The sequence below is a fragment of the Pseudorhizobium flavum genome, assembly GCF_044142885.1.
In the GTDB taxonomy this organism is placed as follows: Bacteria; Pseudomonadota; Alphaproteobacteria; order Rhizobiales; family Rhizobiaceae; genus Neorhizobium; species Neorhizobium flavum.
On record NZ_JBIOKZ010000009.1, the window covers coordinates 54,338 to 106,554 of the forward strand.

General features: G+C 64.7%; 64 protein-coding genes and 1 pseudogene (2 of these 65 running past the window's edge). 15 read left to right on the forward strand and 50 right to left on the reverse strand.

Going from position 1 to position 52,217, the window contains the following annotated elements; all coding sequences use genetic code 11:
• The 19 genes from ACEPP2_RS16645 to ACEPP2_RS16735 all read right to left on the reverse strand — a co-directional run.
• Positions 1-567, reverse strand: partial view of a bifunctional [glutamine synthetase] adenylyltransferase/[glutamine synthetase]-adenylyl-L-tyrosine phosphorylase gene (locus ACEPP2_RS16645; RefSeq protein ID WP_395517240.1) — the 5' end (the start) only. It extends 2,382 nt beyond the left edge of the window; only the first 567 of its 2,949 coding nucleotides appear in the window; it begins with the start codon at positions 565-567; its stop codon lies beyond the left edge, outside the window.
• A gap of 26 nt (positions 568-593) precedes the next feature.
• A complete protein-coding gene (locus ACEPP2_RS16650; RefSeq protein ID WP_281977932.1) occupies positions 594-2,021 on the reverse strand; it encodes a sensor histidine kinase in 1,428 nt (475 codons plus the stop codon).
• A complete protein-coding gene (locus ACEPP2_RS16655) occupies positions 2,011-2,700 on the reverse strand; it encodes a response regulator transcription factor (protein ID WP_280136233.1) in 690 nt (229 codons plus the stop codon). The genes ACEPP2_RS16650 and ACEPP2_RS16655 overlap by 11 nt, the downstream gene beginning before the upstream one ends.
• A 156-nt stretch (positions 2,701-2,856) precedes the next feature.
• The gene (locus ACEPP2_RS16660) at positions 2,857-4,401 is read right to left on the reverse strand and encodes a Do family serine endopeptidase (protein WP_395517241.1); all 1,545 of its coding nucleotides are present in this window, start codon (positions 4,399-4,401) and stop codon (positions 2,857-2,859) included.
• A gap of 134 nt (positions 4,402-4,535) precedes the next feature.
• On the reverse strand, positions 4,536-4,994 hold the full coding sequence (locus ACEPP2_RS16665; protein WP_395517242.1) for a cytochrome c-type biogenesis protein: 459 nt from the start codon (positions 4,992-4,994) through the stop codon (positions 4,536-4,538).
• Positions 4,991-6,979: a heme lyase CcmF/NrfE family subunit gene (locus ACEPP2_RS16670; RefSeq protein ID WP_395517243.1), complete on the reverse strand. Its 1,989-nt coding sequence runs from the start codon at positions 6,977-6,979 to the stop codon at positions 4,991-4,993. The genes ACEPP2_RS16665 and ACEPP2_RS16670 overlap by 4 nt, the downstream gene beginning before the upstream one ends.
• The gene (gene ccmE / locus ACEPP2_RS16675; RefSeq protein WP_152340607.1) at positions 6,976-7,431 is read right to left on the reverse strand and encodes a cytochrome c maturation protein CcmE; all 456 of its coding nucleotides are present in this window, start codon (positions 7,429-7,431) and stop codon (positions 6,976-6,978) included. Before ccmE ends, ACEPP2_RS16670 begins: the two co-directional genes overlap by 4 nt.
• Positions 7,428-8,567 carry a c-type cytochrome biogenesis protein CcmI gene (gene ccmI / locus ACEPP2_RS16680; RefSeq protein ID WP_395517244.1) on the reverse strand — a complete coding sequence of 380 codons (1,140 nt, stop codon included), beginning with the start codon at positions 8,565-8,567 and terminating at the stop codon, positions 7,428-7,430. The genes ccmE and ccmI overlap by 4 nt, the downstream gene beginning before the upstream one ends.
• Positions 8,568-8,706: 139 nt before the next feature.
• Positions 8,707-9,126, reverse strand: coding sequence for a hypothetical protein (locus ACEPP2_RS16685; protein WP_395517245.1), 420 nt, complete (start codon positions 9,124-9,126; stop codon positions 8,707-8,709).
• A 92-nt stretch (positions 9,127-9,218) separates the two neighbouring features.
• Positions 9,219-10,625, reverse strand: a complete 1,407-nt coding sequence (locus ACEPP2_RS16690; RefSeq protein WP_395517246.1) for an ATP-binding protein — start codon at positions 10,623-10,625, stop codon at positions 9,219-9,221.
• Between the two features lie 4 nt (positions 10,626-10,629).
• Positions 10,630-11,301: a response regulator transcription factor gene (locus ACEPP2_RS16695; protein WP_052637616.1), complete on the reverse strand. Its 672-nt coding sequence runs from the start codon at positions 11,299-11,301 to the stop codon at positions 10,630-10,632.
• 46 nt (positions 11,302-11,347) lie between these two features.
• Positions 11,348-11,608 carry a hypothetical protein gene (locus tag ACEPP2_RS16700; protein WP_052637615.1) on the reverse strand — a complete coding sequence of 87 codons (261 nt, stop codon included), beginning with the start codon at positions 11,606-11,608 and terminating at the stop codon, positions 11,348-11,350.
• A 128-nt stretch (positions 11,609-11,736) separates the two neighbouring features.
• Complete coding sequence (locus ACEPP2_RS16705) at positions 11,737-12,000, reverse strand: hypothetical protein (protein WP_395517247.1); 264 nt, start codon at positions 11,998-12,000, stop codon at positions 11,737-11,739.
• A 150-nt stretch (positions 12,001-12,150) separates the two neighbouring features.
• Positions 12,151-12,363 (reverse strand): hypothetical protein, encoded by a 213-nt coding sequence (locus ACEPP2_RS16710; protein WP_142588792.1) that lies wholly within the window; start codon positions 12,361-12,363, stop codon positions 12,151-12,153.
• A 13-nt stretch (positions 12,364-12,376) separates the two neighbouring features.
• Entirely contained in the window at positions 12,377-16,168 is a 3,792-nt protein-coding gene (locus ACEPP2_RS16715; RefSeq protein ID WP_395517248.1) for a baseplate multidomain protein megatron, read from the reverse strand.
• An 18-nt stretch (positions 16,169-16,186) separates the two neighbouring features.
• A complete protein-coding gene (locus ACEPP2_RS16720; protein ID WP_395517249.1) occupies positions 16,187-16,630 on the reverse strand; it encodes an NlpC/P60 family protein in 444 nt (147 codons plus the stop codon).
• A complete protein-coding gene (locus ACEPP2_RS16725; RefSeq protein WP_395517250.1) occupies positions 16,627-17,514 on the reverse strand; it encodes a DUF2163 domain-containing protein in 888 nt (295 codons plus the stop codon). Before ACEPP2_RS16725 ends, ACEPP2_RS16720 begins: the two co-directional genes overlap by 4 nt.
• Positions 17,511-18,149, reverse strand: a complete 639-nt coding sequence (locus ACEPP2_RS16730) for a phage distal tail protein, Rcc01695 family (RefSeq protein ID WP_395517251.1) — start codon at positions 18,147-18,149, stop codon at positions 17,511-17,513. The genes ACEPP2_RS16725 and ACEPP2_RS16730 overlap by 4 nt, the downstream gene beginning before the upstream one ends.
• 49 nt (positions 18,150-18,198) lie before the next feature.
• Positions 18,199-18,735 carry a phage tail tape measure protein gene (locus tag ACEPP2_RS16735; RefSeq protein ID WP_395517252.1) on the reverse strand — a complete coding sequence of 179 codons (537 nt, stop codon included), beginning with the start codon at positions 18,733-18,735 and terminating at the stop codon, positions 18,199-18,201.
• 1,094 nt (positions 18,736-19,829) lie between these two features.
• Between ACEPP2_RS16735 and ACEPP2_RS16740 the strand changes: the two genes are divergently transcribed.
• Positions 19,830-20,003 (forward strand): SEC-C metal-binding domain-containing protein, encoded by a 174-nt coding sequence (locus ACEPP2_RS16740; protein WP_395517322.1) that lies wholly within the window; start codon positions 19,830-19,832, stop codon positions 20,001-20,003.
• Between the two features lie 96 nt (positions 20,004-20,099).
• Here the strand turns inward: ACEPP2_RS16740 and ACEPP2_RS16745 are convergent, their stop codons facing one another.
• The 16 genes from ACEPP2_RS16745 to ACEPP2_RS16820 all read right to left on the reverse strand — a co-directional run bounded on the left by ACEPP2_RS16745 (position 20,100) and on the right by ACEPP2_RS16820 (position 29,018).
• A complete protein-coding gene (locus ACEPP2_RS16745; protein WP_395517253.1) occupies positions 20,100-20,336 on the reverse strand; it encodes a rcc01693 family protein in 237 nt (78 codons plus the stop codon).
• Positions 20,333-20,644 (reverse strand): gene transfer agent family protein, encoded by a 312-nt coding sequence (locus ACEPP2_RS16750; protein ID WP_395517254.1) that lies wholly within the window; start codon positions 20,642-20,644, stop codon positions 20,333-20,335. Before ACEPP2_RS16750 ends, ACEPP2_RS16745 begins: the two co-directional genes overlap by 4 nt.
• A 37-nt stretch (positions 20,645-20,681) precedes the next feature.
• On the reverse strand, positions 20,682-21,089 hold the full coding sequence (locus tag ACEPP2_RS16755) for a phage major tail protein, TP901-1 family (RefSeq protein ID WP_395517255.1): 408 nt from the start codon (positions 21,087-21,089) through the stop codon (positions 20,682-20,684).
• 37 nt (positions 21,090-21,126) lie between these two features.
• The gene (locus tag ACEPP2_RS16760; protein ID WP_395517256.1) at positions 21,127-21,546 is read right to left on the reverse strand and encodes a DUF3168 domain-containing protein; all 420 of its coding nucleotides are present in this window, start codon (positions 21,544-21,546) and stop codon (positions 21,127-21,129) included.
• A complete protein-coding gene (locus ACEPP2_RS16765) occupies positions 21,543-21,875 on the reverse strand; it encodes a phage head closure protein (protein WP_395517257.1) in 333 nt (110 codons plus the stop codon). Before ACEPP2_RS16765 ends, ACEPP2_RS16760 begins: the two co-directional genes overlap by 4 nt.
• Complete coding sequence (locus ACEPP2_RS16770) at positions 21,875-22,444, reverse strand: head-tail connector protein (protein ID WP_395517258.1); 570 nt, start codon at positions 22,442-22,444, stop codon at positions 21,875-21,877. Before ACEPP2_RS16770 ends, ACEPP2_RS16765 begins: the two co-directional genes overlap by 1 nt.
• Positions 22,445-22,676: 232 nt before the next feature.
• Positions 22,677-23,948: a phage major capsid protein gene (locus tag ACEPP2_RS16775; protein ID WP_395517259.1), complete on the reverse strand. Its 1,272-nt coding sequence runs from the start codon at positions 23,946-23,948 to the stop codon at positions 22,677-22,679.
• Positions 23,945-24,562: an HK97 family phage prohead protease gene (locus ACEPP2_RS16780; protein WP_172972407.1), complete on the reverse strand. Its 618-nt coding sequence runs from the start codon at positions 24,560-24,562 to the stop codon at positions 23,945-23,947. Before ACEPP2_RS16780 ends, ACEPP2_RS16775 begins: the two co-directional genes overlap by 4 nt.
• A 47-nt stretch (positions 24,563-24,609) precedes the next feature.
• Entirely contained in the window at positions 24,610-24,927 is a 318-nt protein-coding gene (locus ACEPP2_RS16785; protein ID WP_077547752.1) for a DUF6107 family protein, read from the reverse strand.
• A 189-nt stretch (positions 24,928-25,116) separates the two neighbouring features.
• Complete coding sequence (locus ACEPP2_RS16790) at positions 25,117-25,440, reverse strand: type II toxin-antitoxin system RelE/ParE family toxin (RefSeq protein WP_172973613.1); 324 nt, start codon at positions 25,438-25,440, stop codon at positions 25,117-25,119.
• Entirely contained in the window at positions 25,424-25,687 is a 264-nt protein-coding gene (locus tag ACEPP2_RS16795; protein WP_152340627.1) for a CopG family ribbon-helix-helix protein, read from the reverse strand. Before ACEPP2_RS16795 ends, ACEPP2_RS16790 begins: the two co-directional genes overlap by 17 nt.
• A gap of 69 nt (positions 25,688-25,756) precedes the next feature.
• Entirely contained in the window at positions 25,757-26,932 is a 1,176-nt protein-coding gene (locus ACEPP2_RS16800) for a phage portal protein (RefSeq protein WP_395517260.1), read from the reverse strand.
• 78 nt (positions 26,933-27,010) lie between these two features.
• The gene (locus tag ACEPP2_RS16805; protein WP_395517261.1) at positions 27,011-27,625 is read right to left on the reverse strand and encodes a hypothetical protein; all 615 of its coding nucleotides are present in this window, start codon (positions 27,623-27,625) and stop codon (positions 27,011-27,013) included.
• Positions 27,626-27,705: 80 nt separating this feature from the next.
• Entirely contained in the window at positions 27,706-28,068 is a 363-nt protein-coding gene (locus ACEPP2_RS16810) for an HVO_A0114 family putative DNA-binding protein (RefSeq protein WP_152336980.1), read from the reverse strand.
• Positions 28,065-28,352, reverse strand: a complete 288-nt coding sequence (locus ACEPP2_RS16815; RefSeq protein ID WP_152336979.1) for a toxin-antitoxin system TumE family protein — start codon at positions 28,350-28,352, stop codon at positions 28,065-28,067. The genes ACEPP2_RS16810 and ACEPP2_RS16815 overlap by 4 nt, the downstream gene beginning before the upstream one ends.
• Positions 28,353-28,385: 33 nt before the next feature.
• Entirely contained in the window at positions 28,386-29,018 is a 633-nt protein-coding gene (locus tag ACEPP2_RS16820) for a hypothetical protein (RefSeq protein ID WP_395517262.1), read from the reverse strand.
• 155 nt (positions 29,019-29,173) lie between these two features.
• Here ACEPP2_RS16820 and ACEPP2_RS16825 point away from each other — a divergent pair, with 155 nt between their 5' ends.
• Positions 29,174-29,314 (forward strand): hypothetical protein, encoded by a 141-nt coding sequence (locus ACEPP2_RS16825; RefSeq protein WP_172972334.1) that lies wholly within the window; start codon positions 29,174-29,176, stop codon positions 29,312-29,314.
• Position 29,315: 1 nt separating this feature from the next.
• On the opposite strand, the gene ACEPP2_RS16830 is transcribed toward ACEPP2_RS16825, so the two are convergent.
• From ACEPP2_RS16830 to ACEPP2_RS16840, 3 genes are all read right to left on the reverse strand, one after another.
• Positions 29,316-30,833, reverse strand: coding sequence for a DNA-packaging protein (locus tag ACEPP2_RS16830; RefSeq protein ID WP_395517263.1), 1,518 nt, complete (start codon positions 30,831-30,833; stop codon positions 29,316-29,318).
• Positions 30,802-31,506 (reverse strand): hypothetical protein, encoded by a 705-nt coding sequence (locus tag ACEPP2_RS16835; protein ID WP_395517264.1) that lies wholly within the window; start codon positions 31,504-31,506, stop codon positions 30,802-30,804. Before ACEPP2_RS16835 ends, ACEPP2_RS16830 begins: the two co-directional genes overlap by 32 nt.
• Positions 31,507-32,068: 562 nt before the next feature.
• Entirely contained in the window at positions 32,069-32,377 is a 309-nt protein-coding gene (locus tag ACEPP2_RS16840) for a hypothetical protein (RefSeq protein ID WP_395517265.1), read from the reverse strand.
• 190 nt (positions 32,378-32,567) lie between these two features.
• Between ACEPP2_RS16840 and glsA the strand changes: the two genes are divergently transcribed.
• Positions 32,568-33,548: a glutaminase A gene (glsA, locus tag ACEPP2_RS16845; RefSeq protein ID WP_395517266.1), complete on the forward strand. Its 981-nt coding sequence runs from the start codon at positions 32,568-32,570 to the stop codon at positions 33,546-33,548.
• Positions 33,549-33,573: 25 nt separating this feature from the next.
• Here glsA and ACEPP2_RS16850 read toward each other — a convergent pair whose 3' ends face one another.
• On the reverse strand, positions 33,574-33,810 hold the full coding sequence (locus ACEPP2_RS16850) for a hypothetical protein (protein ID WP_052637585.1): 237 nt from the start codon (positions 33,808-33,810) through the stop codon (positions 33,574-33,576).
• 172 nt (positions 33,811-33,982) lie between these two features.
• Between ACEPP2_RS16850 and ACEPP2_RS16855 the strand changes: the two genes are divergently transcribed.
• From ACEPP2_RS16855 to ACEPP2_RS16875, 5 genes are all read left to right on the forward strand, one after another.
• Positions 33,983-34,504 carry a (2Fe-2S)-binding protein gene (locus ACEPP2_RS16855; RefSeq protein WP_395517267.1) on the forward strand — a complete coding sequence of 174 codons (522 nt, stop codon included), beginning with the start codon at positions 33,983-33,985 and terminating at the stop codon, positions 34,502-34,504.
• Entirely contained in the window at positions 34,501-35,517 is a 1,017-nt protein-coding gene (locus ACEPP2_RS16860; protein ID WP_142588768.1) for an FAD binding domain-containing protein, read from the forward strand. The genes ACEPP2_RS16855 and ACEPP2_RS16860 overlap by 4 nt, the downstream gene beginning before the upstream one ends.
• An 11-nt stretch (positions 35,518-35,528) precedes the next feature.
• Entirely contained in the window at positions 35,529-37,781 is a 2,253-nt protein-coding gene (locus ACEPP2_RS16865) for a xanthine dehydrogenase family protein molybdopterin-binding subunit (protein ID WP_395517268.1), read from the forward strand.
• Complete coding sequence (locus ACEPP2_RS16870) at positions 37,778-37,912, forward strand: hypothetical protein (RefSeq protein ID WP_268877019.1); 135 nt, start codon at positions 37,778-37,780, stop codon at positions 37,910-37,912. The genes ACEPP2_RS16865 and ACEPP2_RS16870 overlap by 4 nt, the downstream gene beginning before the upstream one ends.
• Positions 37,913-37,979: 67 nt before the next feature.
• Complete coding sequence (locus ACEPP2_RS16875; protein ID WP_077547741.1) at positions 37,980-38,249, forward strand: hypothetical protein; 270 nt, start codon at positions 37,980-37,982, stop codon at positions 38,247-38,249.
• A gap of 279 nt (positions 38,250-38,528) precedes the next feature.
• Here ACEPP2_RS16875 and ACEPP2_RS16880 read toward each other — a convergent pair whose 3' ends face one another.
• From ACEPP2_RS16880 to ACEPP2_RS16890, 3 genes and pseudogenes are all read right to left on the reverse strand, one after another.
• Positions 38,529-38,795, reverse strand: a complete 267-nt coding sequence (locus ACEPP2_RS16880) for a hypothetical protein (RefSeq protein WP_077547979.1) — start codon at positions 38,793-38,795, stop codon at positions 38,529-38,531.
• Positions 38,796-39,103: 308 nt separating this feature from the next.
• Positions 39,104-39,307, reverse strand: a pseudogene (locus ACEPP2_RS16885) (DUF4287 domain-containing protein); the annotation flags it as partial.
• The gene (locus ACEPP2_RS16890) at positions 39,304-39,786 is read right to left on the reverse strand and encodes a VOC family protein (protein WP_395517269.1); all 483 of its coding nucleotides are present in this window, start codon (positions 39,784-39,786) and stop codon (positions 39,304-39,306) included. The gene ACEPP2_RS16890 and the pseudogene ACEPP2_RS16885, both read right to left, overlap by 4 nt.
• Before the next feature lie 180 nt (positions 39,787-39,966).
• Between ACEPP2_RS16890 and ACEPP2_RS16895 the strand changes: the two genes are divergently transcribed.
• From ACEPP2_RS16895 to ACEPP2_RS16905, 3 genes are all read left to right on the forward strand, one after another.
• On the forward strand, positions 39,967-40,872 hold the full coding sequence (locus ACEPP2_RS16895) for a dihydrodipicolinate synthase family protein (RefSeq protein WP_395517270.1): 906 nt from the start codon (positions 39,967-39,969) through the stop codon (positions 40,870-40,872).
• A gap of 225 nt (positions 40,873-41,097) precedes the next feature.
• Positions 41,098-42,417: a solute carrier family 23 protein gene (locus tag ACEPP2_RS16900; protein WP_395517271.1), complete on the forward strand. Its 1,320-nt coding sequence runs from the start codon at positions 41,098-41,100 to the stop codon at positions 42,415-42,417.
• 92 nt (positions 42,418-42,509) lie between these two features.
• The gene (locus tag ACEPP2_RS16905) at positions 42,510-43,124 is read left to right on the forward strand and encodes a carboxymuconolactone decarboxylase family protein (RefSeq protein ID WP_142588757.1); all 615 of its coding nucleotides are present in this window, start codon (positions 42,510-42,512) and stop codon (positions 43,122-43,124) included.
• Here ACEPP2_RS16905 and ACEPP2_RS16910 read toward each other — a convergent pair whose 3' ends face one another.
• Positions 43,125-44,609, reverse strand: a complete 1,485-nt coding sequence (locus ACEPP2_RS16910) for a protein adenylyltransferase SelO (RefSeq protein WP_395517272.1) — start codon at positions 44,607-44,609, stop codon at positions 43,125-43,127.
• A 322-nt stretch (positions 44,610-44,931) separates the two neighbouring features.
• Here ACEPP2_RS16910 and ACEPP2_RS16915 point away from each other — a divergent pair, with 322 nt between their 5' ends.
• Both ACEPP2_RS16915 and ACEPP2_RS16920 read left to right on the forward strand, forming a co-directional pair.
• Positions 44,932-45,570 carry an outer membrane protein gene (locus ACEPP2_RS16915; protein ID WP_077547734.1) on the forward strand — a complete coding sequence of 213 codons (639 nt, stop codon included), beginning with the start codon at positions 44,932-44,934 and terminating at the stop codon, positions 45,568-45,570.
• Positions 45,571-45,809: 239 nt separating this feature from the next.
• Positions 45,810-47,597, forward strand: coding sequence for a flagellin N-terminal helical domain-containing protein (locus ACEPP2_RS16920; RefSeq protein WP_395517273.1), 1,788 nt, complete (start codon positions 45,810-45,812; stop codon positions 47,595-47,597).
• Positions 47,598-47,603: 6 nt separating this feature from the next.
• On the opposite strand, the gene ACEPP2_RS16925 is transcribed toward ACEPP2_RS16920, so the two are convergent.
• The 3 genes from ACEPP2_RS16925 to ACEPP2_RS16935 form a co-directional block, all read right to left on the reverse strand.
• The gene (locus ACEPP2_RS16925) at positions 47,604-48,278 is read right to left on the reverse strand and encodes a helix-turn-helix transcriptional regulator (protein ID WP_395517274.1); all 675 of its coding nucleotides are present in this window, start codon (positions 48,276-48,278) and stop codon (positions 47,604-47,606) included.
• Positions 48,279-48,431: 153 nt separating this feature from the next.
• Complete coding sequence (locus tag ACEPP2_RS16930; RefSeq protein WP_077547731.1) at positions 48,432-48,716, reverse strand: acylphosphatase; 285 nt, start codon at positions 48,714-48,716, stop codon at positions 48,432-48,434.
• A gap of 69 nt (positions 48,717-48,785) precedes the next feature.
• Entirely contained in the window at positions 48,786-49,040 is a 255-nt protein-coding gene (locus ACEPP2_RS16935; protein WP_052637568.1) for a hypothetical protein, read from the reverse strand.
• A gap of 291 nt (positions 49,041-49,331) precedes the next feature.
• On the opposite strand from ACEPP2_RS16935, the gene ACEPP2_RS16940 reads away from it, so the two are divergent.
• Positions 49,332-50,045 (forward strand): Crp/Fnr family transcriptional regulator, encoded by a 714-nt coding sequence (locus ACEPP2_RS16940; RefSeq protein ID WP_052637567.1) that lies wholly within the window; start codon positions 49,332-49,334, stop codon positions 50,043-50,045.
• Between the two features lie 3 nt (positions 50,046-50,048).
• Here ACEPP2_RS16940 and ACEPP2_RS16945 read toward each other — a convergent pair whose 3' ends face one another.
• Both ACEPP2_RS16945 and ACEPP2_RS16950 read right to left on the reverse strand, forming a co-directional pair.
• On the reverse strand, positions 50,049-50,300 hold the full coding sequence (locus ACEPP2_RS16945; protein WP_052637566.1) for a DUF6894 family protein: 252 nt from the start codon (positions 50,298-50,300) through the stop codon (positions 50,049-50,051).
• Between the two features lie 62 nt (positions 50,301-50,362).
• Complete coding sequence (locus ACEPP2_RS16950) at positions 50,363-51,079, reverse strand: Crp/Fnr family transcriptional regulator (protein ID WP_395517275.1); 717 nt, start codon at positions 51,077-51,079, stop codon at positions 50,363-50,365.
• 361 nt (positions 51,080-51,440) lie between these two features.
• Between ACEPP2_RS16950 and ACEPP2_RS16955 the strand changes: the two genes are divergently transcribed.
• A complete protein-coding gene (locus ACEPP2_RS16955; protein ID WP_395517276.1) occupies positions 51,441-51,845 on the forward strand; it encodes a response regulator in 405 nt (134 codons plus the stop codon).
• Positions 51,846-51,921: 76 nt separating this feature from the next.
• Here the strand turns inward: ACEPP2_RS16955 and ACEPP2_RS16960 are convergent, their stop codons facing one another.
• Positions 51,922-52,119 (reverse strand): heavy-metal-associated domain-containing protein, encoded by a 198-nt coding sequence (locus ACEPP2_RS16960; RefSeq protein WP_395517277.1) that lies wholly within the window; start codon positions 52,117-52,119, stop codon positions 51,922-51,924.
• A gap of 54 nt (positions 52,120-52,173) precedes the next feature.
• On the reverse strand, positions 52,174-52,217 hold the final stretch of the coding sequence (gene cueR / locus ACEPP2_RS16965; protein WP_052637562.1) for a Cu(I)-responsive transcriptional regulator. The gene runs 379 nt beyond the window's last position; 44 of the gene's 423 nt are visible here — the last part of the coding sequence; the start codon falls outside the window, past its right edge; the stop codon is at positions 52,174-52,176.

The following is a 52,217-nucleotide window of genomic DNA, read 5'->3' on the forward strand; positions in this document are numbered from 1 at the left end:
CATGCCGAGCACGATCAACCCGGAACCCGCGCTCGGATGCTTTGGGTCCTTCAAGGCCAGCTTGCCGCTCTCGTGGCCGCCGAGCAGCAGGTGGTCGATCGCGGCCGCCACCGCTGCATCCGCCAGGAGCGTCAGCCAGCGGGTCGTGTCGCGGGCGGTGAAGAGCCTGGCGAGATCCGCCAGCGCCACCAGGAAGGAGACGCTCCGCTTCAGCGTCCGAAGTGCCGTCATCACCTCCGCTTCAGACGGGACCCTGCCCTCCCTCGGCTTCCAGCAGTCGCGAGCTTCCGCAACCAGCCGCTCCAGCGTCGGCTCCAGAGGCTCCGTCACCGCAGTCGTCAGCAGATGCGGGGAGACCGATGCGGCCTCACGAAGATAGGGCGAGAGTGAGAGTGCCGCGACGAGGAACGCTTTCAGCGCGCCATCACTGGCAATTATCTCCGCCAGCGCCGCCTCCTGCTTCGCAAGGTCCTTCAATTGCGACGTGACGGTCTTCGCCTCGGTCTGGCTCTGCGGCCGGATGACCTCTGCGGCGACGTCCTTCAGATAAGTTGCAGTCTCTCCCACGGCGTCCTCCCTCGACGACCCTCTTCTTAGGGCCTGAAGGGAGGGAATACCATGGTGGCCGTCAACCCCGGCGCATTCTCCCTCTCAGGATGGGTCGCAGAGAGCCTGAGCGATCCGCCATGCAGGTCCATCACCGCCTCCACCAGCGAAAGCCCGAGCCCTGTGCCGGGTTTCGATCGGCTGGCGTCGAGGCGTACGAAGCGCTTCGTCACCTCATGGCGCTTGTCCTCCGGCACGCCGGGGCCGCTGTCGCAGACCGAAAGCCGCGGCGAGCCATCCTCGAGCCTCAGCACCAGCCGGATCTCGCCTGCCGCCTTCCCCTCGCCACCATACTTGATGGCATTGTCGAGCAGGTTGAAGATCGCCTGGCCGATCAGTTCCCGATTTCCCTTGACCCTCACGCCCGGTTCGATAGCGGTTTCCAGCTTCAGGCCCGCTTCTTCGGCGACGGGCTCGTAGAGTTCGCAGCTGTCTGCGGAGATGGCGGACAGGTCCACCTCGCTCATCTCGGCGGCGATCGATCCCGCCTCGACGCGGGAGATCATCAGCAGTGCGTTGAAGGTTCGGATCAACTGGTCGGATTCCGCTATGATGCCTTCCAATGCCACGCGGCGGCTTTCCGGTTCCTCGTCTCCCAGGGCATCCGCCGCCTTGTTGCGCAGTCTCGTCAGCGGCGTCTTGAGGTCGTGGGCGATATTGTCGGAGACCTGCCGCAAGCCCTCGTTCAGCTTCTCGATGCGGCCCAGCATCGCGTTCAGCGATTCCGACAGCCGATCGAATTCATCGCCCGAGCGGCCGACCGGCAAACGCTGCGAAAGATCGCCGGCCATGATCTTCTGGCTTGCCGCCGACATGCGGTCGATCCGCTTCAGCGCATTGCGGCCGATCCCGAACCAGATGAAAAGCGCACCGATCCCCATGATCGTCAGCGCCAGCATCAGCGCGCGGCGGACAATGCCGCGGAACCGGCCCGGTTCGCCGAGATCCCGGCCGACCATCACCCGCAGGCCGTTCTCCATCACCACGACATTGGCGATTGCCATGTGCTCGCGCTCCGCGCCCGCTTCGGAGAAGGGCTTGTAGGCGAAGGGAAAGCGGGTCCAGCCCTGCTCGTCGAGCACCCCCGGCTGCAGCGAGGCGACGTTGCCGGCGAGGATTTCGCCGTTCGGCCCGGCGACGACGTAGAGATTGGCGCCCGGCTGACGCGCCCGCCGCTCCATGAGCCGCAGCATGCCGTTCAGTCCGCCGCGCTCGTAGGAACGTTGTATGTCGGCCACCTCCTGGACCAGGTTTTCCCTCGTCTGCTGCGCCAGAATCCGCTCCGACATCGCCGTCACGTAGACGACGAGGAATGCGGCGCAGATCGCGAAAAGCAGGATGTAAAGCGCCGACAGCCGCACGGCCGTCGAACGGAACATGAGACGAAGCCGGGTCAGCACGGGCTCACGCCTCATCCTTGATCATGTAGCCTGCGCCGCGGATCGTCTTCAGGAGCGGCCTGTCGAAGTCCTTCTCGATCTTCGAGCGGAGCCGCGACACATGCACGTCGATCACATTGGTCTGCGGATCGAAGTGATAGTCCCAGACATGTTCCAGCAGCATGGTGCGGGTCACCACCTGCCCGGCATTCTTCATCAGGTATTCGAGAAGCCGGAATTCGCGCGGTTGCAGCAGGATATCCCTGCCGGCGCGCTTCACCTCATGCGACAGCCGGTCGAGTTCCAGGTCGCCGACGCGATAGACCATGTCCTGCTCCGGCTTGCCCTTGCGGCGGCCGAGCACTTCCACGCGTGCCAGGAGTTCGGAGAAGGCATAGGGCTTGGGCAGGTAGTCGTCGCCACCGGCTCTCAGGCCGGTCACCCGGTCATCCACCTGGCCGAGGGCGGAGAGGATCAGCACCGGCGTCTCGACGCCACGCTTGCGCAATTCGCTGATCACCGACAGGCCGTCGCGGCGCGGCAGCATGCGGTCGATGACCATCACGTCATAGCTGTTCTCGCTGCCCATGAAGAGGCCGCTCTCGCCGTCACTTGCATGGTCGACGACGATGCCCGCCTCGCGGAAGGCCTTCGTCATGTAGGCGGCCGCTTCGAGGTCGTCTTCAATCACCAGAATCTTCATGTGCGGCACCATAGCGTCGGCAGCGCCGATTGCACCATCGGATTCACGGGTATCGGCGTGGCGGGCGGGGGCGTCCATCTTCGCTCCTTCAACTGCAGACCGGCGGAGGAATGAAAAAGGGGCGCCGACGTGACCGGCGGCGCCCCCTCCTGATGCCGATTGGGAAGATCAGCCTTCGTTGATCGGGAGCGCGATGAAGCGGCTGCCACGATCGGACTCAACCTGGAACAGCGCGCGGCTGCGCCCATCGTTGCGGGCCTGCTCGATGACCTTCTCGATGTCGCCCGCAGTCTTTACCGACTGGTTGTTGACCGAGACGATCTTCTCGCCGGCACGCAGGCCGCGACCTGCCGCTTCCGAATCCGGATCGACTTCGACCACCGAGAGACCCGCGCCGTCCTCGGCGGGCGCTACCGTGATGCCGAGGCTCGCAAGCGCCTGCTCCGTCGAAGGAGCGGGAGCTTCCGATGTCTCCGTATCGGCGCTTGCGGATTGCTCGCTCGCCAGGTTGCCCAGTGTCACTTCGAGGTTCTGGGACTTGCCGTCACGCCAGATGGCAATATCGACCTTCGCGTTCGGATTCATGGCGGCAACCTTGCGGGCAAGGTCACGAGCATCCTTGATCGGATCGCCATTGAGGGCGGTGATCACGTCGCCTTCCTTGATGCCGGCCTTCTGGCCAGGCGAACCTTCCTGCGGGGCAACGACGAGGGCACCCTGCGCCTCAGAGAGACCAAGCGATTCGGCGATGTCCTTGTTGACCGGCTGGATCTGCACCCCGAGCCAGCCACGCTCGACCTTGCCGTCCTTCATCAGCTCCGTCACCACGTCGCGGGCAACCGAAGCGGGAATGGCGAAGGCGATGCCGACATTGCCGCCCGAAGGCGAGAAGATCGCCGTATTGATGCCGATGACCTCACCCTCGAGATTGAAGGCAGGACCGCCGGAATTGCCGCGGTTCACGGCCGCATCGATCTGGATGTAGTCGTCATAGGGACCGGAGCCGATGTCACGTCCGCGGGCCGAGATGATGCCCGCCGTCACAGAACCGCCGAGGCCGAACGGGTTGCCGACCGCCACGACCCAGTCACCGACGCGCACCTTCGTGTCGTCCGCGAAGTTGACATAGGTGAATTCGCGACTGGCATCGACCTTCAGCACCGCAAGGTCGGTGCGGCTGTCGGAGCCGATCAGCTTGGCGTCGAGTTCCGTGCCGTCATCCAGTACCACCGTATAGGCGGCACCGTCGGCGATGACGTGGTTGTTGGTGACGAGGTAGCCGTCCTCGGAGATGAAGAAGCCGGAGCCCTGGGAGGTCGGGCGCAGGCGACGCGGACCGTTGCGCTCGCTGCGGTCGCTGTCGGGACCCCCGCGGAACTGCGGGCCACCGAAATCGCGGAAGAACCGCTTCAACGGGTGATCGTCCGGCAGGTCCTCAAAGCCCTGGCCGCCGAAGTTGAAGGAGAAATTGCTGTTGTCGCTGGCCGCCTGGGTTTCCGACTGGACGCGCACCGATACGACGGCCGGCGAGACGGCGGAGACGACGTCGGCGAAGCTGGGAGCCTGTGGCGCCTGAACCTTGACGGGATCGGCGAACGACTCGATGACCTGTCCGGGGATGCCGGTCGACAGCATCACCGCGGTCAGCCCGGCGACCGTCGAGGTCTTCAGCACGGTCTTCAGCGAGGGGCGTCCGAATTTGCTGTTGAGCATTGTGAGTACCTTCTTCTCTTCACTGTGTCTGGTTCCGGGAGGCGCCCGGAAGGCGGTGGATGCGAAGAGATATAGGAAGGCTCACCTTAACTGCAGGTGTCAGGCGGATGAAAACTTCGTAATGTTGGGGCCGCTCAGCGCCTGTCGAGAAGCTCGTCGATACGGGCCTCTTCCTCGGCCGAAAGAGGAGCCGGCGCGCGTGCCCGAAGGCGACCGCGGGCCATCAGCACGAGCACGATCGCGCCAATGCCGAGCAGCAAAGCCGGAGCGGCCCAAAGAAGCATGGTGCGGAGGGAAAAACGCGGCTTCAGCAGCACGAACTCGCCATAGCGGGAGACGACGTAGTCGATCACCTCCTCGTCCGTGTCACCCTGCTGCAGCCGTTCGCGCACCAGGACCCTGAGGTCCCGGGCCAGTTCCGCATTGGAATCGTCGATCGACTGGTTCTGGCAGACCATGCAACGCAGGTTCACCGAGAGGTTCCTCGCCCGCTCCTCGAGCACGGGATCGGCGAGGATCTCGTCGGGATTGACCGCGAGCGCCGGAAGCGGTGCGAGCAGGATGAGGAGGACGAGGAGAAGCTTGCGGATCATTCCGCCGCCTCCATCGCCGGGCGGACGGCACGGGCGCGGCGTGTCGGGGCGCCCACCCGCAGCCGCCGGTCGGAGAGCGAGACGAAGCCGCCGATCATCATGATCAGCGATCCACCCCAGATGCAGAGGATGAAGGGCTTCCACCAGATGCGCACCACCATGCCGCCACCGGCGATCGGGTCGCCCAGCGAGACGTAGAGCTGGCTGAATCCGAAGGTGACGATACCGGCTTCCGTCGTCGGCATGCGCCTTGCGGTGTAGAGCCGCTTCGACGACCACGTATCTGCCACCACCACGCCTCCTTGGCTGATGGTGAAGTGTCCCTGTTCCTCGGTATAGTTCGGACCGACCGCCTCGCGCATGCCGTCGAAGACAAGCGAGTAGCCGCCGGCTTCCGCCGTCATCCCCTGCTTCATCTCGACAACCGTTTCCGTTTCGTAGGTCGTCACCATGACGATGCCTAGGACGGTCACGCCGAGGCCGAAATGCGCCAGCGCCGTCCCGAAAGCTGACCGCGGCAGGCCGACCAGCCGACGCCATGCGACGTTGAACGGAAGCTTGCCGAAATTCGCCCTGTGCCACAGATCAGCGAGCGCCCCGAACATGCCCCAGAAGGCGATGGCGAGGCCGAAGACAGCCATCACCGGGCCGCCGTTCTCGATGTAGTAGAGGGTCAGGCCCGCCACCAGCGCCAGTCCGGCGACAACGTAGAGGCGCTGCAGCGCGGCGAGCAGGTCGCCCCGCTTCCAGGCGAGCATCGGCCCGAAGGGAACGGCGATCAGCAGCGGGATCATCAGCAGCCCGAAGGTCATGTTGAAGAAAGGCGCTCCGACCGAGATCTTCTCCCCGGTCAGCGTTTCCAGAACCAGCGGATAGAGCGTTCCGATCAGGACCGTCGCCGTGGCAACCGTCAGGATCAGGTTGTTGAGGACGAGCGAACCTTCGCGGGAGATAGGCGCAAACAGGCCTCCCGACTTCAGCATCGGCGCCCGCCAGGCAAAGAGCGCAAAGGCGCCGCCGATGAACAGCATGAGGATTGCCAGGATGAAGATGCCGCGCGAAGGGTCGGTGGCGAAGGCATGGACGGAGGTCAGCACGCCGGAACGGACGAGGAAGGTGCCGAGCAGCGACAGCGAGAAGGTCATGATGGCCAGCAGCACGGTCCAGATCTTCAGCGCCTCGCGCTTCTCCATCACGAGCGCTGAGTGGAGGAGTGCGGTCCCGGCGAGCCAGGGCATGAAGGAGGCGTTTTCGACCGGGTCCCAGAACCACCAGCCGCCCCAGCCGAGCTCGTAATAGGCCCAGTAGGAGCCCATCGCGATGCCGGCCGTCAGGAAGGTCCATGCAGCCAGCGTCCACGGACGCACCCAGCGCGCCCAGGCCGCATCGATACGGCCGTCGATCAGGGCCGCAACGGCGAAGGAGAAGCAGACGGAAAAGCCGACATAGCCGAGATAGAGGAGCGGCGGATGCACTGCCAGCCCCGGGTCCTGGAGGATCGGGTTGAGGTCCTGGCCTTCGGCAGGTGCGGGATTGAGGCGCGCGAATGGGTTCGAGGTCAGCAGGATGAAAAGCGTGAAGGCGGTGGTAATCCAGGCCTGCACCGCAAGCACATTCGCATGCAGCGTGTCGGGGAGGTTGCGGCCGAAGAAGGCGACGAGTGCGCTGAAGAAGACCAGGATTAGCAGCCAGAGCAGCATCGAGCCTTCGTGGTTGCCCCAGACGCCGGAGAACTTGTAGATCATCGGTTTCATCGAATGGGAGTTCTCGAAGACGTTCTTCACAGAGAAATCCGAGACGACATAAGCCCAGGTCAGCGCCGCGAAGGCAAACAGCACCAGCAGGAACATCAGGATCGAACCGACCGGCGCCAGCCCCATCATCGCCGCGTCGTTGCGGCGCGCGCCGATCAACGGCAGGATCGACACGATCAGCGCGGTGGCGAGCGCAAGGACGAGCGCATAATGTCCGACTTCGATGATCATTGCGTCGCCGCCTCCCCGCCGTGCTGCCAGACCCCCTGCTCCTTCAGGCGGTCGGCCACTTCCTTCGGCATGTAGTTCTCATCATGCTTGGCCAGCACCGAATCCGCAACGAAGGAGTGGGTCGCAGCGTCGAACGCGCCTTCGGTCACCACGCCCTGCCCCTCGCGGAACAGGTCGGGCAGGATGCCCGTATAGCTGACCGGCACCGTGTTCGAGCCGTCGGTTACCGAGAAGCTCACGGTCGAACCCTCACCACGCTTGACCGATCCCTCGGCCACCAGGCCGCCAAGGCGGATGCGCGTGCCCGGAGAAACTTCCGTGGTGGCGAGATCTGCCGGCATGTAGAAATAGGCGACCGACTGGCTGAAGGCGAACATGACCAGGAGGACCGCGGCGAGGATGAAGCTCATGCCGCCGGCGATGATGGTGAGACGTTTCTGTTTGCGTGTCATTGCGTCGCTCCTTCGACGGCCAGGCCAACCTCGCGGGCAAGCGCAATCAGTTGCTGCCCCTCGCTGCCTTCCGCCGGGAATGTCTTCAGGCCGGTCTTAAGCGCTTCCTCGGCCTTTTCTTTGTCGCCGAGCACGGAATAGGAGCGCACCAGTCGGAGCCAGCCTTCCAGGTTGTTCGGATCGTCCTGCAGGCGGGCCGCGAGGCTCTCCACCATGCCGCGGATCATGTCCTGGCGATCGCCTTCGGACATCTGGCCCGCCGCAGCCATGTCGTCCGCGGATGGCCCGTTCGTCGCTTCCGCCGCCTGCGGGGGCGTACCGCCGGTCGCCGCGATATGCTGCCGGATCAGGTCCATCCACGGCGCGTCGGGCGGCGAAGCCTTGGCAATCGCCTCGAAGGCCGCGCGTGCCTCGTCGCGGCGGCCGGCCTGCTCCAGGCCGAGACCGACATAGAAGCGGGCGCGGGGATTGTCCGGCTGAAGGCGCAGGCTTTCCTCGAAGGCGAGCCGCGCATCCTCGGTGACGATGCCGTCATTGGCGGCAACGAGGGTTTCCCCCAGCCCGTCAAGCCGCTCCGGATTGGTCCCGAGCAGCCGCATGGCATTGCGGAATGCGAGTTCCGCATCGCCCAGCCGCATGGCCTTGAAGTAGATCGGCGCCAGCAGGTCCCAGCCCGCACCGTCGTTCGGGTTATCGGCCAGGTGCCGCTCGGCCTTGGCGACCAGCAAGGCCATGTTCTGGCCGGGATTTTCAAGTCGGGCGGCAAGCGGCTGGTCCGGGAGCTGCGGATTACCGAGCAACAGGTAGAGGGACAGTCCGACAGCGGGGACGAGAAGGGTCACCGCTACGCCTGTTGCGGTCAAGCCGGTACGGCCGGCGGGAGCTTCGCTCTGGCTGTCCGCCTCGCCGGCAGCCGACAACAGCCGGCGGCCGATCTCGGCCTTGGCATACTCGGCCTCTTCCGCAGAGATCAGGCCCTGCTCGCGATCGCGCTCGAGTTCGGCCATCTGGTCTCTATAGACGGCGATCTCTCCGGCGCGATCGGGAATCTCGGATTTGGCGCCGCGCGCCAGGGTGACGAGCAGGACGGCCGCGACGGCGGCGGTCAGGACGGCGAGGATGATCCACAAGAACATAATGGTCCAAATACTGGAACCGGGCTGCCTTTCCAACGGCAAAGCCGGTCATGACGCGGATTTGAGGCGTTTGGCCGCAAGTTGCTTGTGCCCCAGATGCACCCGTAGCGCGATTCCGGCCATGACTTATGTCAAATTGTCAGATGAGCGGGGTCCAGCTGCCGTCCTTGTTTCGGCAGGCCGCACCGCGTGCAATCGCCTGCCGTCCGCTGGCAGTCAGCGTGTGCTTGTACTGCCGGCAGTTCTGCGAACCGACCTGGTAGGGAGCAGCCGCGACAACCTGTCCGCTGACATCCCTGCCGCTCCAGGTGACCGGCTGACCGACCGCCGCCGCTTCCAGTGCGCGATATTCGGCTTCCAGTGCTCTTGCCCTGTCGCTATTGCTGATCTCAACGCCGCTGCGGCTGACGATGCCGCCCTGCAATGCAGCGATATAGGGCGTCGAACCCGAGGACCTGGCGGGAAGCAGGCTGCCGCCGCTTCCGGATGTCGTCGAACATCCGGCAATGACTGCCAGAGCAAGGAACGTCGCACCAATCTGCAAACTTCTGAGACGCATGTGTTCAGCACCGGTTGGAGTATTTCCCGCATCGAGCCAGGGCGGCGATGCTCGCCGGGACCCGCCAAGGGGATATGGAGCCTTTGTCCGCGTCAGGCAACATCCTTCGTTACCGACGGCAACAGAAGTGTTGCGCGCAGGCCACCCTTTTCGCTGCGTTGAAGCCCGAAGCTGCCCTGGTATTCGCCGGCGATCTCACTCACGATTGAGAGCCCCAGGCCCGCACCGGGCCGGCTCTCGTCGAAGCGGCGGCCACGCTTCATCGCCTCGCCGAGCTGGCCGGGTTCCAGTCCCGGTCCATCGTCCTCGACCACCACTTCCAGCCATGTCCGACGGATCGTGTCTGCCGGTTCGCCGGCCGGAGGTCCGGCTGCCGCTGCGACACTGAGCCAGACGCCGGTCCGGCAGAAGCGTGCGGCATTCTCCAGGAGATTGCCGACTGTCTCCTCGACATCCTGCTGCTCCATCGCGAGAACAGCGCCAGGAGAGACCGAAAGGCTGAATTCCCTCTCCGGGTTGAGGCGGCGCATCACGCGGACGAGCCTCTCCAGCACGGGCTCGACCTCCGTGCGAACCAGCACGGATTCGCGCTGTGCTGCAATGCGCGCCCGGTTGAGATAGGATTGCACCTGCGCCTGCATGGCTTCCGCCTGTGACCTCATCAGTTCGCCCTGCGTGGCCTCGAGCGAGCGGGCTTCGTTCAGCAGGACCGCAAGCGGGGTCTTCAGCGAATGGGCGAGGTTGCCTACCTGCATGCGGGCACGGTCGACGATGCGGCGGTTGCTCTCGATCAGCGCATTGATCTCGTTGACGAGCGGCAGGACCTCGCGCGGAAACTCCCCTTCGAGACGCTCCGCGTCGCCACGGCGAATCCTTTCCAGTGCGCGGCGTGCCCTGTCGAGCGGCTGCAGGCCGAAGAGGATGGCGCCGCCATTGACGACAAGGCTGCCGAGACCGAAGACCACAAGTGCGATGTAGAGACTGCGGTTGAAGGTGGCGATGTCCTCTTCCATCGCATCGAGGTTGCCGGCAACGCGGAAGCGTGCCGCCCGCCCCTGGCTGTCGAGCACGACCTCCGTCTCGGCCACCAGCACATTGTTTCCGAAGGCGTCGACCACAGGATAGAAGCGCTCATAGCGGTTGTTGAAGGGAACGTTCAAGATGCTCGGTACGGCAATCTTCGAGACGCCCAGCGAGGGCGAGGAAAGCGGCGCGGCGGCGAAGGTCCCCAGCGGTTCGATGATCCAGTACCAGCCGGTTTCCGGCTGCGAATAACGCAGGTCGCCCAGTTGCGGGTTGCCGGCGAGGTTGTTGCCTTCGCCGATCGAAACCGAATTGATGACGTTGTAGAGTTGCGCCCGCAAGAGGTCGGTGAAGGCTCGTTCCGCCGACTGACGGTAGAGGGCGGAAATCACGAGCGCGATCACCACCAGGGCCAGTCCGGACCAGAGGGTGGCGAGAAGGAGAACGCGGGCGGTAAGGGATCTCGGCCCGGTCATGGCGTCAGCTGACGTCGGTCGGGGCTTGCATCCTGTAGCCGAGGCCGCGCACCGTCTCGATCAGGTCCACGCCGAGCTTCTTCCTCAGCCGCCCGATGAACACCTCGATGGTGTTGGAGTCGCGGTCGAAATCCTGATCATACATGTGCTCGACGAGTTCCGTGCGCGACACCACCTGGCCCATGTGATGCATCAGGTAGGAGAGCAGCCGGAACTCGTGGGAGGTGAGTTTCAGCGGCATGCCGTCGACGCTCGCCTTCGACGCCTTGGTGTCGAGACGGACCGGCCCGCAGATAAGTTCGGAGGACGCGTGTCCGGCGGCGCGGCGAATGAGGGCGCGCACGCGGGCCAGCACTTCCTCCACATGGAAGGGCTTGGCAACGTAGTCGTCGGCGCCCGCATCGATGCCGGCCACCTTATCGCTCCAGCGATCGCGCGCCGTGAGCATCAGGACCGGCATCCGCCGGCCGTCCGTGCGCCACTTCTCCACTACGCTTATTCCGTCCATGACGGGCAGGCCAATGTCGAGGATGGCGGCATCATAGGGTTCCGTGTCGCCGAGGAAATGTCCTTCTTCGCCGTCGAACGCCTGGTCGACGACGTAACCCGCCTCCTTCAGCGCATCGGTCAGCTGCCGGCTGAGATTGACGTCGTCTTCAACTACGAGAATGCGCATGGACTGCCCCACCCTATGCGACGATCGCGGATCGCCGCCCCTGTCATTACATCGGCACCCGCACTGTTACCTTGCGCGGCCTCTCATTGCCATTGCCCTGGACAAGAACGGTGACGACGCAGGTCTGGCCGTCGGAGGATGGCTGTGCCGATAGAAGCTGGCCGCCCGTCTCGCTGACCACCCGGCTTGCTGCCGCGCCGCAATCGGCAGCGGCCAGGATGAAATAGTCTCCCGCTGCCGGGGCCTCGAAGGCAGTCAGACCGGCAAGGCCGGCGATGAGCATCGCAGGTATCGGCAGTCGCGCCATCGTGTTGCTATCCATCGTCAGGGCGGATCGAATAGATCCAATGCATGTGATGGATTATGTAACCAAGCACGCCTGAATGGCAAATGAATGCGAAGAAAGGGATGAACCCGGGCCTGCCGCACACAGCGTTACGGCACCTGCCGAAGGGCCTCCACCTCCACTGTAAGCTGGTCGAGAAGGCACTGGAAGAACCGCCGCGCCTGCTTCAGGCGCCATGCGTCCGCCACCGGATCATAGATGATGTCGCAGAGGGAGACGACGACGCAGGACGCCGCCTGTGCCAGAGGTCCGGCGCCTGCTTCGCGCAGGATCTTGAGTGCCAGGGCGTACATGCGCCGGTAGTTATGCGCCTCGCGAGCCTCGGCCAGCCAGGCTGTCATCCGCTCCGTCATCGAGCCCCCTTTTCTCGTCCGGGCATCAAACCCCGGATCTGGAGAAAGGGTCCGCACTTATGGAGACGTCGTGGACCTGTGGTTATGGAAGGGTAAAAAACAGGGGGGAGCCCGGAAAGGTTTCGATAACCTTCCCGGGGCCGATGGCGTTCATCGCCGCCCAATGGCGGTGCTGGCGGAGATGCGTCCATAGATCGACAAGGCACCGCCCAGCGCACCGCCGAGCGCGATCGCGAGGTCGGCAATGTCGTTCTGCACGTCAGGAGCCAGATCCACCCCCGCCACCTGTGCAATGGAAGCCGCAACCGCGATCAGCGCGCCCCATACCGTTTTCGACTGGTACCAGGTCTTCATTCCGTCCATGCTCTGTCTCCTTCTAGGTTTGAATGGCGGCGGTCGCCGCAACCCCGAGCGGCACCGCCCGGCCCAGCTGGCGGACGCGGATAGTCACCGCCGGCAGCGGCTGACCGAAATCGGTGGTTTGCTGGTCGAGGCTGTAGAGAAGTTGCGGCGCCACTACCTCCGCCGAACGCCGCACGGTGGAACCGTCGAGAATGTCGACGCGGTAGCGCTCCTCCGGCTCGTCGAGCGGAATATCGGCGGCATCCCAGTCGTCCGCCTCCACCCTGCCCCGACGGATCCAAGACAGCAGCAGGTCGCCATTGGCCAGTCGGCGGGCACCCAGGTGCACGGGCGAGAGCGGTGTCTCCGCCCTGATCCCGCCCTGGAAAGGCAATGGCCCCACACGGCTGCCGGCGGACCCGCTGCCTTCGGCAATCCAGTTCAGCATGCGGCCACGTTCCTCTGCGGCAAGCCCGAGCGGAACGGCCGCCTCGTCCAGCAGCACCACCGGAGCCCCCGCCGGCGCGCCCTCGGACATTGCGTCCTCCGTTCCTGACAGTCCGCGCAGCAGCCTTGCGAGCCGCCAGCGTCCAGGCGCCACTTCCTGCGCCTCAAGGAAACTGACGATCTCCCATGTCCCGCTCGCTGCCTTCACCGCCAGCCGGTTCTCGCCCGCCAGAACCGCTTCCAACGAGGCGGACGACAGGCCGCCGAAGAAGAGGTCGAGCTCAACCCTCGACCCGTGGTCGAAGCGCCCCGAGATAGTGCCGGGCTCAAGCGGCGCCGTGAGCCGTCCGATCCGGGCCGGCCGGTCGAGCACTGCACGCAGCCCATATCCCTCCGTTGTCGGCGACGAGGACAGCATGATCCGTTGCCAGGGACGCGCATGACCCGCCGCCCGGGCGAAGCTCTCCCCCGGACCGGAGGAGAAACGCGGCAGGTCGAGAAGATGGAGGATCGGTGCAAACGCGTCCGAACCGGTCTCCCCACCTCCCGGCCCCGGCGTCTCCCGGACGGGTGCGGCAGGCGCGGCGGTGGCATGCTGGCGCGCCTCGATCCGGCGCACCGGCCCTTCCTCGACGCGCGAAACGAGAAACGTCCCGCCGACCTGCGGCAACGTGATCGGATCGCCCGGCTGCAGGCCAACATCCGCCGGGGACAGCGCGACGCTCAGCGTCCGTCGCGACACCCATTGGTCGCGGACGGTAGCCTCCGCTGCGGAAAGCGCTGCTTCCTCGGCCAGAACGGCCGGCAGGTCATAGCCAAGAACCCGGTTGCTCGCCGTCCTCGTCCGCCGGGACCGGGCGCTCGCCTGCTCGTAGTTCAAGGCCGGATTGTAGGAGCCAATCACCACTTCGGCGGCGAAGTCGCTGTCATGGCCGCGGGTCTCGCTCCACAGCGGCTGATCCTCCACATCGGCGAGCACATCGATGACGGCTGGCGGAAGGCTCGCAACGCCGCGCGACCGGAACCTGAGCCGCCCCGCTTCCTCAATCACGTCGATCCGGAAGACATCAAGCAGCGGCGCGAGTAGGGCACGCGCCGAGGTCACCTCCGCCTGCACATAGCCGATGAGGTCGCCGCTCACCTCCGACACGTCGAAATCGTGAAAACCATGATCCGCAAGGACGGCAGCGATCGTGTCGGCCAGCGTCGCCGCGCCCAGCCTGCCGTTCAACCAGTGGCCACTTCGCCAGTTGCCGCCGTCGCTCCAGGCGGAAAGATCGGCGGGGAACGCAGGATAGGGGCGCGCGTCCCAGGTCCAGACGAAGACATGATTCGGGTCAACCGGGCCGGCAGCCTGCCCCTCCGCCTGCCAATGCCGGTGATGCGCCTCCAGGAAGCGCCGCTGCATGGCGTCGGATCGGGCCAAGTTGGAAAAATGCGGGGCAGCACTTTCGGCCGATTTCGGATCGATGAAGACATTCGGCTGGTTGGCCCCCTTGTCTACCGCCGGGCAGCCGAGTTCGGTGAACCAGATCGGCTTCATCTCCGGTTGCCAGGCAGTCGGCTGCGTCACCTCCTCACCGCCGAGGCGATCACGGTGATAATTCGACCACCAGCCGGCCAGATCTTTGGGCCGGAACACCCAGGGCTTGCCCGCCGCCCCGTCGGTGATCGGCGTCCGAAGGCGTGCGGCTCGATCCGCATCGCTCGCATGGTACCAGTCGAAGCCTTCCCCCGCCGCGATCTGCGCCCGCATTGCCTCGCCATCCTCGGCAAGACGAAAACCATCGGGATTGGCGCTCGCGAGATCCTCGTCACGCCAGTCGGCGAGCGGCATGTAGTTGTCGATGCCGACCGCATCGATCGCCGGCGACGCCCAGAGCGGGTCGAGGTGGAAGAAGACGTCGCCGGAGCCGTCCTGCGGGTGATAGCCGAAATACTCGCTCCAGTCGGCGCCGTAGGTCAGCTTCGCCTGCGAGCCAAGCATCGTCCGGACATCCTCCGCCAGCTGTACCAGTTCATCGACGAAGGGGAACCGCCCGGCCTCGTCGCGCACCTGCGTCAGCCCACGCAGCTCCGACCCTATGAGGAAGCCGTCGATGCCGCCGGCTACGGCCGCCAGTCCGGCATAGTGCAGCACCATGCGGCGGTAACCGTCCGGGCCTTCGGCGAAGGCCGCCACCTGGGTTCGCGCCGCCGCCGTCCGGTCGGTCGTGCCGGGCAGGCCGGGTGCGGGATGGCAGGTGATGCGGCCGCGCCAGGGGTAGCTCGCCTGCTCCGCTCCTCCATGCGGATCGGGAAGGCCGTTGCCTTGTGGAACGTCCATCATCAGGAACGGGTAGAGATAGACCTCCAGTCCCCGCGCCTTGAGGTCCGCAATGGCCTGGAGCACGCTATCGTCGCTCGGCGTGCCACCATAGGCCGGGCCACCCCCGTGGCTGCTGACGACATGGGCATCGGCGCGCGTGAAACCGGCAACCGACCAGGGCGAGCTTTCGTCGTCCCGGTGCGGTACCTCCACACCCGGCAGGATGCGGCAGTGGCCGGCCCGCAGGTCCGTCCCGAACCAGCTGACGACCAGCGCCACCCGCTCGAGGTTCGGGCAGAGCGCCGTCAGCTCGTCGATCGAGGCCTCCCAGTCGGTCGTCGCCGTCAAGGTATGGCGGTTCATGATCCGGGCGCTGCCCTCGCCCGTCTTCTCCGTCACCTGCACCTTCGCATAGCCATGCTCGGTCGCGCCTGGAATGATCGTGACCGCACGGATCTGCCGCTCCAGCGCGCCGACCGGACGCAGCACCTCGAACTGCAGCAGCGGAATACGGTTGCCGAACGGATCGAGCGGCAGGCGATCGAAGACGACATAGGCGAGGCCGCGATAGGCAGGCGCGTTGCCCATGCCCTGCTTTGCCTCGATCAGCGGATCGGGCAGCTGTTCCTCCCCGCCCCGATAGACGCGCATCTCCACGTCCGTCAGGTCGATCTCGCGACCGTCCGCCCACACCCGCCTGATCCCTGCAATCCCGCCTTCGCAGAGCCCGATGGCGAGGTTCGCGAAGTACCGGAAGCTCTCCACGCGCGGACCGCTCGCCTTGCCGCCGGAGCGTTCCCGCCGCACCTCTTCCTCGAAACGCGTCGCCCAGATCAGCGTGCCGCCGATCCGGGCCGTCCCGTAGACGCGGCTGACCGGCGCGCCTTCGTCGGCACCCGGAATGCGTGCAGTCGCCAGCCGCGCTCCAGATATCGTCCGGCCACCATTGATCAGCGCGCGATCCACATAACTGCCGGCCAGCCCGCCCGCCGCGCGCCCAAGCATCGCGCCTAAAGGACCGAAGACACCGCCGAGCGCCACGCCCGCCGCCTGGAAGAGAATAGTGGCCATGGAAGCCCGCCTTCTTTTTCAATCATGGACGATGGCCGGAAACCGGTGCACCGCCACGATACGCCGGTGCCATGACGGCACCAGCGCCGAGCAGATCACCGCCGCCTGCTCATAGGCATGGATGAAATGCCGTGGCCCCGCCAGGATGCCCGCATGCTTTGCCGCGCAATCCGGCCGCCAGCGGAAGAGCAGCAGGTCGCCCGGTGCGGCGGCGTCCACCGGCAGCGCTGGGCCGAACAGCCGCCGCCCCGCCTCCAGCAGCCGCTCCTCGCCGCTGCGCTCGGCCCAGTCCGGCGCGTAAGCCGGCACGGCCTCCGGTTCGTTGCCATAGAGTTCCCGCCAGATGCCGCGAACGAGGCCGATGCAATCGCAGCCGACCCCTTTCGTGGCGCCCTGGTGGCGATAGGGCGTGCCGAGCCAGCTCTCCGCCAGCGTTACGATTCGCGCACCCTGGCCGGTCATGAAAAGATCGCCCCGCCATCATGACGTCCCTCCCCAGCCGCATAGGAGTAGGCGAAGTCACTGCCGGGAACATGCGGAAAGCCGCGGAAGTTCACCTGGTTGGCAAAGCGCCCGCGGCAGGTGGCGAAGGTCTTGTCGCAGCCGGCGGTGATGGTGAACGCCTGCCCCGGCGTCAGCACGTCCCCGGGCGCCCCTTCCAGCGGCAGCCATAAGGAGAGTTGCCGCGCGCCGTCCGGCAGCCGGTGATCGGCCTCGACGTCGATCCGCCGCCCGTCGGCGAGCGACAGGACGCCGAGGCGGAAGAATCCTTCCGCGAATCCGTCCAGTCCCGCGACGCTGATCGTGCTCGCGTCCGTGACCGCCAGAACGCTGCCGCTCCCCTGCCAGGCAGACAGATCGACCCGGCACCGCCCGTCGCCGAACTCCGCGTCGCAGCGGCGGTTGTAGACGCGCCCCTGCGGCTGTGCGAGGCGATGGGCCATGCTGCGCAGCTCGGCGGTAAAGGCCTCGCCCGACCGGGTCACCTCTCCCACCTCGCGCATGTCGAGCAGCATGTGAGCCTCGGGCGCATCCCAGTTAACGAGGAAACGCTCCACACGCGCTCCGTCATAGAGCCCGGCAGTCAGGTCCTCCTCGCGGATCACCTCGCTGGAGAAGCCGCCCGCCACCTCGTCGACACTCGCCGCAAGCCCGGTCGCGGCCTCCACCTCGCTGCCCGCAAAGCCGCTGGCGGCCAGGAAGAGCGTGCCGTCGAAGGCAAGATCATGATCGTGATCGGTAAAACCAAGCACTGCGCCATCGCGCCGCGTCACCCGCCAGCAGTGGCAGGTGGTGGTGGCCTCGCCCGCAAGATGGGCGGCAAGTTCCCCGGGTATGCTCCTCATGGCAGGATCTCCGTGAGCGGAATGGTCGGAATGCGCCCGGCATCGAAGTGACTGAGGTCGACGTCGATCCGGTCGGTGTCGAAGCGGACCGGCACGTCGAACTCGAACCCCGCCCGCACCACCGCACCCGTCCCCGGTGCCTGTCCGGGCACGAAGGTGACCATGCCCGCCACGGCATCCACCGCATAGTTCGCCGGCGCCACCGCGGCGCCATCGACCGAGACCTGCACCGTCCCCGCCACCGGCTTGGCGATCCGACGTACCCAGCCTGTGCCCCCGTCGCCATAGGTCTTCACCAGCGGAAAACTCGCCGTCACTCCGTCGCCGATGCCGATCTCCTGGTCGCCGGCGGAGACCGCCGCACCTGGCGCACAGGATTTCCAGTCCAGCGGGTCGCGGAAGCGAAAGCCGTGCAGCCGCCCGCGGCGCGCCTCGAAGAATTCGAGCACCGCGTAGAGATCGGCTACAGACTTGATGCCGGACCCCGCATCATAGCTGCGGCGGGAATCTCGCCAGCGCGCATTGCGGTTTTCCCGCCCGTTGGACAGGTTGACAATATCGGTCCGCCGTACCGGCCCGCCGCTCGTGCCGAGCGCCAGCCGCAGCGGAAACTGCACCTCGTGAAATCCCGTCATCGCTGATCCTCATTTTCGTGGGTCCGAAAGATCGCTCTCGCCCCGCCCGCTACAGTCCGCGCTGCCCCCGCCCGACACTCCTGGCCAGCATGGCGGCGATCTGCCCTTCGCTCTTGCGAAAGCTCGCGGCATCCGTCGCGGTCACGTTGAAGACGATCTGTGTCGCCGCCCCGCCACCGCCCGCCGCGACGCCCAGGACGCCATCCGGTCCGCGCCTCAGCGGCAGGATCGCCTCCGCCCCCGCCTCGCCCATCAGGCCGAGATCGCCGCCCATAGGAAAGAAGCTGGGGCTGCGCACCACGCCGCCGTCCGCGAAGGGCACGACGGATCCCATGAAGCCGCCGATCGCATTCCCGAGTGCCCCTTCCAGCGGCTTCAGCGCCGCCGAAAGCGCAATATCCGTCAGCCGGTTGCCGAGCCCCCGCAGCACATCCTCCAGCCCCTTGCCGCCGGCCGTCGCAGAGCGCAAAGCCCCCGTCAGCGCGGCCCCGAACCGCTGCGACCGCGCCTCCAGATCCGCCATCACGCGCGAAAGCTCCTCCGCCTCGTCGAGGGTATCGGCAAGCGAAATGTCATCGTCTTCCATTGGGATCACCTTTCGTGGACGGATGCGTGATCCGGCTGCAGCTGTCCTTACGTGTTCAAAGGGGAAGGCTATGAAGCGCGGTTGATGACCGCCGACAAGTATTCGAGCCTCACGGCTCACGCACCCGATGACGGGCTGGGCAGCAACTTATGTGCAAGCCTGCAAGAATGCCTGCTTTGGCTGATATTATGCGCTTCTCGTCAATGGTTTCGCCCACGAGTGCGCGGAAGAACCAAGACCAGCTGTTTTACTGGCTAGAGCAGGTAGTTTGTGTTTACGGTTAGCTTATGACCCTTCTCCTTCTTATTCAGACGTCCCGCCACGCTCTGTTTCTTAGCGACCGAAGATTAACTACGAACGGTGTGGTTCAAGATAGCGCAGCTAACAAGACTATTTCTATTAATTTCCCGGGAGCCTCGATATTGTTAGGATTTACCGGCCTTGCCAGGGCCGGAAGCTTCGACACTCGGACGTTTCTTCTAGAGCAAGTCAAAGCATTGATGCCTCTATGCCTCGACTGGAGAACATTCGCAGTCCGACTTGCACAAGCCCTAACTGAAATATTCAAATGTCCACCTCTGAGCCGAGTTAGCGATCTCAATAAAGGGCTCGCAATCGCGTTTGTTGGTGCTGAGGTGGATGGTGGCTACTCGTATCCCATCTACGGCTACATCACCAATGCGCCAGGCTTCAGTCGTGGGATGGAAAATCCTACGGTCGGCGCCTTCAAGGCAGGAGGTGACAGGCCCCCCGTGCCCGGCTTAGCAGTATATGGAGCGTGGCAGGCGTTTTCCGATCAGGAGCGAGAGGATCTCTTCCGCTTCATTGGAAGAGGTCCCACAATTCAAGTGATAGCAGCAAAAGCTGCTGATTCTATCAGGCGTGCCTCAGAAAGTAGGAAGGCGAGGCACACGATAGGGCGGGAGATATCGTGGACCGCTCTTGATCGATCCTCTCTAGAAGTCACTTGGGGCCAATACCCTCATAGCTTCCTAGAATCCTATTCACCGGACTTCGCAATATGGAACGTCGGAGATACAGACGTAGGCATCGCCAGCGGGATCTCAGTGACTGGGCCCAACCCCAGGTATGATATGCCCTCGTTCGAGAGAAATCGGGCTTGTCCCTGTGGAAGTGGTGTTCAGTTTAGACATTGTCACGGGCGCAAGTTTATAAATTCTTTCGGTGTTGCGATCGTCCATCCAGATGCGGTCCCTGGTAATGATGCTGTCTGGCCGGACGATTTTCCTCCGGATTTAAGAACCTAGTAGCCAGGCTATGGAACCTCGCCTATCGAGCCTACAGCATGTTCCCAACTTCCAAGCCTAACCTCGCGAGAGAGGATCAGCGCAACTAGCTAGATATCATCCTTCTTCTAACCCATACGCCACCCCATCCGGAAACCGCTCCATCAACCCCTCCAGCCCGTCCCGCGCCATCTCCGGCCGCCTCGGCCGCAGCCCACCGGTCATGGCGAAAAACTCCACCGGCGTCAGGCGCCAGAACACGTCCGGAGAAAGCCGCAGCAGGCAGAACCCGGCATGCATCACCGCTTCCCAGGGAAACGGTTCGGCATCCCGCCTGCCGGCTGCGGCGCTCAAGGGTCCGGCAAGGCTGCCTCCTGCGATGGCCCGAAGGTCGCCACCAGCAGTTCGCCGACCACCCTTGCGCAGCCGGCAATACCGCCCTCCACGCTCATCGCCGCCACCTCGTCATCGGAGTAGAGGTTGCCGGCGCCCCTGAGCCCGGCGCCCAGGATGCGGATCATGTCGGCCGCCTTTATCCGGCCCGAGGAGAAGCGTTCGGCAAGCCCGCCGAGATCGCCGGCGCCGAGGGCCGTTTCCAGTTCCGCCAGGCTGCCGAGCGTCAGGCAGAGCACGCGCCGCTCGCCGTCGATCACCGCCTCCACCTCGCCGCGCCTGCGGTTCGCCCTTGTCCCCCACCCATCACAGCACCCCGAAAGTCAGGAGGCCGGCCGATTCCAGCGCCAGTTCGAAGCGCAGCTCGCCATTGTGCTCGCCGGAATATTCCAGCGCCGTGATCTGGAACGGCCCGGTCACCGTGCCGAAATCCGGGATCAGTACCTGCCAGGAGAGGATCGAGCCGGCAAAGAAGGCCTGACGCACCAGCGCATCGCTCGCGTGGTCTTTGAACAGGCCCGCCCCCGTCAGCGAGGCGCGCTGCACGCCCGCGCCGCCCAAAAGCTCGCGCCAGCGCCCGGCGCTTTCGGCATCCGTCACATCCACTGTCTCGGCATTGAACGCCAGCCGCCGCGACCTCAGGCCCGCCACCGTCACATAGCTGCCGCCATCGCTGATCTTCAGCAGCAGGTCCTTGCCCTTCTGTGCCACCATGATCTTGATTCCTTTCGCGTGAGTAAGTTCGCGATGCTTATGGAGAGACAGGCTCCAGCGGCTCCGTCACCGCCCTGAACCGCAGCTCGGCCAGAAACAGCTTCGCATTCGCCTGCCGCCGCGTGCGGGTCCGCTCATGCGCCAGGCTCACCAGCAGGTGGCCGGCCAGGGTCAGCGCCGCATCCTGCAGCAGCCCCCGCACCCGTTCGGCAAGCTCCTCGGCCTCTCGCCGTCCGGCGGCGTCGGACCAGACCTCCAGCACCAGCCGATGCTCCTCGCCCGCCTCGGTGGCGGTGGAATAGTCGCGCGTCTCCATCTCGCCCATGACGAGCGTAGGCAGCACCGGGCGCGGCAGCAGCCGGTCACGGATGCCATCCGTTCCGATCATCGCCACAAGCTGGGGATCGGCGGCAAGCCGCGCATGGATCGCCACCAGCAATGCATTTGCCGCACTCATGCTGCCGCCTCTTCGCAATGGCAGACGAGAAAGCGCTGCGTTTCGTCCGGATCGCGCACCAGCTTGACAGCGAACAGCCGCGCACCCTTCCGGAACCTCTGTCCCGCCACGACGTCCTCGCGAAACCAGATCCAGATGCGGTGGCTGATGGTCGCACTTTCCGCGCCCGCCTCCTGCCGCTCCGAAACCCGCACGGGCTCCACCCGCGCCCAGAGCGAGCGCACCGCCTGCCAGGTCACCGCCGCGCCGCCCTGCCCGTCGGGCATCTCCACCGGCGCCTCGAGCACCAGCCGCGCGGTCATTCGTCCCGGATCGAAGATGTGGGTCATCACAGCCTCCGCATCCGAAACGGCGCGATCAGCCGCTCGTAGCCGGCGGGAACGCCTGCGGGCTGCTGGTCGGGCGAGACCACCCCGCGGAAGGCGAACATGTGGCCGACATGGATCAGCATCGCTCGCTTCAGCGTATCCGGCACGTCGGTTCCGGCCTCGCCGAAGCCGGCGGAGAACTCGATCTCGATACCGTTCAGCGTCTGCCCCGGCGCGGGCGGGTTGCGCAGCCAGAGCCGCGCCGGCCGCCCCGCCCCGTCGAGAAGATGATCTTCAAGCGGAACGTGAAGCGGCGCGCCGTCCGCATCGAAAACCGTAACAGTCTGAATCGCTTGCACCGGCGATTTCGCGATGCGGATGATGCCGTCTGCCGGACAGTCGTCGAGATAGAGCCGCCAGGCCTGCGCCATCAGGCAGAGCCCGGTCTCGCGCTCCAGGTGCTCGCGCGCGGTGGCGATGAGCGAGGAGAGCAGCGCATCCTCTTGCGTGTCATCAAGGCGCAGATGCGCCCTCACCTCGGCAAGCGTCAGCGGCTCCGCGGCGGGCGGAGTGGTCTGGGCATAGGTCATTGGGGTGTCCGAAAATGATTGGGGATAGTCCGTCGCCACGGCCCCCTCACCAACAAAATCTATGACTTAGCTGTGCTAAGGACATGATTTTGTAACCTCTCCCACAAGGGGAGAGGGAAGGCGCCGAGGGCGCGGCACTGGTTCCTCTCCCTTGGTGGGAGAGGATAGTTCGCCCCAAGAGGCACGGCCGATTGGAGAGGCGAACTTGGTGAGGGGGCTGCCTGAGCCGGCCTCAGCTCGCCGCAAACTTCACCAGCTTGATTGCCTCGAAGTTCTGCACCCCGCCGCCGACGCGCTTGGTGGTGTAGAACAGCACGTAGGGCTTGGCGGAATAGGGGTCGCGCAGGATGCGCACGCCGGCCCGGTCGACCACCAGATAGCCGGCGCGGAAGTCGCCGAAGGCGACCGCAAGCGCATTGGCGCCGACATCCGGCATCTCCTCGGCCTCGGCGATCGGGAAGCCCATCAGCGAGGCCGGCTGTCCGGCACTCGCTGGCGGCCGCCAGAGGTAGTTGCCGTCGGCATCCTTGAACTTGCGCACGTCAGCTTGCGTCTTGCGGTTCATCATGAAGGTGCCGTTCTGGCGGTGCCCGGCCTTCAGCGCATAGATGACGTCCACCAGCGTGTCGGAGGGGCCTGTCGTCTTCCAGGCCCCTGCCGCGCCTGTCGCGACATAGCCGAGATTGCCCCAGGTCCAGGTGCTCTCCGTCACGGCCGTATAGGTGAGGAAACCCTTCGGCTTGTTCACCCCGTCGCCGCGGATGAAGGCGTCGCCCTCCTGCTCGGCGAAGACGATTTCCACCTCGCCGGCAATCCAGTCTTCGATGTCGACGGCTGCATCGTCCAGCAGCGCCTGCGTCGCCGCCGGCATGGCATAGAGTTCCATGGTCGGGAAGGAGAGTTCGGCAAGCTGCGGGGTGTTCGTCTGCGGCCGCGCCGCCGTCTCGGCCACCCAACCAGTGGAGAGTCCGGCGGTGGCGAACGGCTTCTTCAGGACGGACGTGGAGACGGTTCGCACGGTGGAAAGCGCCCGCATGGGCGAGACGACCGAAACCCGCCGGCCGATCTCGTTGTCCGTCTCAGGCGGCACCAGGTATCCGCCATCGGCACCGGTCGTCGCGGAAAATGCCTTTGCCTCCAGCTCGCGCAGCCCCGCCTCGTCGCCCCGGCGCACATAGGCGTCGAAGGCGGCCTTGTGCTCCTCGGCCTCGGGCGAAAGCTCGCGTCCTTGCCCCGACCCCAGCGCCGGCCGCGCCTTCTTCAGGAGCATCTGGTCGAGCACCTTCTTCTGCTCGTCCATCGCCCGGTTGATGCGGTCCATCTTGTCGCGCGTCACGACGTCGGCCGACAGCTTCTGCTCGATCTCGCCGAGCCGCCGGTCGTTGACGTCCTTGAAGGCCTCGAAGGCCTCCATGAACTCGTCGAAGGCCGCCGTCACCGTTTCCGGCACTCCCTTGATTTCGGGGGCCTTCACCTCGGGCGCCGTCTTTGCCATGTCCGTCATGTCGCTTTTCCTTTGAAGCTGGGTTTCAACATCATCTTCGCCGCCCGCCGCATCTGGCGGACGAGTTCAGTTTCCCGGTCGCGGAAGAACCGCGCATGCTTGACGTCGGAGACGCGCGCCGAGGGCAGCATCGGGAAGGTCACCACCGAAATTTCCCAGAGGTCCGCCTCCAGGATGCGGCGCACCCCGCTCTTCGGGTCGGAACGCGCCTTCACCGTCCGGAAGCCGATCGACAGCCCGTCGAGCGCCCCGGACTTCATCAGCGAGAAGACCTCAGCCGCGCGACCGACGCCCGGCGCCAGCCGCCCCTCGACGTAGAGGCCGCGGGCATCCTCTCGGATCACCGTCCAGGCGCCGATCGGCTCTGCCGGATCATGCTGGTAGAGCATGCGCACGCCGCGCGCGCCGCGCTCCACCAGCGAATTGGCAAAGGCGCCGCGCTCGATCCTGTCCTTGCCGAGATCGACCTCGCCGAACACCGAGGCATAGCCGGAAAAGGTCCCATCGCCGGAAACACCCGCCAGCTCCAGGTTGGCGAACTTCCGCGCACTCGGGCGCAGTATCGGGCGCTTGGGTGCACCCATGGGGGTGCGGGGCCCGCGATCAGCGTGCATGAAAGTCTCCTGCGATCGTGATTGTCTGTTCGAGAGCCGGCGGAGGATCAGCCCGCCCGCTTGCCCCATCGCTCCGCCACGCGCACCAGCGCGCCGAGCACCCACCAGGCGAGAAGGCTGGCCGCCGCCGAGCCGGTCAGTGAGATTTCCAGCCCGGTCAGCTCGTCCGCGATCCCCATCCTGTCGGAGAGCCACAGCCCGGCCGGCTTGCCGAAGATCAGCCCGCAGCAGAGCCCAGTGAAGAAGCGGCTCGCCGCCTCGCGCCGGCTCTTCGGCAACAGGTAGATGAGCGAAACACCCGCACCCGCCGCCGCCCCGGCCGCCTTCGCCGCCAGGACGCCAGCCTCGTTGCCAAGGTCAGCCATTGTTAATCTTCCTTGATTAGGATGAACGCATGGACCAGCGGCCGGCGATCACCGCCCCGCCGCCCCGGCATCCGATTGCCGATTCATTTGAATCGGTTGGCCCGGGATGTTCGTGCAGCGATTCCGGTTCTTCACGTGATGGGTGAGCAGCTTCACACACTTGTTGAGTTTGCGGCGCTCGGGAAGCCCCTAAGCGCCTTCCTCCAGATCGGCATCTTTCTCGAGATCGGCGGGTCCCTGTCTCGCATGCAGGATAGACACGATCACGATGTGGTCTTCCTGCAGAATATAATCCAAATGGTAAGGAGCTGTAACGAAGCGTCGCACGCCGTCGGCTGGTGCCACAACGACACCAACGCGAGGATGTTCGCCGAGAAGTCGCGCCGCCTTCTTGATCTGCTCGGAGAAGGCAACGCGGTCCTGCGCCCGAACTGAGCGAGATAGGCCCGCTCTCGTTCGACGTACCGCGTCGCTTCCTCCGAGAAGCGCACCTTCATCAGGCGGCAGCCTCACGATTGAGACGATCCAGCTCCGCCAAAAGCTCTTCGGCGTCCACGGTGCGTCCTGCCTCGACGTCTTCCAGGCCCCGGCGGATACTGAGCATCTCCGCCCCCTCCGCCATGAGATAATATTTCAGCGCCCGCACGATCACCCAGGATCGGCTGCGATCCGCGGTCTCGGCAATCTTTTCGACATCATCCAGAATATCCAAAGGCAGCCGCAGGGTGATCGGATCGGACAGAGCGGGTTTATCGGCCATGGTCTGCTCCTTTTTGTATTACGACGTATTACAAACCTTACGCCCCTTCCCCGGTTCCCGCAATCACCCTCAATACCCCACCGCCTGCCGTTTCTCCTCCTCGGTCAGGAACTCCGCCGCCCCCACCCTTGCCCAGAGCGCATCCCGCTCTGCGGACAAGCCCGCGATGCGGTCGAGGTCGGGCTCCAGCCGCAGCGCCTCGCCATAGGCCTCCGACAACCAGGCGGAGAAGCTTGCGGCCGTGCGCGTCAGCAGCGGCACCACCGTCAGCCGGTAGAAGGCGCGGTTGGCTTCCTGATAGTTCGCGTAGGTATTGTCGCCCGGAATGCCCATCAGCATCGGCGGCACGCCGAGCGACAGCGCAATGTCGCGGGCGGCGGCATTCTTCGCCTCGATGAAATCCATGTCCTTCGGCGAAAGCCCCATGGACTTCCAGTCCAGCCCGCCTTCCAGCAGCAGCGGCCGCCCTGCATTGACGGCGCCGGCATAGCTGCTTTCCAGCTCGGCCTTCAGCCGCTCGTACTGGTCGGCGGAAAGATTGCCGCCCTCCTTCGGCTGGTAGACCAGCGCGCCGGAAGGCCGGGCGGAATTGTCGAGCAGCGCCTTGTTCCATTCGCCAGCCGCATTGTGCAGGTCGAGCGCAGCACCCGCCGCTGCCAGCGGCGGAAAGCCCAGATGGTCGTCGAGCGGATGGAAGAGTTTCAGGTGCAGGAGCGAAAGCCGCCCCCCGCTCTCCGCCGGCAGCCGTCGCGTCATGTTTCCCGCTCGGTAGTCATAGGCGGTGATCCAGCCGTCGCGGCCCTCCACCACGCTCACCCGGTCCGGCCGCAACAGATGCAGTTCCCGCAGAGCGTCGCCCAGCACCAGCGGTTCCACATAGGCATTGCCGGAGAGCATCAGGTGGCCGTAGAGCGCCTCGAAGAAGTCCGGCCCCGCCTGCCGCGCGTTCGGCTGGGCGAGAAGCGTCAGACCCGAATGCGCGGTCACCTCCGCCTCGCCCTCGTAGGCGAGCCACGGCACCGAGGCCGCCGCCTCGGCCACCAGCCGCACGGCCCGGTGCGCCACCGGGTTCCTCATGAAGCCTGCGCGTGCCAGCCCGCCATAGGAGCGGCCGGACCAGTGGGCTATGCCGTCGCCGGCGACGAGCGCAAAGGCAGTCGCCGCCTTGGCCTCGACAGCCGGCGGTTCGGCCATGCGCCGAGGTCCCGCCGCGGTCGCCCACGGCAGCCTGAATGGAGATTTCATGATATCGGTCCTTTCCCCGTCGCTGGCCAAAGCCTCGCCGCCGCCCTGCCGTTCACACGGAGCGGGAGCGCGAGCTGCTCAATCCTGCGCCTTTTCCCACATGATCCGTTCGATCCGCCGCAATTCGCGCTGCGAGCGGATCTGCCGCGCCGTCGGCTTGTCGGAAACCAGGGCGCGCCGCCCGTGCTCGTGGCGCACCGTGAAGCTCCGCTCCGCCGCCACCATGCCGTCCTTCCAGGGATAGATGCCGACCGCCGTCAGCCCCAGTTCGCGCAGGTCGTCGATCGCAGCCGCCCCGCCGCAACTGTCCATGGCCGCCCGGGCGATATCCTCGAAGGTTCCGAGATCGAGATATTCTCCCACCGACAGCGGCCCCTGGAACAGCTCGCTACGCGGGTCGCGCTCCTTGCTCGCCACCTTCTCGATGTCGCTCAGCGAGCAGAAGAGCTCCCTGTCATCGAAGGCGAGCCTGACGAGCAGGCCCTGGATGAAGACGATCTCCGGGCTCATGTTGGTCAGCATGCAGCGGGCGGAAAGCATGTGGCCGCCACCGCGCGTGATCAGGATCTTCGGCCGCAGCTGGTGGCGGTAGCTCATGTAGAAGAGCTGCAGATAGGCCACCCAGACGCCGAGCGTCGCAACGCTCGCCACTGCCGAAACCACCCCGTAGTTCTCGCTGAGCCACGTCCACATGCACTGGTCCCCGATGAGCGTCGCGCGTCCAACAAGGCAGTGGCGAACAGGTTCCTGGCCGGGTGGCTGCCTGCCGAGCCTCAGGCTGCCTGGTTCAAGTCCATTTCGGCGATAATCCGGTCCCAGCAGACGAAGATTCGACCTGCGTCATCGCGGACGATCAGGCCGAGCTCAAGCAGCGCCGAGACATCGGCGTGTACCCCACGATAATCCCGATCAAGCTTCTGCGACAACTGCCGGATGGATGTCGGCCCCTCGACCTTCAGCGCACGCAGAAGCCGCCACCGGTTCGGCGTCAGCACCTTCAGCAGCAGGTCCATGCTCTCGAACGCAACCTCCGCCGGCTGTTCTCCGAGATCGTCGCGGTCGATCTCGCGAGCCGCCTTCGCCGCTTCGTCGAAAAACTCTCCGATGCCCGTCACATGCAGCCGAACTTCATTCATCCCATCATCTCCCGTTCGACATCCTTCTCGAAGTCGCGGATCAACTGCTCAAGGCTCGAGAACCGGTAGGGTTCCTCCCGGCTGCGGTAGTGCCGATGGTCGCCTTTGCCCTTCTCGTTGTCGTAGCCGATGATTCGTTCCCCGGCGCGGCCGAAGAAAAGCGAGTACTTCAGCCCGTGAGGCCGCTCGGCATCCACCTCGGGAAGCCGCCAGACCCGGATCTGGATGATCCGGCCGTCATCGAGAAGCAGCTTGCGGTCGAGGATCAATCTTGCCGGCGCCATTGATGCAGTTCATAGCATATGTGCTAGATACCATCAACAACCCAGTGCCCGCGCGAACTCCCGGGCATGCCTCGCCACCAGGTCGGCCCGGTCGCGGCCGTTGATGATCCTGCGCGCGCCCAGCCAGTCCTCGCGGCCCGGACGGAAATAGTCCTCCAGCCGGTGGCCGGTGAAGCTGCCTCGGCGCATGCCCTCGATCAGGATCGCCACAGACACGTCCATCTCCATGGCCCGGCCCGGATCGGCGACAAGGTCCACCCCCGTCACTTCCGACATCACCTCGTAATTCCGCCGATGGGTGAGCTGCACCAGGCCGCGGCCGAGCCAGCACTTGCCCTCGCCGTCGCGCCGCCAGTAGGGCGTCCTGACCGACCCCAGCCGCCCGGCGGCGAAGGCGGCGTCCAGCCTGCGGATCGCCTCCGCATCCGTCCGCGCCAGCGTCTCGCGCACCGGCTGCATGGTCGCCGCCGTCTCGTGGAAGGCGGTCGCCAGCACATAGGCGAGCTCCCGCCGGCCGGCCTCGGCGCCATCGTCGCAGGTGCGGGCGCACCAGCCGTCGAGGATCACGGAAAGCCCCTCGACCTGCCTCTGCATCAGGCGACCGCGGAACGGCTTCTGCCGCGCCCTGGCGAAGAAGGATGGGCGGTCGATGGCCCTGGAAACCATGGCTGTTAACTCCGTTGAAGAAATTCGGCGATCTTTCAATCGGTTTAGAAAAACTAAATCGTTTGAAGTGGTTAGACGCTGATTTACAATTCCTTCATCTTGTGGAACCAACGGCGCCACAGGACGTTTTGGTCGGCCTTTGAGATGGAGAGATCATGATGATGAACCCGCAAGCCCCGGCCCCGCAGCCCAAGCAGCAGCCGATTCCCCAGCACGTTCTCGATCGTCTTGAATCCGAATGGCGCCAGATGCGCGAGAACGCGGCTCCGCAGCCGCGCTTGGCTGCAGCCGAATAATCTAGATTCCCCGCACCCGCGGCTCTCCCTGCCCCTCGATTAGGAGAGCCGTGAGCGCCCAGACCAGCGCGTCCAGCCGGTCGGGCGAGCGGCCCGACGACAAGCCCTCCGGCCCGAAATCACACATCTGGTCTTCCAGTTCCACGAACCGCCCCGCATGCACCACCCGCCGCTGCTCGTAGAGGGCCGCGACCGGCTCGGCGCGCAGGTATTTTCCACGCGTTGCCCGAACCAGCGTCAGCGGCAGGGACACGTCGACGCTTCTCAGCATCGCCGCCACCATCTCTCCGCCCTGGTTCACCTCGGCGACGATCCGGTCGGCGGCAAACCGCCGATAGGTATTGGCCACGGCCCTCGCCCAGCCGGCCGGCGTCATGCCCTCTACCGAACAATCGGCAAGCACCACCGCCCGCCCGCCCGCATCCAGCCCCGCCACGACGATGCCGCAGCAGGAATGCTCGCCGGAACCGGAGGGCGGATCGACCGCCACGACGATGCGCCGCAGCGCCTCCGTCACCCGGACGGTACAGGCCTCGATCTCGGCCCGCTTCCACAGCGCGTCCTCGCGATCCTCGATCAGTTCACCGTCGATCTCCTGCCGCCCGAGCCTCGTGCCGCCATAGCGCTTCTGCAGCTCGACAAGGAAGCCCGGCGCCAGGTTCTCGGCATTGTCCCTGGTCGCGATCCGGACCAGCCTCGTGCCGGCGTCCGCCATCAGCCGCTTCAGGAACGGCACCGGCCGCGGCGTCGTCGTCACCAGTTGACGCGGGTCGCGGCCCAACCTCAGGCCGAACTGCAGCATGTCGAAGGTCTCCTCCGCATGCTTCCACTTCGCCAGCTCGTCGCACCAGGCATAATGGAACTGCGGCCCGCGCAGGCTTTCCGGGTCTTCCGAGGAGAATATCTGCGCCACCGCGCCGTTGCGCCAGACGATCCGCCGCCGCGAGATCTCGAACTCGGGCCTGTGGCGCCCGCGGGCGATCCGGCAAATGCCGGAAACCCCGTCCACCATCACCTCGCGCGCCTCGCCCAGCGTTTCCGCCACCAGCGCGATCCGGAGCTCCGAGCGTTCCCCATCCGCAGAGACCAGCGCCTGCACCCATTCCGCCCCGGCCCTCGTCTTGCCCGAACCGCGCCCGCCCATGACCAGCCATGTCCGCCAGTCCCCCGGCGGCGGCTTCTGTTCGCGGCGACCGGCAAAGCGCCACTCGCGTTCGAACCCGATGTGGAACTCTTCGTACGGATCCTCGCTCCCGGAGGCGAGAAAAGGCGGCGCACCCGGTCCTTCGATCTCCCCCCTTGAGGGGGAGATGCCCGACAGGGCAGAGGGGGGTATCCCTGCGTAGCCCGAGCTAAGCTCCTGCAAACCGCTAGGGAAGACAATCTGCTCTCTTGTCTCCCGCGACATCTCACCTTCAGGAGTAGAGGTCTCAGGCGACACTGACTTCGCATCGTCGTGCATCGATCCGACGAGCGCCGCACCCAGGTCAGCCGTGCGCTTCGCCGTTTCCCAGGCCACGATAATCCTCTCGAAGCCCCGGCCCATGTCGGACGACACCTTCACCGTTTTGCCCAAAAGCTTCTCGTTTCGCAGCCTGATCGTCCGCTGGCTGTCTGGCTTGGTCGCCGAGACGCTCCGATACCCAGGCTGGCGGGCCATCCCGCTTCCAGGCCTCGTAAAGACGGAAGGCATCTTCATCGGCACGGTCCTTGATCATCTGGATGAAGCGTTCCTTCGCCTGCCCATAGCCGCTTGCCTCTGCCGCGCGCTCGGCCTCGTCCTCCCGGTCACGGGCAAGCTGGCGCTGCAGGCTGTCGACCTTCTCCAGCGTGCGGACGATCAGCGACATGGCGTCGGTCGCCGCCTTGATGTCGGCGCGGGCGAGCTTTCCCGCCGTCTCGTCGCCACCGGCAAGCAGGCCCTCGGCCGCAATCCGCATCTTGCGGAAGGCGTCGAACTGGCCGCGCATCTCCACCGTCATCTCGTTGAGGAGCCGCCGCAGCTCGTCCGCCGCGGAAACCAGCGCCCCCTCCGCGGACTTCGTCTCCAGCACCAGTGCCCGCACATCCTCGGCCAGCACATCGCCGTCCGGCAGCGCGTCGCGATAGGCGGGTGCGGCCTCCCAGCAGCCGAACAGCGCAAGGTCCACCGCCAGCGGATCCAAGGCTTCGGGTTGATCGGCATGATCCACGGCAAATCTCCAGCCACGCGCCGGCGCCTGGCGAGCCTGAAAAACGGCTCCGGCGACAAGACATCCGGCGTCTGAACGAAAAAAGGCCCGGCGCAGGGGGCCGGGCCAGCTTTGACTGGAAGGCCTGCAACCCGGCTGCCGGCCGGCTACAGATCTTCGACTATACCTGAACCCTACCAGACGACCGTGACGCCGTCAAGGATTAAATTCCTATCACGGTGATTTTATGAGAAGGTCCCGAAAGTCAAGCCTCCACCTAATTCCTCAATTCTGACGTCGCCAGCCAGGGCGCCTTTTCCACAAGGCAGGTCCGCTCCTGTGGATAGCGAGCTTCCTGGGAGCGATAACTTGAACGAAAATGAACATTTACGGGAAAATGGTGACGGTGGCGCTGATTCTCTCCCCAGAGGCTGCGCCACCGTCAACGTCACCGAGCCATGGAGCGGCCCAGATAGTGATACATGGATCTAAATACCTCGTAACGCGATTCCGTCAACTGCTCCAACGCTCAATTTGCTTGGAGCAAGTGCATGCATCGACTACCTGCGCATATAACTAATCCTCACACCCAGCCATCATTAATTGGAGGGGTGCTAGCGGCAGCGTTTACGGCTTTCAACTGGATCCAATCGGCACGGTCTACCACGACCGCCCGGGTGTATACATCGCCTGCAAACTCGCTGGAAACGGTAACTGGGACGCTGTCTACATTGGCGAAACCGAAAGCTTCTACCAACGTCTCTCCGCCAATTTGGTAGCTCATCATAAATGGCGTCGCGTTAGGGCCGCCGGAGGAACCCACTTCTGCACCCTCCACGTCCCCGGAGGCCTCGCCCTGCGTGAGGGGATAGAAACTGATCTCAGACGGCATATCAGAACCCCTTGTAACGACCAGTAGCATAACGCGCTGATCGTTAACTCGATCCTACGCCCTCCCAAGCTTCGGCTTGGGAGGGCTCTCTTCGTGAGCACCAACCACCCCGCCCATTACCCCCACCCCCACTACCCCCTCCCCCAGCCCCGCCCTAAATGGCCGCCCGGAAACGAAAGGCGGGCACGGCATGAACAACCCCTTGCAGGACACCCAAGCGCTGAAGCCGATCCTCGAGGAGGTTGTGGAGGATGTCCGCAATGCCGCCCCCGGCATTTACGAGAAGGCGGTCAGGCAAGCGGAGGAGTGCGACAGGCCGCCGCCGAAGAAGGCCGATTTCGAGAAATTTGGCATTGCCGTCTATACGCGCATGGGCGAGCTCGTCTCGGCCGGCAATGCCGGGGTCGGCTTTCCCATCCAGTCGATCTCCAAGGTGTTCGCATTGGAAGTGGCACTGGAGGCGGTCGGCGAAAAGCTCTGGAAGCGCATGGGCCGCGAGCCTTCGGGCGACCCCTTCAACTCGATCATCGACCTGGAGCGCGACCGCGGCATTCCGCGCAATCCCTTCATCAATGCCGGCGCACTGGTGGTCTGCGACATCCTCGTCGGCATTGGCGGCAATGCCGGGCCGAACCGCCACGTGGTGAAACTCCTCGAAAACCTGCTCGAGGACCGGACGATCGATCTCGACAAGACGGTGCTGGAGAGCGACCGCACCGGCGGCGATCTCAACCGTTCGCTGATGTACATGGCCCGCCACTACGGCAACCTGAATCACCCGGTGGAAAAGGTGCTGGACGCCTATATCCATCAATGCGCCATCACGCTCGATTGCCGCGGGCTTGCGAAGGTCGGCTGCTTCCTGATGCTGGATGATCCGGACGATGGCGACGAGGTGACGGTCGCCGCCGCGCGCCGGGCACGGCGTATCCTCGCGGTGATGATGCTCTGCGGCCAGTATGACGGGTCGGGAGACTTTGCCTATCGCGTCGGCCTTCCCGCCAAGTCAGGCGTCGGCGGCGGCATCCTGGCGATCGCGCCGCATCGGGCATCCATTGCCGTCTGGTCGCCGGCGCTCGATCCGATGGGCAACAGCTGGCTCGGCACGCTTGGCCTGGAGCTTCTGTCGAAGAAGACCGACTGGTCGGTCTTCGGCCGTGCAAGGCATTGAGAGCAAACAAGAAACGGGTTCGACCTCACCAGCGGTCGCGATTGCGTTCCCGCCTTCGTCGCTCTTCCTGCGGCTGCGATATCATCGATTTCTTAAGGTCCACCCCGGCCATCTCCTCGATGACCAGCAGGACCAGCAGGAAGATGGATACCGCCGCCATCCAGAACCCCGTCCAGCCACCGACGCGAAGCCCGGTGCCGATGGCAAGCTGAAGCGCGATGAAGGCCAGCGCACAAAATCCGAGTTGGCTCAATCGAAGCATGATCGGTCACCTTGTCGCAGTGGGTGATGCCGCAGTTAACACTATACTAAAGTCTAGGTTCCCCGAAAAGTTCGGCAAATGCGGTAGGCACCGGTTTCCAAGCACCCCCACCGCCGGAACAATCGCAAAGCCCTTCCGTTACCACGGCACCACTTTCCGGAAAGGGCTCTCCATGGACATCGCCACGGCACATGCGCAGCCGAAGACGCGGGTTGCGCTGACCATCAACGGCCGCCGCCACGATCTTGAAATCCACCCCTGGGTGACGCTGCTCGACCTGCTGCGCGGCCCCATGCAGCTCAACGGCACGAAGAAGGGCTGCGACCACGGCCAGTGCGGCGCCTGCACGGTGCTGATCGACGGCGAGCGCATCAATTCCTGCCTGAAGCTCGCCGTCACCCTCGACGGCACGAACATCACCACCATCGAAGGCCTCGGCACGCCGGACGACATGCACCCCGTCCAGAAGGCATTCGTGGAGCACGACGCCTACCAGTGCGGCTATTGCACGCCCGGCCAGATCTGTTCCGCCGTAGCCCTTCTTCGGGAGGGTCATGCCCGCACCCGCGAAGAGATCCGCGAGATGATGAGCGGCAATCTCTGTCGCTGCGGCGCCTATACCAACATCGCCAATGCAATCCAGGACGTCATGGACCAGGAAGTGAAAGTCGGCATGCGGGAGGCTGCGGAATGAGGCCCTTTTCCTATACCCGCGCCGAAACGCTCGGCGATGCCATGGCAGCCCTTGCCGCCGACCCGACGGCCCGCGTGCTTGCCGGCGGCACCAATCTCATCGACCTGATGAAATATGATGTCGAGCGCCCGGCCGCGATCGTCGACATCAACCGCCTGCCGCTGAAGGAGATCGAGGAACTGCCGGATGGGTCTTTGCGCATCGGCGCGCTCGTCTCCAACGCCGCGCTTGCCTATCACCCAGCGGTCACCGAGCGCTTTCCGCTGCTCGCCAGCGCCATCCTCGCCGGCGCCTCGCCGCAGCTCAGGAACGCCGCCACCACCGGCGGAAACCTCCTGCAGCGGACCCGCTGCTACTATTTCTACGACCCCTCCACGCCCTGCAACAAGCGCGACCCCGGCTCCGGCTGCGGCGCGATCGGCGGCGTCAACCGCATCCACGCCATCCTCGGCGCCAGCGAACACTGCATCGCCACCCACCCGTCGGACATGTGCGTGGCGCTCGGCGCCCTCGCGGCTGTGGTCGAGGTCGAGGGACCGGAAGGCCGGCGCGACATTCCCTTCGCCGATTTCCACCGTCTGCCCGGCGACCACCCCGAGCGCGACAACACCATGCGCCACGGCGAGATCATCATTGCCATCCGGCTGGAGGGCAATCACTTCGCAGCCCATCACAGCTACCTGAAGCTGCGCGACCGGCTCTCCTATGCCTTCGCGCTCGTCTCGGTCGCTGCAGCACTGGACGTCAAGGACGGCATGATCGTCGACATGCGCGTGGCGCTCGGCGGCGTCGCCCACAAGCCGTGGCGCGACAGCCTGGCGGAAGCTGAATTCGCCGGGGAGCCGGCCACGGAAGAAACCTTTGCCGCGCTCGCCGACCGACTGCTCGCCGGCGCCGAAGGCCAGGGCGACAACGACTTCAAGATCCCCATGGCCCGCAAGGCCATCGTCCGGGCGCTGAAGCAGGCCGCCGCCGGTACGCCGCAGGTCCAGTCCGACAAGCAGATCCGGTGAAGGAGTTCCAGATGTTGAACGAAAAACCAGTCTTCGGATTTCCGCTGCCGCGCATCGACGGCCCGCTGAAAGTCACCGGCACCGCCCCCTATGCCGCCGAATACCACGATCCCGGCATGCTCTTCGGCTATGCCGCCCAGGCGACCATCGCGAGCGGCCGCATCGCCTCGATCGACACCATGGAAGCGGAAGCCTATCCGGGCGTGGTCAAGGTCTATACCTACAAGAACCGTCCCTCGGCCGCCCGGAGCGACAAGAAGTGGAAGGACGAGGTCGCGCTTCCCGGCCACCCGTTCCGTCCGCTGGAAAACGACCGCATTCTCTTCGGTGGACAGCCAATCGCGCTCGTGGTGGCGGAAAGCTTCGAGGCCGCCCGCGACGCGGCAGACCTCATCCGCGTCGAATATCATCTGGACGAGCCGCATACCGACATCACGGTGGAGCGGGCGAAAAGCTATGTGCCGCCGGAGGCGCGCAAGGAGGAGATGCGCCCTACCGATCCGCGCGGTGATGCAGAGCGTGCGTATGAGGCCGCGCCCTTCAAGATCGACGTCGAATACCTGCAGCTGGGCGAGCACCACAACCCGATGGAGCTCTTCGCCTCCACCGCCATCCGCAACGAGGACGGCACGCTGACCGTCTACGACAAGACGCAGGGCTCGCAGAACAGCCACGACTATGTCTGCAACGTCTTCGGGCTGAAGCCGGAGGATGTGCGCGTCGTCAACGCCTATGTCGGCGGCGCCTTCGGCTCCGGCCTTCGCCCCAAGCACCAGCTGTTCTTCGCGGTGATGGCAAGCCTCGACCTCGAACGCTCGGTGAAGGTGGAGATGAGCCGCAGCGAGATGTTCTACCTCACCTGGCGGCCGGCGACGATCCAGCGCATGCAGCTTGCGGCAAGTGCCGATGGGCGGCTGATGTCGGTCCGCCACCACGCGATCCAGACCACCTCGCTCCACGAGGACTATCAGGAAAACGTCGTCAACTGGTCCGGCCTCACCTACAAGTGCGACAACGTCAAGCTCTCCTATGAGCTTGTAAAGACGACTCTTTCCACTCCCGGCGACATGCGGGCGCCAGGTGCCGCTACCGCCTTCCTGGCGCTGGAATCGGCGATAGACGAACTTGCCTATGCGGTCGGCATGGACCCCCTTGAATTCAGGGGGAGGAACTTCGTCGGCTACGATCAGAACGACGACCTGCAGATCACCTCCAAGGAGCTCGATACCTGCTACCGCGTCGGCGCCGAACGCTTCGGCTGGGACAAGCGCAGCCACGAACCGGGCTCCATGCGCGACGGCAACGACCTGATCGGCTGGGGTGTCGCGACCGGCGTCTGGGAAGCGACGCTGACGCAGGCGGAAGCCAAGGTCCGCCTCTTCCCCGACGGCAAGATCACCGTCATGGCGGCGGCCTCCGACATCGGCACCGGCACCTATACGATCCTTGCCCAGGTCGCAGCCCAGGAACTTGGCCAGCCAGCCGACCGCGTCAGCGTGCTGATCGGCGATTCCAGCCTGCCGAAGACCTCCGTCGAAGGCGGTTCCTGGACCGCCGCCTCTTCCGGTTCCGCCGTCCAGGCCGGCTGCCTGGAGATCAGGAAGACGCTCCTGTCGCTGGCCCAGAAGATGGACAATCACCCCTTCGGCAATGCTCCCGTCGAGGAACTGGCGATCCGCGATAACCGCCTCGTGCTCGATCGCAACGACCAGGTCGGGCTCTCGATCGCCGATATCCTAGGCCACCACGGCATGTCCTCCGTGGAAGGCCACGGCAAGGTGGCGCCGGACCAGGAGCAGGCGAAGAAGTATACCAGCTTCACCCACGGCGCCGTCTTCGTGGAGGTCAGAATCGATGCCGAGCTCGGCGTGCCGAGGGTGACGCGGGTCGTCAGCGCCATCGATGCCGGCCGCATCATCAACCCGAAGACCGCTCGCAGCCAGATCCTCGGCGGCGTCGTCATGGGGCTCGGCATGGCACTTCACGAGGAAGGCATGATCGACCACCGCACCGGCCGGATCATGAACCACAACATCGCCGAATACCACGTCCCTGCCCATGCGGATGTCCACGACATCGACGTCATCTTCATTGAGGAAGAAGACAGGATGGCGAGCCCGATCGGCGTCAAGGGGCTCGGCGAAATCGGCATCATCGGCGTGGGTGCCGCCGTCGCCAACGCCATCTTTCACGCCACCGGTACCCGCCACCGGCATTTCCCGATCACTATCGACAAGATCATGGAAGGACTTCCTGCAAAATGATCAGCCGCCTGGCCATCACCCCCGCCCGATATATGCCGGACGTCGAAACGCTCGAGGCGGACAAGCCCGACGGCGAGCGTCAGCAGGGCCGGCGCGTGATCGAAGACAGCCGTCATTGCGCAAGCACATAATCATCCTATGGTAGCGCCATGAATCGCGGCATCCTCGCCGTGGCGGGGATCGACGAAGGAGCGCCCGATGGCCAAAGAGCCGAAGCTGGAATATTCGGATTTTTCAGGAGAATTCGAGGACGACGGCGTCACCGTGCTCGTCGATATCCACCGGCCGGTCGGAAGTGCGGGCGGATGGACGTTGGAAGTCATTTCTCAGGAAGAAGACGTCACCACCTGGGAGGGGACGTTCGAGACGGACAAGGATGCCTGGGAAGAGTTCCTCGCAACCGCCGAGAAGGACGGCATCCACTCATTTATCGGTGACGAGGACGCGGACGAAGAGTCCGTGCACTGAGCCTTTTGTCGGCATCCTGCTTGGGCCGGTGCGGCAACCGCAGACCGTGCTACGGTCGCCCCGGCGGTTCATCCTAGAAGATGAACAAGTAGAGCAGGATAATGACGAAGATGGGCACGCCCATCGCCCACAACACGATACCTTTAAGCATCTTCTTTCTCCTTTGTTTCGATCCCACAACGCCTCGAGTGCGCCGGAAGTTCCTCGCGTCCTGAGCGGGTCGGCTACGGCTCCGCCAGGTAGGTTCGCGCGGCGCGAAAGGTTGCGGACGGCAGAAGCTCAGTCGTCGGGGTATTCGATCCGGTAGCGGCTGACGAGCCGCAGCGACCGGTCGGGCTGGATGACGTAGCGCTCGCCCCATTCCTGGTTGAACTGGTCGCGGAACCGATGGGTAACCGTGCTGCCGACCGGTGCCTTGGTCAGCCGCGTTGCCGGCTGGCCGCCATAGGTGATGCTGCCGGGAACCGGCTCCAGCTCGCCAGCGCTCGTGCAGCCGCTCAATCCGAGGATGAGGCCAAGGCTCAGGGCGGGTATCAAGAGGCGCATCATTGTGTTCTCCTGTCGGTCGGAGCTTCAACAATGGCTGCTGCAAGAGGTTCCGGGGGCGTGCGTGGTTCCCGCAAGGCTAGCAGCCGTTCGATGCAAGGCATTGAAGCGGGACGGCCAGCGTGATCTCGCGGCAGCAACGTGACGTCAATCGGTCGCCCGACCCCGTTCTAAAGATAACGGCAGTCGCGTCCCGCGTGGCTTGTGACAGAGAGGGAACGCCAAGTCCATCACAATGAGGACAAGGCGCTCCTTCGCCGGGCGGCCGTCGACCGTCGCACCGCGGTCCTGGCAGTCAAGCCTTGCGGCCGATCCTGAGCCAGCGTGTGCGCCACGACCGCGTTTGCATGGCCGTGGCCCATCCCATGCTCGTTCTTCAGGATGGCGACGAGCTGCATGTGCGCCGCCGGATAATGCCTGCGCACCACCTCCTGCCACTCGGCGATAGGCCGACCATAGGTCTTCTCGATCGACGGGAAGTAGGAGGCGGGGCCCTTGGGTCCCGCCGTCATGCCGCCTCCCCCCTGCGCGCCGCTTCGATCTTGGCAACGTCGATCTTCTGCATGGTCATCATGGCGTCGAAGGCGCGCTTGGCCTCGGCGCCGCCGGCGGCGAGCGCCTCGGTCAGCACGCGCGGCGTGATCTGCCAGGAGATGCCCCACTTGTCCTTGCACCAGCCGCATTCGCTCTCCTGCCCGCCATTGCCGACAATGGCGTTCCAGTAGCGGTCGGTCTCCTCCTGGTCTTCGGTCATGATCTGGAAGGAGAAGGCTTCGCTGTGCTTGAAGGTCGGGCCGCCGTTCAACCCGATGCAGGGAATGCCGGCGACCGTGAACTCCACGACGATCACGTCTCCGGCCTTGCCGGAAGGAAAGTCCGAGGGTGCACGGGTGACGGCGCCGACCGCGCTGTCGGGAAAGGTCGCCGCATAGAAGTTGGCCGCCTCCTCGGCGTCCTTGTCGTACCAGATGCAGATCGTGTTCTTGGCCATGTCGCTCTCCTCTCTCAGCTGGATCGCACGCCCATCGGCGATCGGTAGCCCAAGGACGAGGCTACTCCCGTCGCCCCGACACCGGCACCCACAAAAATGCCGCCCTCTTCACGCTTGCGAAGCAGGCAGAAAGCCCGATACTGGCGCTCCCGGATCCTCCTGCTTTTCCGCGAGTTGCCGATGACCCTGCCCCTGCCGCTCTTTACCGGCCTCTCCGCCTTTCCGCTCACGCCCGCTGATGTGGACGGCCACGTGGATGCCGAGGCCCTGCAGCGGCTCCTGCAGCGCATCGTCGGCAGCGGGGCACGTTCGATCGGGTTGCTCGGCAGCACGGGCACCTACATGTATCTCTCTCGAGCCGAGCGGCGCCGTGCGACGGAGGCCGCAATCGAATCCGTCGGAAGCCGGCTGCCGGTGATCGTCGGCGTGGGGGCGCTACGCACCGACGAGGCGGTCGCACATGCCCGCGATGCGGCGGCGGCAGGCGCCGACGCGCTTCTGCTTGCACCCGTTTCCTATACGCCGCTCACGCAGGAGGAAGCGTTCCAGCATTATCAAACCGTTGCAGCGGCGACGGACCTGCCGCTCTGCGTCTACAACAATCCGTCGACCACCCATTTCAACTTCAGCCAGGACCTCATCGGCCGGCTCGCCGCGCTGCCCACCATCCAGGCCGTGAAGATGCCGCTGCCCGGCAACGGTGATTTCTCCGGCGAGATCGCCCGGCTGCGCCGCATCGTGGCCCCGCAATTCGCCATCGGCTACAGCGGCGACTGGGGAGCGGCGGAGGCCCTGCTTGCGGGGACCGACTCCTTCTACAGCGTCGCGGGCGGGCTCTTCCCTCGGCCCATGGCCGCGCTGACGAGGGCCGCGATGGCCGGAGACGAGAGCGGGACGGCCCGCCTGGATGCGATGTTCTCGCCACTTTGGGAGCTGTTCAAGGCACATGGCAGCCTGCGGGTCATGTATGCCGCGGCGAACCTCATGGGCCTGTCCTCGGCCCTGCCCCCACGGCCTCTCCTGCCGCTCGGTCCCGACATCACGGCAAAGGTCGACGCGGCCATCGCGCCTCTCCGCCAGGCCTGACCACGGCACCCGGCCCCGTCGGCTGCCGCCGCGCCAGCATAGAGCTTCGACGTCACCGACCGCCCTCGGCTGTGGGTAAGCTCTCTGTTGCCGATGACAGCTACCTCCGTTGGCGCTAACGACGGCGCGACGCGCGGTCGATACGACCGCCGGATCAAGACAGTGAAGCACTTTGCCTTCGGAGCTCGATGCGCCGGCGGCTTTTCATGGAATGGGGCAGTACCAATGGGCGAGAGTGGCGGTTATTTTCCGCGGTGGCGGCTGAAGACGGAGGGGCGCATCCTGCCCGACGAGCGGCTGCCGGCGGGGCAGACCATGGTGCTCGGCCTGCAGCATGTCGTCGCCATGTTCGGCTCGACGGTGCTGGCGCCGATCCTGATGGGCTTCGACCCGAACGTCTCGATCCTGTTTTCCGGCATCTCAACCCTGATCTTCTTCATTGCCGTCGGCGGCCGGGTGCCGAGCTATCTCGGCTCCTCCTTCGCCTTCATCGGCCCGGTCCTGGTCGCGACCGCAGCGACTGCCGGAGCGCCCAATCCGAACATCGCCGTGGCGCTCGGCGGCATCATCGTCGCAGGCGCGCTCTATGCGCTGATCGGCGTGATCGTCATGGCGGCCGGCCACCGCTGGATCGAGCGGTTGATGCCGCCGGTGCTGACGGGTGCGATCGTCGCCGCCATCGGCCTCGTTCTCGCGCCGATCGCCATCGCCAGCGCGTCGGGAACCGGCCCGGACAGCCCGGACGGCAGCCAGCTTTCGCGCTGGGTCGCGATCCTGACGGTCGCTGCGGTCGGTCTGATCGCGGTCTATGCCCCCGGCATGACCCGCCGCCTGCCGATCCTCATTGGCGGCGCGCTCGCCTACCTTCTATATCTCGTCCTCGCCAACGGCTTCGGCATGGGTACGCCAGTGGACTTTTCCGGCGTCGCGGCGGCCGCCTGGTTCGGCCTGCCGAGCTTCACGACACCGGTCTTTTCGGTTCCGGCGATCACGCTGATTGCGCCCGTCGTCGTCATCCTGGTGGCGGAAAACCTCGGACACATCAAGGCGATCGGCGCCATGACCGACCGCAACCTCGATCCCTATCTCGGCCGCGCCTTCATCGGCGACGGCGTCGCCACCATGATCTCCGGCTCCTTCGGCGGCACGGGCATGACCACCTATGCCGAGAACATGGGGGTGATGGCGGTGACGCGTATCTTCTCCACGCTCGTCTTCCTCGTGGCGGCCGCAATCGCCATTCTGCTCGGCTTCTCGCCGAAGTTCGGGGCGCTGATCCAGACCATCCCCGGCCCGGTCCTCGGCGGCTTGTCGATCGTCGTCTTCGGCCTGATCGCCGCGACGGCGGGGCGCATCTGGGTCGAGAACCGGGTGGATTTCGCCGAGCCGCGCAACCTCATCACCGTTGGCGTGGCTCTGGTGCTTGGCGCCGGCAACTTCAAGCTCGAGGTCGCCGGCTTCACGCTCGACGGCATCGGCACGGCGACCATCGGCGCAATCGCGCTTTACCATGCGCTCGGCTGGGCGAAGCCGGGCAAGGCGTAAGCGGGCACAAGATCGCGGCCGGGGGAGAGCCCCGGCCGCATTCCCATAACCGCGCTTTGAGGGTATGCTTCCCGCTTTGGGGAGCAGTTCCGATGGCCTTCATCTCCACCCCCGGCCCCGAAGCGGGCGACGCCACCGCCGCCATGTATGTCTCGGCGGAAGAGAGCTATGGCTACCTGCCCAACATGTACCGCATCTTCGGCCACCGGCCGGAGGTGATGGAAAAATGGGGGGCGCTGCTCGCCAGCATCCGCGGGCACATGAGCCTGCGCCGCTACGAACTGGTGACGCTGGCGGCGGCCAGGGAACTGAAGTCATCCTACTGCATGCTGGCGCACGGCTCCGTGCTGCTGCGCGAAGGCTTCAGCGAGACCCAGCTGGCCGACACCGCCACCGACGGCGCTCACGCTCCGCTCGACGAGGCGGAGCGGGAAATGATGCGCTTTGCAGCCAAGGTCGTGCGCGACGCCACCTCCATAACCCGAGAGGATGTCGGCAGGCTGAAGGCGCAAGGCTTCACCGATGCGGAAATCTTCGACATCACCGCGGCAGCCGCCGTCCGCTGCTTCTTCAGCAAGACGCTCGACGCACTGGGTGCCGAGCCGGATGCAGCCTATCGCGAGCGGCTGCCGGCGAACCTCGTCCAGACGCTCACGGTCGGGCGCAAGATCGAGGGAAGCTTTCAAACCGCGACCGCCACGCCGTGATCACGTGCCGCAGAAGGTCTGCAGCACCCGTTCCTCCGGCTTCGGGGGGACCGTATAGGCCTCGAATTCAGGACGGTACTCGTAGGGCCGTTCCACCGCCTGCAGCAGCCTGTTGAAGAAACTGAGGTCGCCGTAGTTGGCGGCAGCCAGCGCCTCCTCAACCTTGTGGTTGCGCGGGATGATGGCCGGGTTGACGGCGCGCATGGCGGCAGCGCGTTCCTCTTGCGAAGCCCTCTCCCGCTCGAGCCGCTGGCGCCAGGTTTCGAGCCAGGTGGTTGCCTTGTCCTTTTCCTTGAAGGACGAGAGGAAGGCCTCCTCACCCGCGCCGGCTGCTACGTCGCAGAGCCGCCGGAAGGTCAGCGTGAAGTCGGCCTCGCCGTCCTGCATGGCGGCGAGCAGCGCCTGGACGAGTTCGCCGTCTCCCTCCTCCTCCGATGACAAGCCGGTCTTGTTGCGGAAGACCGAAAGCCATGCCGCCTGGAAGCGCTGGCCGAATTCGCTCAGCACGTGGTTGGCGGTCAGCACCGCCTTGTCCTGATCCTCGTCGATCAGCGGCAGCAGGCATTCGGCGAGCCGGGCGATGTTCCACTGGGCGATGCCGGGCTGGTTGCGATAGGCGTAGCGGCCGCCCTGGTCGATGGAGGAGAAGACCTTCATCTGGTCGTATTCGTCCAGGAAGGCGCAGGGGCCGAAGTCGATCGTCTCGCCCGAGAGCGTCATGTTGTCGGTGTTCATCACGCCATGGATGAAGCCGACGCCGAGCCAGCGGGCGACGAGATCGGCCTGCGCGAATGCGACGGCGCGCAGCAGCTCCAGATAGGGTTTCTCCACCTCGCGAAGCTCGGGATAGTGGCGCTCGATCACATAGTCGGCCAGTGTCCTCAATCCGTCGACATCCTGTCGGGCGGCGAAATACTGGAACGTGCCGATGCGCACATGGCTCGACGCCACCCGCACGAAGACGGCGCCCGGCTGCGGCGTCTCGCGATAGACCTGTTCGCCTGTCGTGACGGCGGCCAGCGCGCGTGTAGCGCGGACGCCGAGCGCATGCATTGCCTCCGAGAGGATATATTCCCGCAGCACCGGGCCGAGTGCCGCACGGCCATCGCCGCGGCGGGAGAACGGCGTCGGCCCTGCCCCCTTCAGCTGGATATCGCGGCGGGTTCCGTTCCGGTCGACGACCTCGCCTATCAGAATCGCCCGTCCGTCGCCGAGCTGCGGGACGAAGGAACCGAACTGGTGGCCGGCATAGGCCATGGCGAGCGGGGTGGCACCCTGCGGTACGACATTGCCGGCAAAGATCGCGGCCAGCCGCTGTGGGTCGGTCACGTCCGCCTCGATGCCGAGCTCCTCAGCCAGGCCCTCGTTGAACTTCAGGAGGACCGGGCCCTCCACGGGCTCCGGATAGACCGAAGCGTAGAAGCGCTCGGGCAGGCGCGCATAGGAATTATCGAACTGGAACAAGAGAAAACTCCTTCGCCTCATCAGGCATGGATATGGGGACTCCTGCCCGTTCAACAAACAAGGGCGCTGCTTGGTTTCCCGTCGGCGGAGCCGGTGCGGCGGTGACCTGGCGGCTCAACCTGCCTGATGCAATTTCGCAACAGCGGAACTTGTTTGATGCGAGGGGCCGGAACCGGCGGAACGCGGCGGCTTCCGGCTCGTTCTTTCGCCATCATCAACTACGGACGGCCGGGGCAACAAACTGTCATTTCTCATTTACAAAAAGCTGTTGTAATTCAGCTACAGCTTTATCAGTGAGATAGACTACATCTTGGGCATCCGCATTCGAGTAAGGAGACGCATCATGAAGAGAACTCTCATCCTGGCAGCAAGCGTTGCAATGCTGGCATCCACCTCGGCTCTTGCCGCCGACGCCGTGGAATATGTTCCGGAAGCACCGGCTGCCGTTGAAATGCCGGCCGCATTCAGCTGGAGCGGCCCGTATCTCGGTGTCCACGGCGGCTACGGCTGGGGCGATGGTTCGATCGATGGCCTGGCCGATGACGGCAGCTTCGACGGCGGTCGCTTTGGTGCGTTTGCCGGCTACAACTGGCAGATGTCCAACGGCTTCGTTGCCGGTATCGAAGGTGACCTGAACTACGACTGGAACGACGAGGCAATCGGCGGCGGCTTTGAAGGTGAAACCGGCTTCTCCGGCTCCGTTCGTGGCCGTGTCGGTTACGCCATGGACCGCACGCTGATCTACGCAGCAGGCGGCTGGACCGCAACCAACGTCGAACTCACCGGCCCCGGCGGCTTCGATGAAAGCGACACCGCACATGGCTGGACGCTCGGCGCTGGTATCGACCATGCCTTCACCGACAACATGTTCGGTCGTTTGGAATATCGCTATAACGACTACAGCAATGCTGATCTCGGCCCCGGCATCGAGGCTGACTTCGACCAGCACGTCGTACAGGTCGGTATCGGTGTGAAGTTCTGATCCTTCCCAAGAAGCATGCAAAAAGGGCTCCGTCAGGGGCCCTTTTTCATTTGGAAGCGCGAGGACGTCGAAATTATCTGCTGGCTCGCCCTGTCGCACCGACGCGCATTTACCCTCTCCCTACATTGCCTTCCCGGGGGCCGAGAATTCCACCGCGACGGTAATTCTACGGAGGTCCCGGGTAACTTCCGTTAACCATTTGTAAAGCATACCTGCAGGTAACAGCGCGGCAGGTACAGATGACAAGCATCCTCACCAACCACACGGCAATTGCGGCCCTCCAGACGCTGCGCACCATCGGCGCGAGCATGCAGCAGAGCCAGGCTCAGGTCAGTACGGGACTGCGGATCCAGACGGCAACCGACAATGCCGCCTACTGGTCGATCTCGACGACGATGAAGTCGGACAACAAGGCGACGGCGGCCGTGGTCGATGCGCTGGGGCTGGGTGCAGCCAAGGTCGACACGGCCTATACGGGCATGAGTGCCGTCGTGGACATCATGCACCAGTTCAAGGCGCGCCTGGTGGCCGCCACCGAGGACGGCGTCGACAAAACGAAGATCCAGGAGGAGCTGGAGCAATTCAAGCGGCAGATTCAGGAGATCGCCCGGTCATCGAGCTTCAGCGGACAGAACTGGCTGAACACGGATGTTCCCGAGATCTACGACGACCAGACCAACCAGGTCTCCGTGGTCGCAGGCTTCACCCGAAGCAAGACCGACGGCGTGGCCGTCGAACGCATGAAGATCCACCTGTCGCAGGTCTCGCTCTTCAACAGCACAGGCGGCGGCCTTCTTCAGGGAGATGCCCGTGACGTTGGCAACATCGGCGGCATCCGTCGGATCGGCTATTGGGACAACGACGCCCAATGGATCGAGCAATGGGCACCGCAGATACAGGGAACAGGAGGACGTCCGCTCAAGACGTTTGATTTCCCGGGCCCGCTTGTCTTCGATGATCCGTCAGACATCATAGAATTCGACGTTACCGTTGATGCCGACGACCCTGCCACAGGGTTTGCTGCTCCTCTCGAGGCGGGCCATACAACCACGGTCACGATCACCCGCGCCGTGCTGGACACGCTTAAGCCGGGCTGGAACGGTGTGATCGACACCAACGAAAAGTATGCCGAGATCCTGAATGTCCTCCTCGCTGGCTCGGGTGCACACGTATACTCCAACTGGAGCATGCGTGTCGGCCCCAACAACTGGATCCATGACCCTGTAACGATGGGCATTGGGACGCTGGAGGATCGCACGCTCGGGCTCACCGGCTCCTATGTCGGCGTTTCCAACGTGACGAGTTCGTTTGCTGATATCGGCGTCTCTGACGGCCTCTCCGGCTATGGACAGCGTGCAGCTCTGGGCCTCTCGTTCGAACCATTCACCCTCCACAAGGATGGAAACAACGCAGACGGCGTACAGATCGACTTCAACTTCTCGATCAACGGCCAGCCGGCCACCCATCACTCCTTCGACCGTACCTATGTGAATACCGTTCTGGGCAAGGACACGGGCAAGGTGGAGACGGCCGAGGAAATGGCGGTCCTTCTCCAGTCAGTCCTGGAGCAGGACTGGGACTTGGTGGTGGAAGCCACCTCGCCCTGGAGCCTGAGCATCCGCTCCAATCCTCTCACCGATCGTCTTTCAGGATCCTCGACCCGTGTCGTTCTGTCTGATGTCGTCGTCAGCATCGAACCGCTCGCGACAATGAAGCTTCTCGATGTCGATATCGTCAAGCGGCCCGACCTGCTAGGCGAGTACATCACCTACGTCGACACTGCGACCAGCAAAGTCATCGCGGGCGCGTCGGTGCTTGGGGCGCTGCAGATGCGCATCGGGATGCAGACGGAGTTCGTGCAGCAGTCCATGGCCAAGCTTGACCAGGGGGTGGGCCGTCTCGTCGATACCGACATGGACGAGGCGTCGACCCGGCTGAAGGCGTTGCAGACGCAGGAGCAGCTGGCGATCCAGGCGCTTTCCATCGCCAATGCCAATGCCGAGCACATGCTCCAGCTCTTCCGCTGAGCCCGTTCAGGAGCGGTCGATATGGCCGGCCATCAGCATGGCGACGAGATGCACCGTGTTGCGTGCGCCCATGCGCTCCTTCAGCCGGCTCAGGCGATGCTCCACGGTCCGGTGCGAGACGCCGAGCGTCGCCGCGATCTCCTTCGCGGTTGCGCCCTCGACCAGAAGCTGGGTAATGGCTTCGTCAGCCACGTCCAGGTTCGCCTGCTCCTGCGGCCGGCTGAGAAGGAAGCGGGCATAGGAGCTGGAGATGATCCACTCGGGCGCCTCGGCATTCTTCTGCGGAAGAAGGATCCTGTCATAGCCGAGACTGACCCCCAGAAGGCGGGTCTTCACCAGTTCGATGCGCGGCTGCTGGATCCTGGAGACCTCCAGCAGCCTCGGGATGACTGCCTCCTCCATATAACGGCGATCCTTGAAGTCGCCGATGCGGCAATCCGCGAAGAGCTGGTTGATGTTGAGGAGCCGGGATGTGAAGCCCGAATGCCGCACCGCCCGCATTTCCCATTGCAGCGGGTCCGGCCCGGTGATGTGGAACACCGTCAGGCGCATCTTGATCGACAGGTGATCGAGCGCCGGCTGGTAGACCGTGTCGGGGGTCGCAGGATGCTGCCCATCCGTCTTCAGCCACCGGTCGAGCATCATTCGGCTTACGGCGGCAAAAGGGGTTTCACTCGTCATTAAAGGAATCGAACTCGACACTATCGAGTTCACTCACTCAACCAGAAATAGGCCCGGCACAAGAGGGTAAAAATACCTTCCCACTCCACTTTCGCGGAAGAGGCGCCGAGGGCAGCGGAGATCAGCTATGCGGCCTTCCGCCCATCGGGAGCGTCACCGCGTGACGCGGAACTCCGGCGGCAGATCGGCCAGCTTCTCGTCCCAGGTCTCCACGGCCGAAACCAATGCGCCGGGCGGACCCTGCCACAGGCATTCCACCATGGCGGCAACCGCCGCGGGCGGACCCGCGAACACGACGGCGACCGTTCCGTCCCGTTCGTTGCGCACCCATCCGGCAAGACCCAGCTTCCGTGCCTGGCCCTGTGTCCAGGCACGGAAGCCTACCCCCTGCACCCTTCCCGAAATGCGTGCGCCCAGGATCCGTTGGTCGTCGGTCATCGCTGCCCCCTCAGCCGGATGTAGCGGACGGCAGCCGGCGAGGCTGCTGTCTCGTGGGGCCCGAACCGGTCACGAGATATGCAGGCGCCCGGTATTGCGAACCAGCCTCGTGGAGGTCATGAGCGCGGCCACCGCGCCAAGCTTCTGGGGCTCGTGAAGGCCCATCCTGTAGAGCCGGATGATGGAGCGCCCTAGGTCCTCGCCCTTGTCGCTTCCATCCAGGCCTTTCTCCGAGCTCAAGGCAAGGTGAAAGGCATTGCGCATCAGTTCGAGATCATCAGGCGTGAATACACCAACCTGAAGCCCGTCCTGTCTCGTCAACATGCCGCACCTCCTTCCATGTCTGCAGGAGCCCGTCGAGAAGATCGTTCGACGCTTATGACAGGCTATCAGGAAATGATCGGGCGATGTGGCTTTGTACGCTAGGGGACCAAGAACTGCATCGTCAGGATCGCACCAGCCCCGGAAGCCGCCGGAGAGCAGCCGTGCACGCGCCATGATTGTCCGCCACCGTACCCAAAATCCGCAGCAAAATCGCGGTGCTATACGATTCTGAACCGCCGGGGGACTCATGGGCATGGCGGCCGGACCTTCCGCCCGACATCAATGAGAAAAATGTCCATCGCATACCACCCGGCCGCGCAAAACCGACTGCTAGCCCTGTTGCCCGAACGCGAGTTCGGAGCGGTATCGCACCACCTGGAGGCGGTGGAGCTTCCGCGAGGCTTCGAGATCGTCGGCGCCGATGGGCAGATCGAGCATGTCTACTTCCTGTGCAGCGGCATCGGTTCGGTGGTCACCGTCGCGGCCGAGGCGCAGCGCGCGGAGGCCGGCATGTTCGGCCGCGAAGGCTTCGCACCGACCTCTGCCGGCGTGGGCGGCACGATCAGCGTGCATCAGGTGCTCATCCAGGTGGAAGGTCGCGGATTCCGGATGCCCCTCGACGCGGCGAAGGCGCTGCTGCCGGAACACCCCACCTTCTCCAACCTGCTGGCGCGCTTCATCCAGGCGTTCTCGTCGCAGATATCCTATACCGCGCTCTGCAACGTCACCCGCCAGGTCGACGAGCGTCTCGCGCGCTGGTTGCTGATGTGCCATGACCGGGTGGATGGCGACGAGATTGCGCTGACCCATGATTTCATCTCGCTGATGCTCGGCGTCCGGCGGCCGAGCGTCACGACCGCCCTGCATGTGCTGGAGGGCCGGAAGCTCATCCAGGCCGAGCGCGGACGCATCACCATCCGCGACCGCCGGGGCCTGCAGGAATTTGCGACGACCGCCTATGGCAAGCCGGAAGAGGAGTACCGCCGTCTGATCGGCGAGTTCTGACCCTCAGCGCTTCAACTGCTCTTCAATCACCTGCCGCAACGAAATGCTCATGAGCACCGCGCCGGTTTCGTCGCAGACGTCGAGGACGGTGTTGCCGATCATCTCATTCGTCCTGATCCGGGCGGCGGCGAGTTCCTTGATGGCATCGACAGCACTCTGGCGTGCCTCCTCAAGGCTCCGGTGTTCCTCCCCCTCTTCATCCAGCACGGTGCTGCCATCATCCCGAATATTAAAATAGTACCGTTTGATCGACACGGGCCGTCTCCCTCAGGGACCGCCTGATGGATGATGAGGACCTGCCGGCTGCACCATCCTGCTCAGAACAAGTCCTTCATCAGACGCCGGTATTCCTCTTCCGGCCGCCCATAGGCATCCCGTGCGAACTCCTGGAGACCGGGTCTGTTCCTGACGATGACCTTGCCTCTCTCCGATTTGATGAAGCCGCTGCCTTCCAGAAGATGGAGGGAGGTCGTGACGCTCGGGCGGCGGACAGCAAGCATTACCGCCAGATATTCGTGGGTCAGGGCGATCTCGTCGCCGGGCACTCGGTCGTGGCACATCAGCAGCCATCGTGCGAGCCGCTCGGTGACGTCATGAATGGCATTCGAGGCGAGCGTATAGGATAATTGGATCGAGAAGGCTTCCATGGCGCGGACGACGACGCGCGAAAAGCTCCGGTTGGTCTCCATGGCATGCCGGAAATCGGCATAGCTCATCCGGTAGGCTTCGGCATCTAGTTGAATGCTCACATCATGCGCGTTGAGTTCCACATCGGCCACGGCCGAGGTGGGAACATAGCCCTCAAACCCGAACATGCCCGCTTCGGCCCGGTGTCCCTCCGGCGTTTCCACAACGATCGAACCGATGCCAGAAGTCAGGAAATAGAGGTAGTCGATCGGCTGTCCCGACTTGCCGATCGAAGTTCCTCGCGGCAGCAGGACATGCTCGAGCTTGCCGCTGATCTGCTCGAAGTCATCGGGCGGCAGCAGCGAAAGCAGCTTGTTGGAAATGGTGGCTTGGAGCGGAGTTTCCATCATGCGGCTCCTGACTGGGGCAAGAGCGCGTTTGGTCCCTCAGCCGTCTGCGCCCTTTTTAGTCTGCAGACGATAAGGCGAATATAGAGGTCACCTACCGGGAGGAAAGGTCGCTTTGGCCGCAGGGCCTCCTGCGCATCAAAGAAGGTTGTTGCTCCAATGGGTTGACGGATCAAAAATCCACTGACGCCGGAAAGGAGGCAAACCTCCTCCGGTTCGCGGAACTATTTGAGCCGGTTTCAAAGGCCCCATGGTTATCTCCGTTCGCTAACGTACGGGAACGATCTCCCTTCCCTCTGCGTATCCTCGCAAAAGCAGGTTGTCATAGCGGGCTGCAACCGGAGAGACCGGAGGCAAGAAAATGGAGACGAGACGAGAGAAGATCGACACCACCTTCGCAGGAAAAGCGGTCCTGGTCGTGGAGGATGAGTATCTGGTAGCTTCGATGATTACGGATGCCTTCGAGGATGCCGGCGCGGACATCGTCGGGCCGGTGTCGGATCTGCGCATGGCACTCGACTTGCTGAACAACGAGCGCATTCGCGTGGATGCTGCCACACTCGATGTAAAACTCGGCGGCGAAGACGTCTTCCCGCTCGCCGAGCGTCTTGCAGAAGAGGGAATCCCGTTCGTCTTCCTGACCGGATACGAGTGCCACTTCCTTCCCGAGCGGTTCCAGGGCAGCCCCTGCCTCAGCAAGCCGTTCGAGCCGGAGGAGGTCGTGGAGGCCCTTCGCCCCCAACTGAAAACTGCCGCACCGGTCTAAGTCCGAGCAGAGAGAGGGGGCGATCCCCCACGGCCCTGCCGGATCGCTTCCGCAGGGCGGCTTCTCCTTGCGAGCCTCAGGCAGCCTTTTCCGGCGTATAGCCGGCATCCCAGATCGCTTCTTCGGCGCGGGCGGCATCGCCTTCGACGGTGACCCGCTTGGCGTCGAGGTCGACGGTCACGGCAGCGCCCGGCAGTGCCTCGCCAAGGGCGGAGCGGACGCTCTTCTCGCAGTGGCCGCAGGTCATGTCCGGGACGTTGAAAGTGGTGGTCATCGAGCAGTCTCCTTTTGTTGTTGTTGCCTTCTGCACCTTCCCACAGTGGGAGGGTCAAGCACGTTTCTTCGCGCGGACGGGAGCCGGAGCGACACCCG

What these genes read in the sequence shown, in the direction of transcription:
- ACEPP2_RS16650 (WP_281977932.1), bottom strand. Translation starts at nt 2,021, where the DNA reads ATGAGGCGTGAGCCCGTGCTGACCCGGCTTCGTCTCATGTTCCGTTCG.
- ACEPP2_RS16655 (WP_280136233.1), bottom strand. Translation starts at nt 2,700, where the DNA reads ATGGTGCCGCACATGAAGATTCTGGTGATTGAAGACGACCTCGAAGCG.
- ACEPP2_RS16660 (WP_395517241.1), bottom strand. Translation starts at nt 4,401, where the DNA reads ATGCTCAACAGCAAATTCGGACGCCCCTCGCTGAAGACCGTGCTGAAG.
- ACEPP2_RS16665 (WP_395517242.1), bottom strand. Translation starts at nt 4,994, where the DNA reads ATGATCCGCAAGCTTCTCCTCGTCCTCCTCATCCTGCTCGCACCGCTT.
- ACEPP2_RS16670 (WP_395517243.1), bottom strand. Translation starts at nt 6,979, where the DNA reads ATGATCATCGAAGTCGGACATTATGCGCTCGTCCTTGCGCTCGCCACC.
- ccmE (WP_152340607.1), bottom strand. Translation starts at nt 7,431, where the DNA reads ATGACACGCAAACAGAAACGTCTCACCATCATCGCCGGCGGCATGAGC.
- ccmI (WP_395517244.1), bottom strand. Translation starts at nt 8,567, where the DNA reads ATGTTCTTGTGGATCATCCTCGCCGTCCTGACCGCCGCCGTCGCGGCC.
- ACEPP2_RS16685 (WP_395517245.1), bottom strand. Translation starts at nt 9,126, where the DNA reads ATGCGTCTCAGAAGTTTGCAGATTGGTGCGACGTTCCTTGCTCTGGCA.
- ACEPP2_RS16690 (WP_395517246.1), bottom strand. Translation starts at nt 10,625, where the DNA reads ATGACCGGGCCGAGATCCCTTACCGCCCGCGTTCTCCTTCTCGCCACC.
- ACEPP2_RS16695 (WP_052637616.1), bottom strand. Translation starts at nt 11,301, where the DNA reads ATGCGCATTCTCGTAGTTGAAGACGACGTCAATCTCAGCCGGCAGCTG.
- ACEPP2_RS16700 (WP_052637615.1), bottom strand. Translation starts at nt 11,608, where the DNA reads ATGGCGCGACTGCCGATACCTGCGATGCTCATCGCCGGCCTTGCCGGT.
- ACEPP2_RS16705 (WP_395517247.1), bottom strand. Translation starts at nt 12,000, where the DNA reads ATGACGGAGCGGATGACAGCCTGGCTGGCCGAGGCTCGCGAGGCGCAT.
- ACEPP2_RS16710 (WP_142588792.1), bottom strand. Translation starts at nt 12,363, where the DNA reads ATGGACGGAATGAAGACCTGGTACCAGTCGAAAACGGTATGGGGCGCG.
- ACEPP2_RS16715 (WP_395517248.1), bottom strand. Translation starts at nt 16,168, where the DNA reads ATGGCCACTATTCTCTTCCAGGCGGCGGGCGTGGCGCTCGGCGGTGTC.
- ACEPP2_RS16720 (WP_395517249.1), bottom strand. Translation starts at nt 16,630, where the DNA reads ATGACCGGCCAGGGTGCGCGAATCGTAACGCTGGCGGAGAGCTGGCTC.
- ACEPP2_RS16725 (WP_395517250.1), bottom strand. Translation starts at nt 17,514, where the DNA reads ATGAGGAGCATACCCGGGGAACTTGCCGCCCATCTTGCGGGCGAGGCC.
- ACEPP2_RS16730 (WP_395517251.1), bottom strand. Translation starts at nt 18,149, where the DNA reads ATGACGGGATTTCACGAGGTGCAGTTTCCGCTGCGGCTGGCGCTCGGC.
- ACEPP2_RS16735 (WP_395517252.1), bottom strand. Translation starts at nt 18,735, where the DNA reads ATGGAAGACGATGACATTTCGCTTGCCGATACCCTCGACGAGGCGGAG.
- ACEPP2_RS16740 (WP_395517322.1), top strand. Translation starts at nt 19,830, where the DNA reads ATGCCCTCGTTCGAGAGAAATCGGGCTTGTCCCTGTGGAAGTGGTGTT.
- ACEPP2_RS16755 (WP_395517255.1), bottom strand. Translation starts at nt 21,089, where the DNA reads ATGGTGGCACAGAAGGGCAAGGACCTGCTGCTGAAGATCAGCGATGGC.
- ACEPP2_RS16760 (WP_395517256.1), bottom strand. Translation starts at nt 21,546, where the DNA reads ATGAGTGCGGCAAATGCATTGCTGGTGGCGATCCATGCGCGGCTTGCC.
- ACEPP2_RS16765 (WP_395517257.1), bottom strand. Translation starts at nt 21,875, where the DNA reads ATGACCCACATCTTCGATCCGGGACGAATGACCGCGCGGCTGGTGCTC.
- ACEPP2_RS16770 (WP_395517258.1), bottom strand. Translation starts at nt 22,444, where the DNA reads ATGACCTATGCCCAGACCACTCCGCCCGCCGCGGAGCCGCTGACGCTT.
- ACEPP2_RS16775 (WP_395517259.1), bottom strand. Translation starts at nt 23,948, where the DNA reads ATGACGGACATGGCAAAGACGGCGCCCGAGGTGAAGGCCCCCGAAATC.
- ACEPP2_RS16780 (WP_172972407.1), bottom strand. Translation starts at nt 24,562, where the DNA reads ATGCACGCTGATCGCGGGCCCCGCACCCCCATGGGTGCACCCAAGCGC.
- ACEPP2_RS16785 (WP_077547752.1), bottom strand. Translation starts at nt 24,927, where the DNA reads ATGGCTGACCTTGGCAACGAGGCTGGCGTCCTGGCGGCGAAGGCGGCC.
- ACEPP2_RS16795 (WP_152340627.1), bottom strand. Translation starts at nt 25,687, where the DNA reads ATGGCCGATAAACCCGCTCTGTCCGATCCGATCACCCTGCGGCTGCCT.
- ACEPP2_RS16800 (WP_395517260.1), bottom strand. Translation starts at nt 26,932, where the DNA reads ATGAAATCTCCATTCAGGCTGCCGTGGGCGACCGCGGCGGGACCTCGG.
- ACEPP2_RS16805 (WP_395517261.1), bottom strand. Translation starts at nt 27,625, where the DNA reads ATGTGGACGTGGCTCAGCGAGAACTACGGGGTGGTTTCGGCAGTGGCG.
- ACEPP2_RS16810 (WP_152336980.1), bottom strand. Translation starts at nt 28,068, where the DNA reads ATGAATGAAGTTCGGCTGCATGTGACGGGCATCGGAGAGTTTTTCGAC.
- ACEPP2_RS16815 (WP_152336979.1), bottom strand. Translation starts at nt 28,352, where the DNA reads ATGGCGCCGGCAAGATTGATCCTCGACCGCAAGCTGCTTCTCGATGAC.
- ACEPP2_RS16820 (WP_395517262.1), bottom strand. Translation starts at nt 29,018, where the DNA reads ATGGTTTCCAGGGCCATCGACCGCCCATCCTTCTTCGCCAGGGCGCGG.
- ACEPP2_RS16825 (WP_172972334.1), top strand. Translation starts at nt 29,174, where the DNA reads ATGATGATGAACCCGCAAGCCCCGGCCCCGCAGCCCAAGCAGCAGCCG.
- ACEPP2_RS16840 (WP_395517265.1), bottom strand. Translation starts at nt 32,377, where the DNA reads ATGCCGTCTGAGATCAGTTTCTATCCCCTCACGCAGGGCGAGGCCTCC.
- glsA (WP_395517266.1), top strand. Translation starts at nt 32,568, where the DNA reads ATGAACAACCCCTTGCAGGACACCCAAGCGCTGAAGCCGATCCTCGAG.
- ACEPP2_RS16850 (WP_052637585.1), bottom strand. Translation starts at nt 33,810, where the DNA reads ATGCTTCGATTGAGCCAACTCGGATTTTGTGCGCTGGCCTTCATCGCG.
- ACEPP2_RS16855 (WP_395517267.1), top strand. Translation starts at nt 33,983, where the DNA reads ATGGACATCGCCACGGCACATGCGCAGCCGAAGACGCGGGTTGCGCTG.
- ACEPP2_RS16860 (WP_142588768.1), top strand. Translation starts at nt 34,501, where the DNA reads ATGAGGCCCTTTTCCTATACCCGCGCCGAAACGCTCGGCGATGCCATG.
- ACEPP2_RS16865 (WP_395517268.1), top strand. Translation starts at nt 35,529, where the DNA reads ATGTTGAACGAAAAACCAGTCTTCGGATTTCCGCTGCCGCGCATCGAC.
- ACEPP2_RS16870 (WP_268877019.1), top strand. Translation starts at nt 37,778, where the DNA reads ATGATCAGCCGCCTGGCCATCACCCCCGCCCGATATATGCCGGACGTC.
- ACEPP2_RS16875 (WP_077547741.1), top strand. Translation starts at nt 37,980, where the DNA reads ATGGCCAAAGAGCCGAAGCTGGAATATTCGGATTTTTCAGGAGAATTC.
- ACEPP2_RS16880 (WP_077547979.1), bottom strand. Translation starts at nt 38,795, where the DNA reads ATGCGCCTCTTGATACCCGCCCTGAGCCTTGGCCTCATCCTCGGATTG.
- ACEPP2_RS16890 (WP_395517269.1), bottom strand. Translation starts at nt 39,786, where the DNA reads ATGGCCAAGAACACGATCTGCATCTGGTACGACAAGGACGCCGAGGAG.
- ACEPP2_RS16895 (WP_395517270.1), top strand. Translation starts at nt 39,967, where the DNA reads ATGACCCTGCCCCTGCCGCTCTTTACCGGCCTCTCCGCCTTTCCGCTC.
- ACEPP2_RS16900 (WP_395517271.1), top strand. Translation starts at nt 41,098, where the DNA reads ATGGGCGAGAGTGGCGGTTATTTTCCGCGGTGGCGGCTGAAGACGGAG.
- ACEPP2_RS16905 (WP_142588757.1), top strand. Translation starts at nt 42,510, where the DNA reads ATGGCCTTCATCTCCACCCCCGGCCCCGAAGCGGGCGACGCCACCGCC.
- ACEPP2_RS16910 (WP_395517272.1), bottom strand. Translation starts at nt 44,609, where the DNA reads ATGAGGCGAAGGAGTTTTCTCTTGTTCCAGTTCGATAATTCCTATGCG.
- ACEPP2_RS16915 (WP_077547734.1), top strand. Translation starts at nt 44,932, where the DNA reads ATGAAGAGAACTCTCATCCTGGCAGCAAGCGTTGCAATGCTGGCATCC.
- ACEPP2_RS16920 (WP_395517273.1), top strand. Translation starts at nt 45,810, where the DNA reads ATGACAAGCATCCTCACCAACCACACGGCAATTGCGGCCCTCCAGACG.
- ACEPP2_RS16925 (WP_395517274.1), bottom strand. Translation starts at nt 48,278, where the DNA reads ATGACGAGTGAAACCCCTTTTGCCGCCGTAAGCCGAATGATGCTCGAC.
- ACEPP2_RS16930 (WP_077547731.1), bottom strand. Translation starts at nt 48,716, where the DNA reads ATGACCGACGACCAACGGATCCTGGGCGCACGCATTTCGGGAAGGGTG.
- ACEPP2_RS16935 (WP_052637568.1), bottom strand. Translation starts at nt 49,040, where the DNA reads ATGTTGACGAGACAGGACGGGCTTCAGGTTGGTGTATTCACGCCTGAT.
- ACEPP2_RS16940 (WP_052637567.1), top strand. Translation starts at nt 49,332, where the DNA reads ATGTCCATCGCATACCACCCGGCCGCGCAAAACCGACTGCTAGCCCTG.
- ACEPP2_RS16950 (WP_395517275.1), bottom strand. Translation starts at nt 51,079, where the DNA reads ATGGAAACTCCGCTCCAAGCCACCATTTCCAACAAGCTGCTTTCGCTG.
- ACEPP2_RS16955 (WP_395517276.1), top strand. Translation starts at nt 51,441, where the DNA reads ATGGAGACGAGACGAGAGAAGATCGACACCACCTTCGCAGGAAAAGCG.
- ACEPP2_RS16960 (WP_395517277.1), bottom strand. Translation starts at nt 52,119, where the DNA reads ATGACCACCACTTTCAACGTCCCGGACATGACCTGCGGCCACTGCGAG.